Origin of the sequence: Anaerocolumna sp. MB42-C2 (assembly GCF_030913705.1) — a bacterium.
Classification (GTDB): Bacteria; Bacillota; Clostridia; order Lachnospirales; family Lachnospiraceae; genus Anaerocolumna.
Map to the genome: position 1 here is coordinate 4,521,201 of NZ_CP133190.1, position 57,671 is coordinate 4,578,871.

The window sequence follows — 57,671 nt, forward strand, 5'->3', positions numbered from 1 at the left end:
AGGATATGTAGGAAAAGATATTTTAATTGATTTATTAAAGCAGGATGGATTTGATATAAGATCAAATCATATGGATTGTGGAATTGAAATCTTTGATAAGAATACCCAGGATACACATGCCGGCGGAAGCGGTTGTGCATGCAGTGCCATAACATTAACAGGTTATATCTTCCAGAAACTGAGACGTCACGAATGGACAAGAGTTTTGTTCGTTCCAACCGGAGCATTATTATCTCAGGTTAGTTATAACGAAGGAAATTCCGTACCCGGAATTGCTCATGGAGTTGTTATAGAAGTAAGTTAACAAGGACATTTATTATATTACTTGATTAGGGTGTCAAATATAGTGTTTGAGGGAAAGGCAGCTAAATTGAATATATATACGCTGGTATTCATACGAAACGCAAAATTGACCTTTTGACATCCTGATCATTACCTATAATAAAGCCGGATTGGAGAAGCATATGGATTATTTAAAAGCATTTTTAGTTGGAGGTGCAATCTGCGCCGTTGTACAGATTTTAATGGATAGTACGAAACTTATGCCGGGCAGAATCATGGTTATACTGGTGTGCCTGGGAGCAGTGTTAGGAGCAGTCGGTATATATGAGCCATTTGCAAAGTGGGCAGGAGCAGGAGCCAGTGTTCCTCTTAGCGGTTTTGGAAATTTATTATTTAAAGGTATTAAAAAGTCGTTAACCGAAGAAGGTTTCATCGGTTTGTTTAAAGGAGGTTTTACTGCTTCGGCAGTAGGAATTTCGGCAGCATTAATTTTTTCCTATATTGCTTCCTGGATCTTTGATCCGAAGTTAAAGGATTAAAACCAATACAACTTTGTATAGAGTTTGATATATTTCAAGCATCTTATATACCTTAATTTGATTTTAAATTTAAATGATAATTTCTAATATCAATTAGGATGTAAACATTAATATTTCTCTGATTAAACCCAAAGTACAAGGTATATAAATGCTTTTAATATAGATGAAACATCAAGAAAAGCCGGTTCCAAAACTGTAAGTTAATGTATGACAATAACTTATGGTTTTGAAACCGGCTTTTCTTATTATCTTTATTGACCGTAGTCGTAATAGAATTCTACATCTGTTTCATCAGTATTTATCTCGGTACCATCATTTGTGGACGTATCTTCCCCACTATTGCTGCCATTATCGGTATTACCGTTATTGCCATTACTGCCGTTATCAGCACCATTGTCATATGGTGGAACGGTTGGAGCGATACCGCCGGGATTATTATTTCCTGGTGGAAATGGAGTATTAGTAGGTTTATTTTGTGTTTTTGAATTGTGTTTGGTACATTTTTGGGTCGGCAAGATATATGGTGTATCTTTTGTCGGACTTTTCTCATCTTTTATAAGGAAAACTTTTTCTTCCAGGGAGGATTTAGGACAATACTCACCTGCAAGCTGTTTGGAATCTTTACATATCGTAACCTTAACATGAATATCACATTTTTCAGTAGGAACCGTACCTCTTGCGAAATACTCCGTTTTAACAGTGGAGCCGCCGATGTATTTATCACATAAACCATCCACCGCAAGTTTCCCGCTTTTTGTGCAGATATCCGCTGATACAATGGAGTCCGGTTTAGTAAAAGGTTTGGATTCCAGTTTATATTCTTCGTGAATCCGCTGCATGATATCTCGCCATATGATTTTTTGATAACTTTTATTTGTCTGGGTTTTGTTATTATCATAGCCGGACCATATAGTTGCAGTATAATAAGGAGTATATCCGGCAAACCAGAGGTCATTATCATCGGAAGTTGTACCTGTTTTACCGGCTATCGGCATGCTGATTTCATTAAAATTAGCGGAAGAACCGGTGCCTTTTTTAACAACGTCCTCCATTGCACTTGTTAATAGAAATGATGTTGATTCTTTCATAACCTGACGGCCGGTAGGTTTATTTTTCAGCAGGACTTTGTTATCATGATCCAGAATTTTGGTGTAAAAACTTGGTTTGGTATAATAACCGCTGTTTGCAATGGCTGCAAATGCCGCAGTTAATTCCAGATTGCTTACACCGTCTGTAATACCACCAAGTGCCATGGATAAGTTAATATCGGAATAAACCTTTCCGCTATCCGATGTTCTACTGTCAACCAAGGTAGTAAAACCTAATTTAGTTAAGTAATCAAAACCAATTTGAGGAGTCACCTGTTGTAGTGTTTTTACCGTGACAATATTCATGGAGTTGGTAATTGCCTGCCTTAAGGTAGTAAAACCCTCATAAGTTTCTCCGTTCCAGTTACTTACATATTTATCTGAATCCGGATATTTAAACGGAGCATCATCTATTACAGAAGCTAAAGTCATTCCCGCGGAATCCAGTGCAGGCAGGTAGGTAGACAACACTTTGAACGTGGAGCCTGGCTGTCTCCAAGTATTTGTTGCTCTGTTTAAAGTCCTGTTACCGGTTTTTTCGCCTCTACCGCCAACTAAAGCTACGACTTGTCCGTTATTCTGATCCATAATAACCATGGAAGACTGGGGCTGTATAATTAAACTTGTATTTTCACCCAGAATAATATCTCCGTCTTCTACCATAGCTTTTTTAAATTCTTTAACCTTTTTTTGGGCATCTTTCTTACTGCTGAAATAAGTTGAGAAAGAAGAACTTTTTTTAAAATAATCTACTAAGTCATTGGTATGATAGTGAATTGTGGTTCCATCTTTCTTTTGAATAGATAAAGCATATGTCAACTCCCAAAAAGAATCCTTTCCGATTTCGGGGAAATAATCTTTGTTGGAATAAACATCATCTACAATACCCTGTATCTTCGAGTCCAAGGTTGTGTATATACTTAATCCACCGGTATAAAGCGCATTGCTGGCCTGAGTATACGTATACCCTTTCTCCTGTTGTAAATCTTCAATGACCTGTTCGATTAATTCATCCACAAAATAACTGTAGTAAGATGTTGTACCCTGTTCTTCATTAATACTTTGTATTCTGGAATAGACGTCATCATTCACTGCTTCCTGATATTCTTCTTCCGTACATAGGCCTTGATTCTTCATATTCTCAAGAACTTTTGCCCGCCTGGCGGCATTATTATCCGGATGTGTAATAGGATTCATATTAGTTGGTGACTGTGCAATAGAAGCAATAACAGCTGCTTCCGATAGGGTTAAGTCAGCTACATCTTTGTTAAAATACCTTTTAGATGCGGTTTGTACTCCATAGGTTCCTGCGCCCAGATTAATATTATTGAGATAATATTCCAATATGGATTTTTTATCCAGACGATCTTCTAATTGAACAGCCAAATACCATTCTTGAACTTTACGGATAAAACGATCGGTAAAATTATCTTCCGCACCGCCGTTAAATACCTGGTTTTTAATCAACTGTTGAGTAACTGTACTGGCACCTTCATCAAAATCACCCTTGCTTAAACCAACAAAGAAAGCTCTGAAGATACCTTTTATATCGATACCGTTATGCTCGTAAAAACGTTCATCTTCAATACTGATAACACAGTTCTGAAGAACTTTCGGTATTTCATCTATTGTAACATATACTCGGTTGGCTTCCGCACCGGCTAAAGTCTCGATTATATTGCCATCTTTGTCATATATATTAGTAGTGAAACCGGTAGGTATAACATTAATCTGATCTATACTAGGTGCACTGTCAGCAAGTCCTTTTAAAACTCCAAACCCGGCAAATGATCCGATAACAGCTATAAATACAATTCCAATCAGGAATATTCTAAAAACAGATACCCCGGCTTTAGAGGCAATTTTTCTGGAAGTAGATTTTATCTGCTGTTGTTTTTTTGCAGTCCCTTTTTTGCTAAAGTCCATAATAAACCTCCTTTTATCCTAACATTATACCAAATTGTTACTACAAAATAAAGAAAATTTTATATGTGAAGGAATGTATAACTGATTACATAAGTATTTTTTCATAAGGCAACAAAATGTTGCCATGTAAAAATGTAGGTAATTGTCATAATATTCACATTTCCGAAGATAAAAATGGGAAAATTTAAACTATTTTTTACTTATCGTGAGAAAAATACGTTATATGTCGAAATGTAGAACATTATGCCGAGCTATTCTGCTTTTATTCGTTTAATAACAAATATATAATGTAATTAGATTTAAACCTACTGTAAGAAAAATGCTTTAAAAAATTTACTGGATGGATTATAGGGAGGGGCAATGAGAAAACTTTATTTAGAGGGTACTAAAACAATGATAATGGAAGATAATAAGGAGGTACAATTAGATTATTATCTGGTAGAGGATTATAAAGATCGTGGACGAGATATAAGTTTGTATGGAATAAAAATAGTGAAGCATTTGGAAGATTGTCTGGAAACAGAGTATACGGATCCCATTTCCTACTCTAAGGATATCGTAAAAGAAATGGTACATAAATTATGGGATAATGGGGTTACATTAGTATCAATGCTTGAAATAGTTGATGATTTGGTTAGCGATTATATATAAGCTTAAAATAAAGCATATTTATTACATAGTAGGTTATAATAATGGAAGAAATATATAAAAAGAAGTCTCTCGAGTTTTAAGAGACTCCTTTTTTTGTTTAATTAAAAAATTAGAACGGATCAGAATAGTTCAACTTTTCCTGAAATAGTTGCAAAATAAACCTCACAGGCATCTGTTATCTGAGCTTTTCCGTTTGTTACTTCAATGGTTTTCTTTATAAAATCCGCAAAGATATCATTGGGAATTACAATTGTTATTTTCACCATATTGGTGAACTCAGTATCTAAAATAGGAATACCTGATTGTGAGATGAGATATTGAATTTTACCATTCCCATTGTAATCAGTAGTTACTGTTACTCTCTGCCCTTTTATTTTCTCGATAATATTACAGCAAGAAAGTCCTTCCTTGGCGGCACTCTGATAAGCACGCACCAGTCCGCCGGTTCCAAGCAGTGTGCCTCCAAAGTATCTGGTAACAACAATTATGGTGTTATGGATTTCTTCACCCAGCAATACGTCCAGTATAGGTCTTCCGGCAGTTTTAGACGGTTCACCGTCGTCACTGCATCTTTGGATATCATCATTTTGCCCGATTACATAGGCATAACAGTTATGCCGTGCATCCCAATATTTTTTCTTAATTTGTTCTATGAATTCCAAAGCATCATCTTCCGATAGAACAGGAGCAACACTGGCTATAAATCTGGACTTTTTTTCTGTTATTTCACCGGTACCGCCTGTATATACAGTACGAAAAGGTTTGTTCATTATTTTTCACCTATTTAAATTGATTTAAAGTTGGATTATATTCGTATTGAATGGCTTTTAATTTCTTTATTATCATTGATTCCTCTATATTTAAATCCAGGCATAGTTCTGCTAAATTATTATAATTGTCTCTTAACTGGGTATTAATGTAACTAAGTAAGATTATGGGATCTTGGGGAATTGACATAATAACCTCCTGAAAATCGATTGCGTCCGGCAAGCCGGATTCTTTCTTATTGTAACATAGATTCTAAAGAAATCAAGTGCTGCCACTTATTAAAAACAGGGGGTAAAACTTTCGTATGTTTGGTTTTGCGGAAATAGAAAGAATGGTTGACTGGGATTGTTTTTTTCTATACAATGTAGGAAATGCTTATAAAGTTAAATGGGCAGGGAGGCAGTAATATGGATTTATTTGAATACATGAGAAGCAATAAAATGGAGAAAGATTCTCCCCTGGCTTCGCGTTTACGCCCTAAAACCCTGGATGAAGTGGTGGGGCAAAGTCATATAATCGGAAAAGATAAGCTGTTATATCGGGCTATAAAAGCTGATAAAATCAGTTCTATTATATTTTACGGCCCGCCCGGAACCGGCAAAACAACCTTAGCTAAAGTAATTGCCGGAACTACAAGTTCTGCTTTCACCCAGATCAATGCTACTTCAGCAGGTAAAAAAGATATGGAAGAAGTAGTAGGCCAGGCGAAAGAGAATGCAGGTATGTACGGTAAGAAGACTATATTATTTATAGACGAGATTCATAGATTTAATAAAGGGCAGCAGGACTACTTATTACCATTTGTGGAGGACGGCACCATAATACTTATCGGTGCTACTACAGAAAATCCTTATTTTGAAGTAAACAGCGCTTTATTATCCCGGTCTATTATTTTTGAATTAAAACCTCTGGAAAAAGAAGATATCAAAAAGCTTCTGATCCGAGCTGTTTATGATGAAGAAAGAGGTATGGGAGGATATAATGCTGCTATTGATGAAGATGCTCTGGACTTTCTTTCCGATATTGCAAACGGAGATGCAAGAGCCGCATTAAATGCCATTGAGTTAGGGATATTGACAACGGAAAGGTCCGAAGACGGTAAGATACACATAACCTTACCGGTAGCAGGTGAATGTATACAAAAACGGGTAGTCCGTTATGATAAAACCGGCGATAACCATTATGATACCATATCAGCATTTATAAAAAGTATGAGAGGCTCAGACCCCGATGCGGCGGTTTATTACCTGGCCCGTATGTTATACGCAGGAGAAAGCATTACATTTATAGCACGAAGAATTATGATCTGTGCTTCGGAGGATGTATCCAATTCAGATCCTAATGCCCTTGTGGTAGCGACTGCCGCAGCCCAGGCAGTAGAGCGGCTAGGTATGCCGGAAGCACGTATTGTATTGGCACAAGCTGCGGCATATGTTGCCTGTGCTCCAAAAAGTAATTCTTCCATTATGGCTGTTGATGCCGCTTATGAAGCCGTACAAAACGAGAAAACAGCAACAATTCCCTCCTATCTGATGGATGCCCATTATAAAGGGGCTGCAAAATTGGGTCATGGTCTGGGTTATAAATACGCTCATAATTATAAAAACCATTATGTCAATCAACAGTATCTGCCCGATGAATTAAAGGGAAGGGTATTTTATGAACCGTCGGAACAAGGGTATGAAAAAGTAATAAAAGAATATCTTCAAAGAATCAGGGAGGATGCGGAAGAATAATTGACGTTTGTTTGGTTAAAAGCTAAGCTGTTGCAAGATTAAACAAAGAGTCTTGCAACAGCTTTTATATAAGCGAAAGCAAAGTGAGAATTAGCAAGCTTGCTTGCGATAATTCGAACATGCATGCGAACCGGAGAATCTCACATAAAGTGAATCTTCCGGGTTACAGTTAATTATTATATTTATCCTGAGACCATTTTTTTAATAGTTTGTAAACTAACATATAGGTATATATCATAATTGGAATTACTACGGTAGAATATAAACTGGCTTGAAATAAAGCATGTGAATTAGGTGAAGCTGTAAGAGCGGCATATAATGTCAATCCATATAAGGAAAACAGTAAAATCACAACAACAAAAGCTAAAATGCGCTTGATTTTTTTCATAAGAGAAGAGACTCCTTTCTTAATATTCGTACAAGTTTATTATAATAGATATATTCAGTTAAATCAACATGTTTGCTATCGATTCAGAATGATCGATCGGGTTTAAAAATAAAGAAGTATCAATGCATTCACAAAAAACCGGAGAATTGCAGCGTAGGAACGCTGCATCCTCGTTTTAGTGCATCGCGAAGTGTGTTATAGTTCACGGAATTGCTGCTTTTTGCAGGGGAGTGAACAGAAACCAGCGGCATACTATTGTAAAACTATAAAAATAATTAGGGTATAACGCCTTGACTTTATAAATAGGTAATGATAAAATAAGGAAAATTTTAAAAGCTGTGAAAAGGAATAGTATATGTTAATTGGAATTCAGAGAGAAGATGGCTGGTGCGAATCTTTATGAAATTGACATAGAAGGCGCCTTAGAGCTGTGGATTGAAAGGATTAAATCCAAGTAGGTACCAACGGAATTCCACCGTTATCAAAGGAAGCAGCATGATTAAAGTGCTGTAAGCAGAGCGCAGGTTATCCTGAATTTAGGTGGTACCACGGACTTACTAATGTATATAAGTTCGCCCTAAGCAATTAGCTTAGGGCGGACTTTTTTTTGATTACGATAGTTCGTGCCAATGTGCGTTTCTCGAGGAAGAAAAGTTGTTGCTGTGCAGCCCCCACGAGCTCGGAGTGAAAGGCTTGCCAGATACTTTATATTACTAATAAATTCAAGGAGGTATATGGAATGAGAAAATTAACAATGGAAGAATTAACGGCATTTTGTAATCAGTACGGATTTATTTTTCAAGGAAGTGAAATATATGGAGGCCTGGCAAATACCTGGGATTATGGCCCATTGGGTACAAGGTTAAAAAATAATATAAAAGATGCCTGGAGATATTACTTTATTCAAAATAGAGATAACAGTTATGAAATTGATTCGGATATACTAATGAACCCTGCGGTCTGGGAAGCCAGCGGACATTTAACAAGCTTCACAGACCCGCTGCTGGACTGCAAAGAATGTAATACAAGACACCGCGCGGATAATTTGATTAATCAATATAGCTTGGAAGCAAATGCAGATGCCATGACACAGGAAGAGATGTTTCAGTTTATTATAGAGAATAAGGTACCCTGTCCGAAATGCGGAAAATCCAACTTTACAGATATCAGGCAATTTAATCTGATGTTTTCAACGCAGCGTGGTGTAACCAGAAACAGTGCCAGCATGATTTATTTGAGGCCGGAAAATGCACAGGGAGAGTATGTCAATTTTCTTAATGTTCTTAGAACTATGAGAACTAAATTGCCTTTTAGTATAGGGCAGATAGGAAAAGCGTTCCGCAATGAAATAACCCCCGGTAATTTTACATTTCGTACCATTGAATTTGAGCAGATGGAATATCAGACATTCTGTAAAAACGGATCGGATGAAGAACAGTATGAGTATTTTAAGGATTATGGAATTTCATTTTTTCAATATTTAGGGCTTTCCAAAGAACATCTGCGGTTTCATAACCACGAAAAGTTAGCTCATTATGCAAAAGCAGCCTGTGATATCGAGTATTTATTTCCCTTTGGCTGGGGTGAAATCAACGGTACCCATAACAGGACTGATTTTGATTTATCCAGGCATCAGAAATATTCCGGAAAGAGTATGGAATATTTTGATGAGCAAACAAATGAAAGATATATTCCTTACATTGTAGAATCTACCTACGGACTGGATCGTATCGTGCTGGCTGTTTTATTTGAAGCTCTGGTGGAGGAAGAAATTGATGAAAAAGAGTGCAGACAGGTATTAAAAATTAATCCAATACTTGCCCCGATTAAAGTAAATGTTTTGCCATTGATTAAAAAACGTCATAGTGAAAAAGCACTTGAGATATATCATGAACTGAAGAAACACGTTATGGTTTCCTATGATGATGCCGGCAATATCGGTAAGCGATACCGCAGAGGAGATGTTATCGGAACACCGATTGCAGTTACGGTTGATGATAATACCCTAACAAATGAGACAGTCACATTGCGTGACAGGGATACCATGAAACAGATTACGTTAAATATCCATGAATTAGCAGAATATGTGGAAAATTACTTCAAGTAAAACGAAAAAACAGCCGATAAGTTACATTATAGGAACAAAAACATGTTCCTATAATCGGATGCACGGCGAAAGAACATCGCCTTTTATCAGAAGTTACATTATTATAAAGTTGGGATGGAGTTTGTTAATATGAATATGAAGAATAGAAGATTATTTTGTTTTGCCTTAGGTATCCTTTTAATTACATTAGCCCTGCCGCAAAAGATGAATGCAGCGACTGCTTCAAAAAACGGAGGAGGTAAAACGTTTACCGTAACATTTAACCCGAAAGGAGGAGCTGCCTCTTTAAATTCAATGGAGGTTACTTTTGGGGATACTTATGGCGGTCTGCCCACCGCAACAAGAGATCATTATACTTTTTTAGGCTGGTATACTTACGCTTACGGAGGAGTAAAAATAACAAAAGACAGTACGGTAAAGATAAATGGGTCACATACTTTATATGCGCATTGGAGCGGCAAAAAATATACGATTTCCCTGGATGCAAACGGTGGTTTAGTTAAAAAAGAGACCGTTAACGTATATTATGGAACAAAATACAGTAGTCAGCTGCCTGAACCTGCCAGAGCAAATTATGTATTTGACGGCTGGTATACTGCTAAAACAGGTGGGGATAAGATTACCTCCGAAAGTGTCTACGATGAAAATGCAAAGAAAAAATTATATGCACGCTGGGTGGAAAAGAAATTAGAAATAACCTTTATTGCATATAATGGGGAAGAGTACGAACAGGAAGTTATCTGCGGTAAAAAATATGGGAAATTGCCGGCACCGAAACGGGATGGGTGCAAATTTGCGGGATGGTATAGCTGGGATAACTATACGGAAGCCGATGGCAAACCTGTTATGGAAAGTGACATAGTAAAGGAATCGGACCCTTTGAAACTATTTGCAAGGTGGTATTAATATAATTATATATTTGGATTAATGTGTGCTTCGTATTGTATAAATATCTGGAAAAAAATAAAGTTGAGTATAAGTTGCGTATAAAGAAAATTTATGATAAAATAATGCTTGTGCCATTCACCGTCAAAGTCTCTGAAACCATTGATCTATAAGGGATTCATATAGACATGTCCCTAAGAGATCTTTACCACGATAGATATAACTCCCTAATTAAAAAGCAAACAACCCACTGCGCCTTTGCAGTGAGTTGTTTGTTAAAAAGGGGAGGATAAGTATTTAACTTTTCTTTGGTGTTGGCTGCGCATTGTTAGTGCGCAAAGCGTTTATCCTATTGTTGGAGGGGGGATCCAACATCAGTATAAGATTACGCTTTTTGTGCTATCTAATTAATATTTGCAATAGATTAATTACATTTACTGTGTTCTATTGTTATCACAAGTCGTCTGTATTTTGCAGACGGCATTGTTTATTGAATTAGATTAACTATAGTATGATGCTGATTTGGATGTATTATACATAATTTAAAAAATTTTTTTACGTAAGTTTAGGATTTTTTTGTAAATACTAAACAACAGAAAGGATGAATATCATGAGTTTATTACAAGAATGGAGAGATTATGCTTACTCTCTTGACACAAATCAAAAAGAAGGACAACTATTTTGGGCCAATTATTTTAATATTGAACAAGGTATATATGAGAGAATTCTAGCAGATCCTGAAACTGTAGTAGAAGGCACGGTAGAAGATTTAGCATCCAGATATGGTACCAGTTTATCTATTATGGTGGGATTCCTTGATGGAATAAACGATAGCCTCAAAAATCCAAATCCTATTGAAGAGATGGATGAAAAAACAGTTGTTAATCTTGGTTTTGATAAAGAAAAGTTATACTTTAACATGGTAGAAGCAAAAGCTGACTGGCTTTATCAGATGCCGGTTTGGGATGAGCTCTTAACAGAGGAAAGAAGAAAAGAACTATTTTGGGAACAAAAAAAATCAGGGACAGTAGTAAAAGAGAAGAAAATAGGAAGAAATGATCCTTGTCCTTGTGGAAGTGGTAAAAAATATAAAAAATGCTGTGGAGCAAATCAATAACACAATTGAAGTATAGAATGAAAACTGCCTTATATTTTATATAGATATTATATAAAACATAAGGCAGTTTTTCATTTCACAGGAAAGTTCTCCGAACTTCCCTATGAAATAAAAGCCCGACCGGCAGGATGCACATGAACACGCAAAAGGATAATATCCTTTAGGGTGGCTTGTCACTAAAGTAACAGCGCGTCAGCGCTAGAGTCTGGTAAACCAGACCCTTTCTTATTGCATAGAAAAGTTCTCCGAACTTACCTATGCAATAAGAAAGCCTTCCAGGCAGGATGCGCTCCTGATACACACTCCGCAGAAAGGAAGTATATTGGGGCAGGTCTGCTCTGACGCAAAAGTGTCAGAACGCTGACATTTCTTTATCATAAGATGCTCAGTTTTGCAGATGCTAATTCTATAATTTATTTATTGAACTTTCATATGTGTAATCCTTTAAACTCTCAGATAATTTTTCTTGTTTGTAAAGCAGATATTTAGCGTAATTTTTAATTTCATTGGTATTTACTTTATTTAATCGTTTATATAATATAAAGAAATCAGCAGTTTCATTATCTAAGTCTTCACTTCCTATACGTAATGAATTATCGGTAATACCTAACATATAATCGCATGAAACATTAAAATAATCAGATAAGGATATTAATTTATCAATAGATGGCTCATTGCGTTTGGATTCATAATTAGAAATAGCAGTTGACTTTAATCCAATAACGGCTGCCAATTCGCCTTGGGTTAATTTATATTTTTGTCTTAAATGCTTTAACCGAATACAAAATTCCATGAATAATCCTCCTATAGTTAACTTTACATACCAACGAGAAATTACGAAATAATTATATAACAGCATTAAATATAGTGTCAACAAAAAAGTATATTTTAGAACCATTTACAAGGAATTATTTGTTATATATGAACAAATAATAAACTTAATAATAATATAGTTATATAGAACTTGACAAATTTTGTAATCAGAAATACCATTATAATAGAATGCAAAAGAGTAGGAGCAGGAAAACACTATGAGCAAAAAAAGAGATATGTATGTTAATAAAGAAGATACTTATAAAAGGATTAGAAGACATAGAAAAAATAACGGAAGAAAAAACCGTGGTGGGGTGGCGGTTGTTATTGGTGTAATATTTGCCTTTGTTTTAGGTATTAGTTCTTTTCTGATATCCCGTAATAGGCTCACAGGTCAGGAGGAATTCCGTAAAACACAGATTCAATTAGGTAATAAAGAAGCTGATGAAAAAAAAGCTGATGTAAAAAAAGGAACCTCCGGTGAAGTAAATAAATCGGATGCCGCTTTAGAGAATGAGTATAATTTATCAGGAAATACGAAAGAAAATATAATTACCAGTAATGATAGAGCAGGAGATGGAAAAACTCAGGAAGATATTACAAAAGCAGAAGCAAATTTTTTAGATACGATAGACACTGCGGATACCTCTGAAAATAGTGAGGAAGAAGCAGAAGAAACATTTTTGCCGGGTTCCAAAGCCAGAAGTGAACCAAGGAAAGTAAAAGGAATCTATGTTACCGGACCCAGAGCAGGTAAAGAAAGTTATATGAAAGAATTGATTGACTTAGTTGATACAACGGAATTAAATACTATGGTAATTGATATAAAAAACGATAACGGTGAAATTACGTATAAGATGGACCTGCCAGAAGTTAAGGATATCCAAGCAGATGTTAACTATATCGGTGATATAAAGAAGTTAATAGACAAATTAAAAGAAAAAGACATCTATCTTATTGCGAGAATTGTTGCCTTTAAAGATCCAATCCTTGCAAAGAACAGACCGGATTTATGCCTGAAGCAAAAAGACGGCAGTGTATTCCGGGATAAGAACGGACTGTGCTGGGTAAATCCCTACAAAAAAGAAGTTTGGGATTATTTGTTATCCATAGCGAAAGAGGCAGCTGCAATTGGTTTTGATGAGATACAATTTGATTACATCCGCTTCTCCACGGATAAGGGAATTAATGATGTGGACTTTGGGAAAGAAGCAAAGAGCAAAAGTAAAATGGACATTATATCGGAATTTACAAAATATGTATGTGACAACCTAAAACCGTTAGGGGTATATGTTTCAGCTGATGTTTTCGGAACAATAATTGACAGTAAAGTAGATGCTGAAATAGTTGGGCAGGATTACAAAGAAATGTCAAAATATCTGGATTATATTTGTCCGATGATTTATCCTTCCCATTACCAGGACGGATCCTATGGAATTTTACATCCGGATTTGAAACCTTATGATCTTATAAAAAAAGCGTTGGAAAAATCTCAGACGACTTTAAAAGGTATAGACAAGGAGGATAAAGCAATTGTTAGGTCCTGGTTACAGGATTTCACTGCTACCTGGCTTACGAATCACAAATCCTACGGGCCGGAAGAAATACGCGATCAGATTCAGGCAGTGTACGATGCCGGATATGAAGAGTGGATTTTATGGAATGGCAATAATAATTATACGAAAGATGGATTAATAAAAGAATAACATGGAAACAGCCTGAGTCGACTAGTTAATGAAATATCCGGGACAGGCTGTTTTATTTATGGAAACTTATCCGAACTTCCCGATAAAATAAAAAACCCGGCCGGCAGGTCCGATTGATGGTTACAAAAACTTAATTTGACTTGGGCTTAAAAATAGGGTAATAATAATAAATATTAAAATAATTTTTTAGATTTGCAAGATTTACGATTTTATGGTGTATTAGTAATCGAGCATATAGGAAGGAGGCTTATAACTTGAAAGATGAGGCAATCATAAACCTGATATATGAGAAGAATGAATTAGGTTTATTGAAATTAGCTGATAAGTATGAAAAGCTGCTTTTCCATATAGCTGCCGGAATCTTAGGCAGCCGTTCCAGAGATATAGAGGAATGTGTCAATGATACTTACTTAAAACTTTGGAATCATATTGAACGGTATGACATGGAAAAGGCATCACTAAAGACCTATCTGAAAGTTATCGTTAGAAATACGGCAATCAATAAACTTCGTGATTTAAGTAAAAGAGAAGAACGTGAGCTTCCTGAGGATATATCCGAAATAGCAAGATATTATATTGATCATAAGCAAAGTGTTGAAGGGCAGGTGTTCCGTAAAGAAAAAATAACATTGTTAAAAGAAATAATTGGCCGATTGAATAAAAAGGACCATGAATTAGTGATACGAAGATATTTTTACTTACAATCCTCTAAAGACATAGCAGCAGCAATGAAGATGACGGTTACTGCCGTTGACAGCAGATTATCCAGGTTAAGAAATAAAATGAAACAGGATTTTGATAAGGAAATACCTTTAAACACAGAAGGGAGCAAGTTATGAACGAACTATTGTTAATTGATATGATGAGTGAGCTGAATCCGGAATTGCTTCAAGATGATTATATGGAGAAAGATATGAAGCGGGATAAGTCACTATTTTATAAATTATTCTTTTTATTTAAGAAAACCTCGAATCAACCGAACGAGTTCCCTGTGGAGTATCCTATTTCGGAGGGAATTATCAATATTAATCCGGATAATTACGAATTAGAAGCAGCAGAAGATATAAAAACTGCAGAGGTTACCGAAGAAAATGAGAGTCAAACAGAGGATAACGAATGGGGATTCCATATTGGAATATTTGAGAAAAAGTTCCGCAATCTGTTTAAGATCATATCTGGAATTGCTGCGACTGCCATTGTAATAGTTAGTATAATCGTAATAATTTTAAAGCATCATAAAAGCGGTGTTAAATTGCACCGTGGAAAGATACAGATAATATATTAGAATAACATCCGTTGTATAGTTTTTGTGCCATAAATCTATGCATACTTGTTCGTTAGTGACATGTGACAGCAAGTCATAATAAATAAAAGTAGTAAATATTAGATATAATATATTCTGATTCCAAGGGAATCCAATTACGTAGAGACTAAAGGAGATAATAATCATGTTAGAAAACTTAAAGGAAATTATTGCAGAACAGTTAAATGTAGATGAAAGTGAAATTACAGAAAGCGCATCTTTTAAAGACGATTTAGGTGCGGATTCCCTGGATTTATTTGAACTGGTAATGGCATTAGAAGAGAAATTCGATGTTGAGATACCTTCCGAAGATTTAAACAACCTTGCAACCGTGGAAGATGTTATGAATTATTTAAAAGAAAAAGGTGCTGAATAAATAGAAATCGAGGATATATTCATGAAGACGAGGATATGTGATTTATTAAAGATAGAATACCCAATTGTTCAGGGGGGAATGGCTTGGGTTGCTGAACATCACCTGGCAGCAGCTGTTTCAGAAGCAGGGGGATTGGGTATTATTGCAGCCGGCAATGCACCGGCTGAAGTAGTACGGGATGAAATCAGGAAAGCGAAAGCTTTAACCAATAAACCTTTTGGCGTTAATATAATGCTATTAAGCCCTCATGCTGCAGAAGTTGCTAAAGTAGTTGTGGAGGAAAAAGTCTCAGTTGTCACTACAGGGGCCGGTAATCCGGAAAGCTACATACCGATGTGGAAAGAGGCTGGAATTGTTGTAATACCTGTTGTTGCTTCGGTAGCGCTGGCAAAAAGGATGGAGAAGTACGGAGCGGATGCGGTAGTAGCAGAGGGTTGTGAAGCAGGCGGACATATCGGCGAATTAACAACCATGGCATTAATTCCCCAGATTGCAGATGCGGTAACTGTTCCTGTTATCGCAGCCGGTGGAATAGGCGACGGAAGAGGGTTAGCTGCCGTATTTATGCTGGGAGCAGAAGCCGGTCAAATAGGAACCAGATTTGTAGTATCCCATGAATCCATAGTTCATGATAATTATAAAAAACGGATTATTTCCTCAAAGGATATTGATTCAGCAGTAACCGGCCGCTCTACCGGTCATCCGGTACGTTCCATTCGTAATAATATGACCAGAAATTATCAGAAACTGGAACAGGAAGGTAAAAGTTTTGAAGAATTAGAATTGCTTACGCTGGGATCCTTAAAGAAAGCCGTTGTAGAGGGAGATATTATTAACGGGTCCGTTATGGCAGGTCAGATAGCAGGACTTGTATCAAAAGAACAATCCTGTAAGGAAATTATAGAGGAAGTTGTTAAGGAAGCGGAAGAATTAATTAAGAATTTTCATTTTTAGAAAATAAAGAGGATAATAAAGCATGGGAAAAACAGCATTTATATTCCCGGGGCAAGGTGCTCAGTATATTGGAATGGGTAAGGATTTTTATGATAAATATGAAGATTCCAAAGCTATTTATGATAAAGCTTCCCAGATCCTTGGGATAAATATGGCAGAACTTTGCTTTGCGGAAAATGATAAAATCAATGTTACCGAATTTACGCAGATTGCTATGGTTACAACTTGTATGGCAATATTAGAACAGGTTAAGAAATACAGTATAAAACCGGAGATCTGTGCCGGATTAAGCTTAGGAGAATATCCGGCTATAATGGCAGGTGGTGTTTTGAGTTTTGAAGAAGGTATTAAGGTAGTTCGCCAGAGAGGAATTTTAATGCAGGAGGCGGTAGAACCGGGAGCGGGTGCCATGGCGGCGGTTTTAGGTATGGATGCGACAAGCATTGAAAAGGTATGTGAAGCTACCGAGGGGATTGTTATCATTGCTAATTATAACTGCCCTGGTCAGGTTGTTATTTCCGGACAAAAGAAAGCTGTTGAACTGGCCGGTGAAGAACTTACTAAAAGCGGAGCTAAAAGAGTAATTCCTCTTAATGTAAGCGGACCATTCCATTCTCCTATGTTAAAAGGAGCGGGAGAAAAATTATATGAGGTCTTAGGAGATATTAAGATAAAGGATCCTGTGATACCTTATACTGCTAATGTAAATGCAGAACTAATCAATAAGAAAGATAACATCAGAGACCTTTTGTCAAAACAGGTATACTCTTCGGTTAAATGGCAGCAGAGTGTGGAAGCTATGATAGCAGCCGGAGTTAATACGTTCATTGAAATCGGACCGGGCAAAACACTTTCTGCTTTTGTTAAGAAGATTGATAAATCATGTAAAGTTATTAATATAGAAAAAGTAGAAGATCTGGATAAGTTACAGGAGGTTATAGGATGCTAGAGAATAAAATTGCAATTGTAACCGGTGCCAGCAGAGGAATCGGCAGAGCTATTGCTGTTACTCTTGCGCACTATGGCGCTACAGTGGTAGTGAACTACTGCGGTTCCAAAGAAAAAGCGGAGGAAGTAGTAGATATTATAAAAAGTAATGGCGGTAATGCTGTGACTTATCAGGCAGATGTAGCAGATTTTGATGCAGTTCAGCTAATGTTTTCTGAAGTGATAAAACAATTCCGAAAGGTTGACATATTAGTAAATAACGCAGGTATTACCAGAGATAATCTCATTTTAAAGATGACGGAACAAGAATTTGACGCAGTAATTGATACCAATTTAAAAGGTGTTTTTAATTGTTTGAAACAGGTTTCCCGTCTTATGTTAAAACAAAAAAGCGGAAGAATTATTAATATTTCCTCCATATCCGGTGTAATCGGTAATGCCGGACAGGTGAATTACAGCGCTGCGAAAGCAGGGGTTATCGGTATGACCAAATCTTTAGCCAAAGAGTTAGGTTCCAGAGGAATTACCGTTAATGCTATAGCACCCGGTTATATTAATACAGATATGACAGCGGTTTTAAGTGATGATTTAAAGGCAAAGGTTACGGACTTAATACCGTTAAGAAGATTAGGTGAAGTAGAAGACATTGCGGAAACGGCAGCATTTTTAGCTTCTGATAAAGCAGCATATATAACCGGTCAGACCATACAGGTTGATGGAGGTCTGGGAATATAAAACCTGTTTGCCTGATAGAAAGCAAGAGTATCTTTTAATTGGTTGCAAAAGAGGAATAATGTAAAGTAACTAGAGTTAATTAGGAGGATTACGGTATGAAGAGAGTAGTAGTTACTGGTATGGGAATTATTTCCCCTATCGGAAATGATATTGATACATTTTGGAATAGTTTAAAAGAAAAGAAGAATGCATTTAAACCAATCACGTATTTTGATACAACGGATTATAAAGTTAAGTTAGCGGCCGAGGTGGAGGATTTTCAGCCGGAAAAGTATATGGATCCCAAAGCTGCCAGGAGAATGGAAACTTTCTGTCAGTTTGCAGTGGCTGCATCCGCACAGGCAATTGAGAATGCAGGACTTGACTTAGAGAAAGAGGACTTAACCAGAATCGGTGTGTCGGTTGGTTCCGGTATCGGAAGTCTTCAGGCAATTGAAAGAGAACATCAGAAACTATTGGAGAAAGGACCGAAAAGGATTGCTCCTTTATTGGTTCCGTTAATGATTTCTAATATGGCAGCAGGAAATGTGGCTATTAATTTTGGATTAAAAGGAAAGTGTACTAATATTGTTACGGCATGTGCAACAGGTACCCACTCCATAGGGGATGCCTGCCGTTATATTCAGTGTAATGAAGTCGATGTTATGGTTGCCGGAGGAACGGAAGCTGCCATATCACCAATTGGTGTTGCTGGCTTTTCCGCATTAACAGCTATGACTACGGAGACCAATCCGCTAAGAGCATCCATACCGTTTGATAAAGAAAGAAGCGGGTTTGTAATGGGTGAGGGTGCAGGAGTTGTTGTGTTAGAGTCCTATGAGCATGCAACCTTAAGAGGTGCCAATATCTTAGCTGAAATTGTTGGTTATGGTGCAACCTGTGACGCTTTTCATATTACTTCTCCAAGTGAAGACGGAGAGGGAGCTGCCAGAGCTATGTTGTTAGCTGTAAAGGAAGCAGGGATTAAACCGGAAGAAGTGGATTATGTAAATGCACACGGAACCAGTACACATCATAATGATTTATTCGAAACCAGATCCATTAAAAAGGCATTTGGAGATCATGCATATAAATTAAATGTTAACTCCACGAAATCCATGACCGGACATATGTTAGGTGCGGCCGGTGCAGTTGAATTTATTACCTGTGTAAAGTCTGTTATGGAGAATTACATCCATGCAACTGCAGGTTACCAAATACCGGATGAAGAATTAGATTTAAATTATACGAAAGAAGCCGTGACCGATAAAACCGTAAACTATGCAATCAGCAATTCTATGGGATTCGGCGGTCATAATGGTAGTTTATTAGTAAAGAAATTCGTAGGTTAGGAGAAAATAGCTATGGAAATGGAAAACATTATTAAGCTTATTCAAACAGTATCGGAATCCTCTTTAACTTCTTTTAAATATACGGAAGGAGATAGCAGCCTGGCACTGGAAATTAACCGCAGCATTGTATACTCTCAGACACCAGAAGTTTCGGTTACACCGATTATTACAGGAATGAAAGCGGAAGCAGCCAAAGAGGAATCGAATAAACTTACGATTACATCACCTATGGTCGGAACATTTTATACAGCGAAATCGGAAGGAAGCGATCCATTTATTACAGTTGGTGATGTGATTAAAAAGGGTCAGATTATTGGAATTGTTGAAGCTATGAAGTTGATGAATGAGATTGAGTCAGCTTATGACGGTGTTGTAGAAGCGATATTAGTTAAGAATAAAGATATGGTTGAATATGGTCAGGCTTTAGTAAGCATAAGACCATTATAATACCAGTGTTATAAGAATATTGCCCAAGATGAAACAGCAGATTTTGATTATGTTAGGAGCAGGATAATGTTAAATATAAATGAAATCAAAGAAATTATAGCTCAAAGAAGTCCATTTTTATTAATTGATCGTATTGATGAATTAGAACCAGGTAAACGTGCTGTTGGACGTAAATGTGTATCCTATAACGAACCTTATTTTATTGGGCATTTTCCGGATGAACCTGTTATGCCGGGTGTACTGGTTATTGAAGCACTGGCACAGGTAGGTGCCGTGGTATGTTTATCCGTTGAAGAAAATAAAGGAAAAAATGCTTATTTTGGAGGAATCAACAAAGCCAGATTCCGCAACAAAATTATACCTGGTGATGTTTTGACTCTGGAAGTTGAATTAATAAAAAGCAAGGGCAATGTTGGGGTAGCGAATGCCAAAGCATATGACGGAGACAAGATTTTTGCAGAGGCTGAATTAACCTTTGCAATCGGTTAAGCTTCTTCCCCAGTATCTGACCTGTCGTATAAAGACCATCCTGGCGGGGAGGTTGAAAGAAAATATGAAACAGAAAGGCTGCCACGTGTTGATTCTTTCAACCGTTTTCATTTGTGGCAGTAACACATCTTTCGGCAGATGTGTTATGAAATGGGTGTAAACTATGATTAAAAAAGTTTTAATAGCCAACCGTGGAGAGATTGCAGTCCGTATTATCCGGGCATGCAGAGAAATGGGTATCAATACGGTTGCCATATGCTCAGATATAGATAAGGACGCACTGCATGCCCAACTTGCTGATGAAACCGTATGTATCGGTCCAATGGCCTCTAAGGACAGTTATTTACGTATGGATCGAATCTTAAGTGCTACTCTTGCAACCGGTGCAGATGCGATCCACCCCGGTTTTGGATTTTTATCCGAAAATAGTAAATTTGCCGACCTTTGCAGTAAATGCAATATTACTTTTATCGGACCATCAGCAGAGGTAATTGACCGAATGGGAAATAAATCCGAAGCCAGAAAAACTATGATGGAAGCGGGCGTACCCGTCGTACCGGGTACAAAAGAGCCTGTTTATACCGCAGAGGCCGGGAAAAAGATCGCCGATGAGATGGGCTATCCGGTTATGATAAAAGCTTCTGCAGGCGGCGGCGGCAAGGGAATGCGTATTGTTCAGACAGAAGAGGAATTTTTGCATCATTTTGAGACTGCCAGTCAGGAAGCAAAAAATTCTTTTGGTGACGACACCATGTACATCGAAAAGTATATTCCAAAGGCAAGACATATTGAATTTCAAATACTGGCCGACAACTATGGTAACGTAATACATTTAGGAGAAAGAGATTGTTCCATCCAAAGAAGACATCAAAAGATGATTGAAGAAGCTCCATCCTTTGTTATAGATGAAAACTTAAGAAAGATTATGGGCGATACAGCCATAAAAGCAGCAAAAGCAGCCGCTTACTGTAATGCAGGAACCATAGAATTTATCTTGGATCAGGATAATAATTTTTATTTTATAGAGATGAATACCAGAATTCAGGTAGAACACGGTGTAACGGAAATGGTTACCGGTATTGATTTGATCCGTGAGCAGATTAAAATTGCCGGCGGAGAAAAGTTATCTCTCACCCAGGAGGATGTTAAAATCAAGGGACATTCTATTGAATGTAGAATAAATGCTGAAAATCCAAGTAAAAACTTTATGCCGTCTCCAGGTGTTGTTACCAGTCTTCATATGCCGGGAGGTAACGGCGTACGTATTGACTCAGCTCTTTACACAGGTTATCGTATACCGGCAGCTTACGATTCTTTAATTGTAAAACTTATGGTACATGATGCAACCAGAGAACTGGCAATCCAGAAGATGCGCGGTGTTCTTGGTGAATTAGTCATTGAAGGAATAGATACCAATATCGATTTTCAATATCAGATTATAAATCATGAGGATTATATAAAAGGTAAAACAGATACCGGATTCGTTGAAAGAATGTTATCCGAAAAGGAGGCCTAAATGCTAAAGGAAATGTTTAAAAAGAATCCAAGTAATGGAGCAGGACTTAAACATGTTCAACTTGGCGAGAAGATAAAAGATTCATTGGATGAGGCCCAAATTCCTGACGGTCTATTTGAAAAATGTGATAAATGCAATGAGATTGTATATACGGAAGATGTAGTTGCTAATTATTATATTTGTCCTAATTGCGGAAATTATTTTCGTATCAGTCCACGAACCAGAATCAGTATGATCGTAGATAAAGGTTCCTTTGAAGAATGGGATATGGAGCTTCCCATAAGTGATCCGCTTAATTTCCCGGGATATAAGAGCAAACTGGAGTTAATGAAAGTGGTAACGAATCTGGATGAGGCAGTTATCACCGGAGAAGGTAAAATTGATGATACAAAAGTTGCTATAGGTGTGATGGCATCCAATTTCCTGATGGGAAGTATGGGTGAAGTGGTTGGTGAAAAAATTACCAGAATGATTGAAAGAGCAACGAAACAAAAGCTTCCGGTTATTCTTTTCTGTTGTTCGGGTGGTGCAAGAATGCAGGAGGGCATTATATCTTTAATGCAGATGGCTAAAACCTCCCAGGCTCTTAAGAAACATGATGAAGCAGGGCTTTTATATGTATCAGTGTTAACGGATCCCACCACCGGAGGTGTTATGGCCAGTTTCGCTATGTTAGGTGATGTGATTTTAGCGGAACCCGGAGCTTTAATCGGATTTGCAGGACCTAGGGTAATCGAACAAACCATCGGACAGCGTTTACCGGAGGGATTCCAAAGAGCAGAATTTTTACTTGAACACGGATTTGTTGATAAAATAGTAAAACGTAATAAATTAAAACAAACGTTATCAATGCTAGTGAAGAGTTAATTATTCATAACCTCAGGTGACTGAATTGTCACGTGAAAACAAAAAGTTTAGGTTGGGAGATGAAATTATGTCAGCAGATTTAACTGCGTGGGACCGGGTACAATTAGCCAGAAGTACAGAGAGACCTACAACCCTGGATTTCATTAGTGCTATATTTAATAAATTCATGGAACTGCATGGAGACCGTGTCTGCCGTGATGATGGTGCAATCGTTGCAGGACTTGCAACCATTGATGAAATAACGGTAACCGTTATCGGACAGCAAAAAGGTCGAAGTATTAAGCAAAATATGAAAAGAAATTATGGAATGCCCAATCCGGATGGTTATCGGAAAGCATTGCGTTTAATGAAGCAGGCGGAGAAATTTAACCGGCCTATTATCTGTTTTATTGATACTCCCGGCGCTTATTGCGGTATAGAAGCAGAAGAGAGAGGACAGGGAGAAGCTATTGCAAGAAACCTTTATGATATGTCAGGAATTAAAGTGCCCATCTTGTCCATTGTTATTGGGGAAGGCGGCAGCGGTGGGGCTTTAGCTCTTGGAGTAGCGAATGAAGTATGGATGTTAGAGAATTCAACCTATTCTATTTTATCGCCGGAGGGATTTGCTTCCATCCTTTGGAAAGACAGTAAAAGAGCCAATGAAGCTGCTGAGGTTATGAAGATTACGGCTTCAGATTTACAGGAACTTAAAATAGTTGAACAGGTGATTCCGGAAGAAGAACCATTATGTGTGGACAACATGGATACGGTTGCCTGTCAGATACGAACCGGAATTATTGATTTTATCAATCGGTTCAGGGAAAAAACAAAGGATGAAATCGTAACAGAACGTTATGAAAGATTCCGAAATATGTAATAATCTATTTTTATTTCATAGGGAAGTTCTCGGAACTTCCCTATGAAATAAAAAGCCCTACCGGGCAGGATGCGCATGACGCGCCAGAGGTAAAGAGTCACTAAAGTGACAGCGCGTCAGCTCTAGAGTCTGTTGTGTATGCTAAAAGGGGCTGTTGTAAAAGGATAAACTTATCAAACTCAGGTCTGTAATCTCATTATTTTTTCTTGAGTAAGATAAATTTTAATTTTGCAGCAGCTCCTTTGGTATACTGCTTATTTTACTTCCCAAAGGTTTTTCGGAATATTTTGGGATTATACCCGGAATAATGCTTAAAAAAGTTAGAAAAGGAACTTAAATCTTCAAAACCAACCTGAAACATAATTTCCGATATAGGAAGATTGGTATTTTCCAACAAGGATTTGGCACGCTCCATCCGGAGCTTATTAATATAATTAAGAGGCGTAGTCCCCATCCTGTTTTTAAATAAACGGATAAAATAATTTGGATGCATATGCATCCTATCGGATAAATCATCGATGGTAAGTTTATTCTGTAAATGATCATTGATATAGGAAATAACGGAATAAAATTCGGAATGATTTTCTTCTCTTATGGAAATATGTTTCTGGTCAGCTAAGGCTATGTAATCCGATAGAAGAGATAATATCCCTGCTTTTAAACGAAAAGCAGAAGCAAGTGAATTTTCCTTAGCCTGTTTAAAAATATCGTCAAAATGGGAAATGATTTGATCATCCTCTTTTACATCGATATAGTAAGGTAATCCCAGGTTCTTAAATAACTGATCGTCCCAGGCCTTTATTTCAAAGTGCAACCAGTATTTAATTATGTAATTATCATTAATATGATAAAAGGAATGTTTTGTCTGGGAGGGAATAAAAAACATTCTTCCTTTAATCCCCTGATAAACCGTATCCTCAATTTTTATTTCACATTCTCCGTCGGTTATATAATAAATTTTGCAAAAAGGGCACAGGATATTATTTTCTTTCCAGTTCGGTCCGCAATGGGTATAACTGCCATAATAATAATCGATATAGAGATTGGAAAAATACTTAGAATAGTTAATATCCATTGACAGCTCCTTTAAGAAAATATAGTTAATTTTTTTCAACTTTTCGTTTGAATTTTGTATTACATATTTATTATAACGATGTTAAACTATTCTTGTCAACGAGAAGTATTATGGTAAACAGTTCTGTAATTTTATTAGTGTTACGGTATTGGAAGCAGTAAGTTAGTTTTGTAATTATCCGGCTGAAACACAGTAAAGCGAGAGGAGAAGATAGTATGACAGGATATGAGGAAAGAGAAAAAAGAACGGAATGGTTCCGTGAGGCACGTTTTGGTATGTTCATACACTGGGGATTATATGCTATACCTGCCAGGGGTGAGTGGGTAAAAAGTACGGAAAAAATCAGTACCGAAGAATATAATAAGTATTTTGAGGAATTTAACCCGGTTCGGTATAATCCTAAGGAATGGGCAAAATATGCGAAAGAAGCAGGGATGAAATATGCGGTGCTGACAACGAAACATCATGATGGATTTTGCCTGTTTGATTCCCAGTATACAGATTTTAAGAGTACCAATACAAAATGCGGCAGGGATCTGGTAAAAGAATATGTGGATGCTTTCAGAGAAGAGGGAATTAAAATCGGCTTCTACTATTCTCTGTTAGACTGGCATCATCCGGATTATCCTCATTATGGCGACAGACAGCATCCTATGCGGGATAACGAGGAATTTAAAGATATAAAACATAACTGGGAGAACTATATTAGTTATTTCCATAATCAAGTCAGAGAATTGTTAACGAACTATGGGAAGATTGATGTTATCTGGTTTGATTTTTCCTATGATAATGACAGACTTTCCGGTACGGAATTTGAACATATGTCAGGGGAAACCTGGAGGGCAACAGATCTGGTTAAAATGATCCGCTCTCTTCAGCCGGATATTATTATTGATAACCGCCTGGGCGGAGATGCCAGAAAAGAAGAACCGGACCTGCATTCGGGAGATTTTGTTTCACCGGAATGTATGATGCCGGCGACAGGCGAATTAGATACTCTGGGACGTCCGGTGCCCTGGGAATTATGTCTTACTTTAAATGAAAACTGGGGTTATGCCAAAAATAAACCCTGGGATTATAAAACGACCGAAAATGTTCTGCATATGCTGGTAGAATGTGTCAGCAAAAACGGCAACATGCTGATTAATGTTGGACCCAATGCAAAAGGAGAATTTCCGAAAGACAGTATCAGAATCTTAAAAGAAATCGGCGAATGGATGAGGGTCAACGGTGACGGTATCTATGGCTGCGGAATAAGTGAATTCAGTAAACCGGAATGGGGCCGCTATACTCAGAATGGAAAAATGCTTTATGCCCATATCTATGACAGGCGTGTTGGTGGATTCCGTTTGGAGGGATTAGAAGGAAAATTAAAAAAAGCACGCATTTTAGAAGATGGAGCGGAACTTAAACTCACACGTCCCTGGAATGGAGAAGATTATCCTGAGGATGCCTATGTTGAATTAGATATTGCAGGACTTTATGATGAAAGAGATACTGTGTTGGAATTAGAATTGTTATAAGTTTCATCACAAATACGGATAGCGGCAGAAACAGATTGCCGCTATCCGCGTAATGTCAACGAATATAACTTTTATACTTTAATAATTTCATATTGGGTATTGAGTACAAGCCACATTTCCGAGAAGTAATACATTATATTCCAGATACCAATACCCTCTATACCATAGCTTTTCAGGATTTGAAGAGAGGTATTAATGCTTCTGGCATCCTTAAACCATACAATATGCGGCTGGTTCAAATTGTCGATATATTCAAAATATGCGGATAAAGTGGATTCATCGTAGTTAATGACAGCGTTTACTTGGTAAGCTAATGCAAGGACGGAATCATAATTAAGGGCATTAGCTCTTGTTGAGCCTGGTATATATGGTAACGGCCAGTCGTAACCCAATGTAGGCAGTCCTATTCTTATCTTATCAAGAGGAACCTGGGTAACGATATAATCTAATAATTCATTTGTTGTTATAATCGAAAATTGAGCGGGAGACCGTTCAGTAAAACCCCAGTCATAAGATAAAAACAGGAGTCCATCGGAAACGTTACTGAGCTCAGTATAATTAATTTTTTCGAATGTTATATCAACTCCATTATATTTTAATCCCGGGTTGAGTGTCAAAAATACGGAATAGCCCTCTTGATGAAGACGACTTAACACATTTGTTAAAAAGTTTAAATAAAGTCCCTGATTAATTGAATTAATGAATTGAAACGCCAAATTTACTCCGTTATAACCCTTTGCTTTTAATATATTCAAAAGGTTTTCAATAATCGTATCTTGAATTTGCTGGTTCAACAGCACTTCATATTCAAACTCTAAATCTATGTTTCCGGTTTGAGAATAGGTTGTTACTACCAAAGTAGTAGCACTACCATATAAATTTGCTGTCTGGATTACAGAAATATCATCATTACTTCCGATAAGCTCACCATTATCAGTTATACGGTAATTAAATATAAGCAGATAAGTCAGACAGGGTAAGGTTTTCTTAAGTATTTCTTCATTTATAAAAGGATAAGTATAACCGGCTACCCATACACTGCCGAGATTGTTATTATAGCTTATGACTAAAGTTTCGCCGGGATAAATAAACTGTTCATTAGCAAGATCCGGGTTATTTCTTAGTAACTGCAGAACAGTAACATTATAAGCCTCTGAAATACCTGCTAAGGTATCACCTTCTTGAACGGTATAAACCTGTGCAGGATATGTTATAACCAAGGTTTGGCCGACTATAAGGTGATAGGGATCTTCTATACCATTATCAACTATTAATTTTTCTACTGATATACCAAATTTTAAAGCGATTGAATAAATCGTATCCCCTTGTTGTACCACATATATCTCCATAATAAACCTCAATTAATCATTTATTCTATTATATGAAGTGATGATACTACATATTATTAAGTAAGCGATTAGTTAACGAATGAATTATTTGAGAGAGGGTGCCTGCGGCTCAAAGTTAGCAGGTTGTGAGAAAGGCATGGGCATTAATATGAATTATACGATTGAAAATGAGATTTTAAGTATTACTATATCAACCAGGGGAGCAAAACTACAGTCAATTCTTGAAAGAGATGGCACAGAATATTTATGGCAGGGCGATGAGAATACAGGGCCTGACAAAGCACCTAATATTTTCCCCTATGTTGCAAGATTAACAGAGGGTAAGTATTATTATAACGGTAAGTATTATGAGATGCCGATTCACGGATTTGTAAAAGGCAGTGAGCTCAAGGTAATTTATTATACGAAAGAAACGATAGTTTTTTTTATGAGCAATAATACAGAAACAAGGAAGATGTATCCTTTTATGTTTTCTTATCTTGTTCGTTACAAATTGGATGGGAAAAAGTTATATATTAAGTATGAAGTTATTAATCAAGATGATAAAACCATGTATTTTGGACTAGGCGGACATCCTGAATTTCGAGTTCCAATAGAAGATTTCCTTCAGTTTGAAGATTATTACATGGAATTTTATGATAAAAAAGATTTGATGAGGGTGGGAATTTCGGAAAATAATTTTGTTAACGGAATCGATAAACCATTTTCATTAAGAGAGAATAAATATCTGGATTTAAAGCATGAGCTTTTTAATAATGATGTTATAATCCTAAAAAAAATGAGTAAAAGTATTACTCTGACATCGGACCTGGGAAGAAAAGGGGTTGTCGTATCATATCCACAGATGAAATATCTGGGAATCTGGCATAAGCCTAAAATAAAAGTTAATTATGTATGTATTGAACCATGGACCTCCTTACCGTCCAGAGAGGGAATAACAGAAGATATAACGAAACAGAAAGATCTTATCAGCCTGGAGGCCGGTCTCTCATATACGAATACCTGGAGTATTGCAATACTATAAAGTAATTCAGGTAACCGGTTGTTATTACCGGTTACCTGAAAGTATTACTTACATATAGAATAAATTATTGAAACGCCTGTTGCTTTATAAATTTAGTAAAATCCGAAAGGTTTTGTTCAAAGCCATCTTTTTTAAGATAGAATGCTTTTTCCGGGCCAATATAAATATAGATATAATTTTTATATTCTTTGATTTCGGTTATTTGCATATATGGATATTTTGAGATATATTGGATACCGGATAGAGTGAAATAATCCTCATAAAATGTAAATACCGCTTCCTTACTTTTGTTCTTATCATATATTTTCTTCATTGCACCTACTAATTTCTCAATTCGGATTCCCTGATAATAGATAAATACGAATAAAAGAATAAGTGCTATGGCGCAACCCAGCACACCGGGTCCGGAGGTGTATAAAAACATTAATATTACAAAAAAGGATACACCCATAATAATCCAGGTTTTTAATCTCTTGATAATTTCATTAAAGTGGAAATAATCTTTAAAAACTTCCTCTGTGTATTCGGTTCGGTTAACATACAGTATGGTGTCTTTCAAATTTTGTTCTTCTTTTTGCTTTTGTTCTATATAAAACTTAGTCAGTGCTTCCGTCTTCTTATCTTTTAATAATTTTTTCTTCTTGTTTTTCTTTTTAACCAGGAAAATCCAAATCACAATAATTACTGTCAGGATAACAAGACTTAATAGTAAACGAAAGGTAGATGCTTTTTCCTGCTTTTCTATTTCCGCTTTATCAAAGAATTTCGTAAAGTGGGTACCTGCCACCAACTCCTTAACAAAAGTTTCGTCTACCGTATCAATACTGCTATTCTTAAAGGTATCAAAGGTAATAGTTGAGCCGTTTACAATTGTTCCATAGATGATTTCAGTCAGGGGTGCACCATTCTGAGTCATCTCAATACTATACCGAAAAAAAGTTGCTTCCTTGTGAGGATACTCTGTAATCTCCATCTTTGCACTCTTATCATTTGAAGTACCGAGTTCGTTCAAAAAATCTGTTAATTTATCTTTAGATAACAATGATAAATTAAAAATATCTTTTGTCTGATTAGAGTATTTCTGCAGCAGCCTGACGGTTGTTTTGGTATTGGGATCATATAATACAGCCCTAACTCCCATTTTACTAAAATTACTTTTCTCACTTTTAGGATCGGTTATTCCTGCTTCGTTCCACTTAGCATCCGTATCCGGTGTATCTTTCGTTAATACAACGGTATCTTCCGGCAGATTTAACGAAAGATATAGTTCAGAAAACTCCTGCACCTTGGCTTGTACCTGAAAGGATGGGTAAACAGCCATTACTATAATTACGGTTATAAGAAACCGGCTCATTAATTTATTCTTCATAACTTTTATCTCCTTGTATGAAATAACCAACATTTAATTATCTTACCACGAATAGATAAAAAGTTCTATCCTTTTTAATCTATAAGTATAAAAAAATGATATATTAAATCTAAATTTTTTGTAATATAGAATATTTTCAGTTAATGATTGAGTAAATGGGATTTTTAAGCTTTGTGAATAGAGGAAAGTTATTCTATTCACAGGTACTTTAAAACACCCGTTTCTGTATAATAGATAACTTATCATAAACTAAATGATAAGATTACAAAAGTATGATAGAAAACTGATAAATAACTGATATAAACTAATAGAAAGAGAGAAACAAGGGTTCCATTATTTACTTTATTTCTCCTTTATTTTTCAGTTGACTTCTCTCTGTATTTTGAATAAAATATTTTTTGTGCAATAGGAAAGTGCGTCCTATTGCACAAAAAGCCCTCCGGGCAGGATGCACATGACGCACTTAAGGAAGATGTCACTGTCGTGACAGTGCGTCAGCGCTAGAGTCTGGCGAGCCAGACTCTTTTTCACATTATTTAAAATTTAAATTTCTTTATTGTTTATTATATACAGCTATCGAATTAAAGTATTTTAAAATTCTTACTTTATGGAGTAATTATGAACAGAGACAGTTATTTTGACAACTACAGAGGACTCTTGATCCTTCTGGTAGTAATCGGACATTTTGCAGGTGCATTTATTTATAAAAATCATTTAATGGAATTCCTGGTTATCACGATTTACGGCTTTCATATGCCTGCTTTTGCATTTATATCAGCCTACTTTTCAAAAAAAAACAACTTAGTTAAATTAATCAAGACTTTACTGATACCTTATTTTATTTTCCAGATTATTTATTTTTTGTTCTTGTATTATATAGGCAGGGAAAGTGATTTAGAATTATTACAACCCTATTTCACTTTATGGTTTATGCTTTCCCTGTTCTGCTGGAGATTGATTATTGACAGAATAATTAAAATAAAAGGAATACTAGCAATCTCCTATATAGTGGCAGTGCTGGCCGGATATGTTACTGTAATTGGAGCATTTGGAGCAATCGGCAGAACCATTACATATTTACCGTTTTTTATATTAGGTTATACTTTCAATAAGGAGAAGTTCATGAAATTCGCCGATAGAAAGTATATAAAAATAGGTGCCGGTATTGTGCTTACACTAATATTTGTTATTTTGTATTTTAATAGTGATTACATTGATTTCGACGTTTTAATAATGAAATACTCTTATGTAAAATCTGATTTATTACAATGGGGATGGCTATATCGGTCGTTGGTTTATGTATTTTCAACTGTTCTGATTTATCTGATTGCGGTTGTCATTCCCAGAAATAAACACTGGTTTACCTATCTGGGGCAAAGAACCATGAGTATTTATTTACTTCATGGTCTAATCTATAAATTTATACAATACCGCACAAACTTATATGATACTGTAGATACCGTGATTGAAATGCTTTTCATATTGCTGTTGGCTATTATTCTTACCTTTATTTTGTCATTAAAACCTTTTGATATGTTGATTAGAAAGATATCGTCAGTACCAATTGAAAAATTACTTAGCTGGTATTAAAAGTTAAGGGATTATAATCTCCATAATAGGCAAATGTCTGTTATGGAGGTTTTTTGTTTGTAGTATCAATGAAAATAGAATGTCTCCTTGCAGCTATACAGACCTGGCTGTGTTGCCTATACAGATTTTTCTTATGTCTATTTTGTCCTTACCTTCTTGCCCTTACCATTATCCTTACCCTTATAGAAAAAGGCATCGTATTATTTACTACAAAAATCGTATTAGTTACTACATCTTAAGGCATACAAATCAATTTAATGTTATACTTTTTAAGTTAAAATGAAAAAACTTTAAGAATTAAGACAGGAGGTATTTATTCTGGGTGTTATTTAACAACATTTGCATCTCATGTAAAAAGTATTAATTATTTATTTGAAATATCAGCTGTTATAATAGAATTACACAAATTGGAAATTATATGTTAAAATAAAATTAGCCAAGGCAGCTAAGATGAATAGGGGAAAATAATAATTATACTTTATAGAAAGAGGGATGAGGGGGATGTTCCGTATTGCTATATGTGACGATGAAACTATCATCTGTTCAGAAATTGAACAGATAATATTGGATTACCGTAAAATGTGTTTAGAGGAAATTGAAATGGAAGTATTTACTTCAGGGGAGGAACTGTGCCATTTTATGAAAAATGGGGAAGAGTTTGATTTGATATTCTTAGATATTGAATTAAAAAATATGAACGGTGTTCAAGTCGGAAAAATAATTCGGGAGGGAATGAAAAATGAAACTGTACAAATAGTATATATTTCAGGAAAAGATAATTATTATCTGGAGTTGTTTGAAGTAAGGCCTATGCATTTTATACATAAACCAATTGAACGGGAAAAAATAATTAAGGATATAGAAAAGGCCATGGAGCTTGCGGGACGGCTTAAAAAGTTTTCTCCTACAAACAAGGCCATAATACATATAAGATTGAAATAAAAGATATTTTATATTTTGAAGCTGTAGGCAGGCAGGTTAAAATAATCACAACCAAAACGGATATTAATTTTTATGGAAGTTTGGAAGAAGTATTTCGTGAAGTGGAGAAATATCGTTTTCTCTATATCCATAAATCTTATCTGGTAAATTACTCCCATATCATAGCATTCGGACATAAAGAATTAACCATGTCAAACGGAGTTATTCTTCCAATCAGCCAGCAAAGGCGAAGAGAGGTATTAGAATTGCAGATAAAATATGAGAAAGAAGGCAAATAAAGTGGAGGAGAGAATTTATTATTATGTTTATATCATTATGAATTTATTCCAGACCTATATAATATTCAGGTTTATGGGAGTCTTCTTTGACAGGGAAAAAATCAATAAATACAGGGAAAGGCTGGCTTACATGGGTTATTATCTATGTATTACAACAGTTTATCTTCTTATCACTGTACCTGTGATTACATTGATATGTAATCTGATGGCATTAACCCTGTTGTCATTCAATTATCGTACTGATATAAAAAAGAGAGTTCTGTCCGTATCACTTATTTATCTTGTCTTATTATGTACGGAATCTATTTCACTATTGCTGACAGGTTATATGGAATATTCAATTTTTACCCAAAACAATTATGTTTCCGTTTACGGAACAGTTTGCACCCAGGTATTAACCTATATGACGGTATTGGTCCTTGAGAACTTTAAGAATATTAAAAGAGGGGCGTTATTCCCACAACTTACTGGCTGGCCATATTCCTGATACCATCCTCATCCTTATACATTACAGTTATGCTCTTTTATACCGGCGGATTAAATATCAGGCAGCTGCTTACCTGTATCATTTTATTGCTGTTTATCAATACAGCAACCTTTTATTTATATGATTCCATTGTTATTCGTCTGGAAGAAAAAATGGCAAAAGAAAAGCTGAAGCAGCAGAATCATTATTATGAACAGCAGTTTGAGCTTATGAAAACCGCATTATTAAATACTAAATCCCTCCGCCATGATATGATGAACCACATTTCTATTCTCTATTCTTTATCGGATAATAAAGATAAGTTAAAGGAATATTTATCTGAATTAATGGATGCCAGGGCATTAAATGCAGAGTATGCCTGTTCTGGAAATCTTATAGTTGACAGTATTCTGAATTTTAAACTTCAGGAGGCTGAAAGAAAGGGTATCAGGATGGATTTGGAATTAAACATACCGGAACATTTGGACATAACTTCCTTTGATATGACAGTTATTTTAGGAAATCTTTTAGATAATGCTATAAGTGCCTGTGATAAACTGGATAAAGATGAAAGGAATATAGGAGTGATCATACGGTACGATAAGAGCAGGCTACTGATAGAGATTAAGAACCCGTATGCGGACAGAATAATATATCAGAGGGATCAAATTCAAACCACGAAAGAGGATAAGGAAAACCATGGCATAGGGCTTTTTAATGTAAGGAATACGGTAGAAAAATACCATGGGCTGTTATCATTTGAACATACGGAAAATATTTTTAGTGTTATGGCATTATTGTTTGTTTAGGTGTAGATAGTAACAAGTGGAAAATTTATACTGTTATCAAGATGGTGTAAACTATATTTATTGAAAAGTTCATGTCGGAAATAAATACGAAAAAATACGAAGTATTTGTAGAAAAATATCGTTCACTACAAAAATCGTACTAGTTACTACAACTTGCGGCAAGCAGCCGGTTTTTATGATAGTATTTGATTACCAAAAGATTTTAAGTGAAAGGAGGGAACAGCATTGAAATATATGGAAAGAATAATTGCTGGAATAACTGAAAAGCAGATTATGAACAGTTATATAAGATATGGATAGCTATTATTTTTATTATCCGTTAGCCTGAACTTATTAAATATAACTGAAAGACTGGAAGAAGGCAATACTTTTGGGGATAAAACGGCTGTTAAGAATAAGTTTTATTTGCCTGGTTGTTACATTGGCTTAGATAGGGGTTATTTTGAGCTGTGCCAACGGAACATTATAAATGTCCATAAATCAGTCTTAAATTGATGTATAGAAAGACCGGAAAGATATTGCTCATTAAAATTAAAAACTTTATACATTATTAAAACTGATGATTCTAACATTTAAACTCTCAGTCTGTGTATTCTTTTGTAATATACCGGATTGGGAAGCTCTGATAATCAGGAGGGGAACAAATGAGAAGAAATAAGAAATATTTTATATCATTAGTTGTAATAAGTAGTTTAATTTGTAGCTCTATCATAGTACCATTTAAGGCTTTTGCAGCAAAAGATGAAGTAAATAGGGCAAAACCTTATATTGTAATTTCTGAAGACGGCTCAGGCCATGATGTAGAAACTATTAATATGAATCAACAGGAAGCGGATAAGATGCGACTGGAAGATGATGTATTAGTAGTGGAGGAAGACGGATATGTTTATGGCAGTGAGACGGACAGCTATCCTATAATGGATTCCTATACCAAAGAAGAGCAGGAGAAAAGAGTCTCTATCCAATCGTCGGAAGATTCTGATGCAGAGTGGAATATGCAGGTAATTAAAGCCGACAATATTGATGAATATTTGCAGGAAGAACAACAGCCTGCTTCATTCCTGCCGCAAGCAGTAGTGTCTGGTCCTGCATTAGAGGTAACTACAGGCCCTGCTGTAGAATTGGATACAGATTCCAAAGTAAAAGTAGCAATCATAGATTCCGGAGTAGATTATACGGAAGATGTTGATGTCTATATGAGAAAAAACTTTATACCGGGTGAGGATGAGGTATCCATAATATACGAAGACGGCTGTGGACATGGTACTAGTGTAGCAGGTATCATAGCTGCCAAAGAGAATGATATCGGCATTACGGGTATTAATCCTAATGTGGAATTATACTCTGCCAAAGTCCTGGACCGGAACAATTCGGCACCTGTCAGCCGGGTAGTGGAAGCTATATACTGGGCTATTGATAATGATGTTAATATTATCAATATCAGTTTTGGTACCACCAAGAAATCCGCCGCATTAAAGCAGGCAATCCAGGATGCATATGATGCAGGAATATTAATAATTGCCGCCGCAGGCAATAACGGAACGATAGAATATCCGGCGGCATATGATGAGGTAATCGCTGTTGGAGCGGTGAACAGTAAAGGAGAACGCAGTGAGGGCAGTGCAACCGGTGATGATCTGGAATTAATGGCACCCGGGGAACAGATTTTATCAACCGGAGATTTTGGCGGTATCCTGGTATCCTCAGGTACCAGTATGGCAGCCCCCCATGTTACCGGAGTCGCATCCATTCTGTGGCAGAAAGATTTATCGTGTTCCAGTGATTTTATACGAAAATTATTGGATATCAGTGCTAATCTGTACGGCGATAAGGATGAATATGGATATGGTTTGATTGATTTAGCCTATGCATTGGAACAATACAATGCTTTCAAAGCGGTATATACGGAAGATAAACCACTGGATAATATAGTCCAAGAATCCCAGGAAAATGGTGAACTTCTGAATAATACCAGTGAGGTTATAACCTTTGATGATGTTGATTATGTGGAAGGAAGCTGGGATTCAAAGAGACATAAAGAGTTAGCCGGTGAGGATAGTTATGATTCGCATAAGCCACTATCAGCTGCGGGGTTAAGAGTAGTAAAACTGGGAGCGGTTGCAAATGATGATACTGATTATGGTGTAGATGGTTTTAACGAATTCCCGCAGTTCCATGGTTTTACGAGCAAGCAGGTAGGAAGAGAATATAAATCCAATTATATGGCTTCTTATATTTATTTAACAGATAAAGCGGTTGGACTGTATAACGGCATGGATCAGGTTGATCCGTCATGTTATATCTCAAGTGATGATCAAGATGGTATAGATGACTACCTTACAGAATCCGGACTGAATGGTAATTCATGGAAGACGTTGCTTAAAGGGAATACGGTAAACGACAAAAATAAAGCATTGTTTGTATATGGAATGGCACTGCATTCTGTTACGAATCTTTTTGCCCACAGTACATATGACAAGGATGGGAATTATATTAGTCATGGTTTAGGTGCTGATGATTGGTATAACATATCAAATAGGCATAAATGTGCACAAAAAATGGCAAGTAAGGTGGTAGCACACATCAAAAGATTTGAATCCGGTGATATCTCTGACTTTTATACAGTTGCAGAAGAAGCATATGATAAAAAGAAGCAGGAATTCCATGTTGGCAGGTATAGTGAATATGCTGAGGATATTGATGAAGACTATTATAATGACCATAGTGATGCATTCGATCGGATGAATTTTTACAGGTAACCTGTTATATAAATAACAAGATAAGATATATCCGGGATAAATAAAATAATGAGAGTGTCTAAAGTATATGTTAATTGAAACTTTTAGACACTCTCATAGCCATAAATTTAAATATAAATATTACAGAGTCAAACAAGGAGACTAAAATGAATAAGTTAAAAATGATTGTAAGTATTGTTTTTTCAGTAGTTGTAATACAAATGATAAGTATTCCAACGATTATAAATACTCAGGCAGCCGAACAGACTATCAATGAAAAAGAATTTGTTATTAAAGACGGAGTGCTTGAAAGGTATGCTGGTGAGGGAGGGGACGTGGTCGTACCGGACGGAGTTGTATCTATTGGTAAAAGAGCATTTGAAGAGGATTTTAGTATTGAAGACAGCCAGTGTATAACAAGTATAACCCTATCGGATACCGTTATTTCAATTGAGAAAGAGGCCTTTTATGGCTGTAGAATGCTAAAAAGTGTAAAAATGTCGGACTCTGTTACTAACATTGGAAGTTCGGCATTTGGGGACTGCGAAAACCTGATTGAAATATCGTCCCTGGATGGGGTATCCTCAATCGGTGATTATGCTTTTGCAGGTACACCATGGCTTGCTAAAAAGTGTGAAGAAAATCCGATAGTCATCATTAATGGTAACTTAATCGACGGAAGAGGTTGTAAAGGAGATGTTACTATACCTGATACAGTTACCACTATTGTTGGGTATGCATTTAGTTTTAACAAAGAAATAATCTCAGTAAGTATTCCGGATTCCGTTGAAAGTATTGGGGATGTAGCATTTGCAGACTGTAGAAATTTGGTGACAGTTAAGATGACGGATAGTGTAAAATCAATCGGCGAAGAGGTTTTTGAGAACTGCACTAGTTTAAAAAATATAAGATTATCAAATTCGATAAAGGTGATTAAAAGCTGGACTTTTAAAAATTGTAAAAAACTAGCTAGTATCACGATTCCCTATCCTGTAACTAAAATAGAGGATACAGCTTTCCAGAGTTGTAAAAGTTTAAAATATGTAACAATATCAAATAAAGTGAAAAGTGTTGAATATTATGGTAATAAAGCTTTTTCAGATTGTCCTAATTTAATATTTTACGGACAGGATAAGTCTTATATCCAAACTTATGCCAAGAAAAATAAAATACCTTTTAAGAAGCTTGCGTTAGCTATGACGAAAAAGACATTAAAAACAGGAGAAGCTTATTCGTTAAAAATGAACAGCCGGGCACTATGTTCCTGGAAGTCAGGCAACAAATCAGTTGCAACAGTTGATGCAAATGGAAAAATTACAGCCAAAAAGAAAGGGAAAGCCACCATTACAGCCACTCTTTATGGTAAAAGTTATCAATGTGTTGTGACAGTGAAGTAGATAAAGTTAATGTGATAAAAGTAAGTAACTTAAAAACAGGAAAGATTTGAAATAAGATCTGAAACAGAAAATAAAGATCACTATATTAATCCAGGGCGGATAATACCTATTAAAAAATAGTTAATAAATATGGAAAGGAAAATGTATAATGTATATTACTATAATCTAAATTCATTATACAAGTATTTAATATGAGCAAAAACATAAAATTAAAACTAGCATTAACGGCAGCAGTTATCATGGTCCTGACATTTTCCACATATATGTATGTCACTATGGCAGAGAGTGTCGCGAATGAACAAAAAGAGGATTCATTTTCAAGTTTATTGTCAGATAATAATATTACGGTTATTGGAACCGATGCTGAAATGACACGCTTACAATTTGTAGGGCTTACGAATAGACTAAAAAAAGATAATATTTCTGTAATCTCAAAATATGATAAAATATTGGATGAATCCGAAGATGCTATTGTGTTAACGCCCGAACAGCTGTTAGAGTTGGATTATTATTCAAAATCAGTAGAAGAGCAAAATATATTTCTATCAAAGGCTGCTAATCAGAATGTAGATGTTAGCAGTAAGGATGGTGTGTATTTAATATCATACAATGTTTATGATAAGTAAATTAAAGGAAAGCAGCTTCCAATATCAGGGTCGCTTGAATCTTAAACAGGTAAAACCAAGCCGAAAATTGAGGTGCTTCTTATCAACCTTTATGATATCTAATAAAATAAGCCAAATGTCACTTAATAAATAAATAGACCTATGGAAAACTGTAGTTATCCATAGGCTTATTTTATTTTATCTCTCCTGAATCGGCACATATTCTTTATGTTTTGCAACATTCTTATACGCAGGACGTATGATCTTACTTGCATTAATCAACTCTTCAATACGGTGGGCACTCCATCCGGAGATTCTGGCGATTGCAAAGATCGGAGTATATAATTCCAGTGGAAGATCCAACATGCTGTAAACAAAACCGCTGTAGAAGTCTACGTTGGCACTGACTCCCTTATAGATTTTACGTTCTTTGGCAATCACTTCCGGTGCAAGGTTTTCAACTAAGTTATATAGTTTAAATTCATCATTTCTTCCCTTTTCTTCCGAAAGCTTCTTAACAAAACCCTTAAAGATATTGGCTCTTGGGTCGGAAATAGAATATACGGCATGCCCCATACCATAGATAAGGCCGGCCTTATCAAAGGCTTCTTTATGAAGCAGGGCTGCCAGGTAAGCACGTACTTCATCTTCATCGTCCCAATTTTTAAGGTTCTTTTTCATGTCCTCAAACATTTGGACAACTTTAATGTTGGCGCCGCCGTGTTTTGGTCCTTTTAAGGAACCTAAGGAAGCTGCAACAGAAGAATAGGTATCTGTACCCGTGGAAGTTACCACATGGGTTGTAAAGGTAGAATTATTACCGCCGCCATGTTCTGCATGTAATACTAAAGCTACATCTAAGATTTTGGCTTCCAGAGGAGTATATTTACTGTCCGGCCTTAACAGATGAAGAATCAATTCAGCTGTAGAAAGGTTCGGGTCCGGTGTATGGATATATAAGCTCTGTCCGTCATGATAATGGCGGTATGCCTGGTATCCGTATACGGACAGCAGCGGAAATAAGGAAATCAGCTGGAGGGACTGTCTCATTACATTGGGTATCGTGATATCCTCAGCCATATCATCATAGGAATATAAAGTTAGTACACTTCGCGCCAGTGTATTCATCATATCACGGCTTGGAGCTTTCATAATAATATCACGGACAAAGGATGTAGGTAAGGAGCGGTATTCTCCCAATAATTTTTTAAAATTCTTAAGTTCTTCATTATTTGGCATTTCACCAAATAAAAGAAGATAAGTAGTTTCTTCAAAACCATAACGGTTTTCCTTAATAAATCCATCTACAATCTGTTCAACGTCAATACCACGGTAGAATAATTTGCCTTCACAGGGAACATATTCGGCATCAACGATAATGTGGGAGCGTACTTCAGCAATCTCGGTAAGTCCGGTTAAAACGCCTTTACCGCTTACATCACGTAAACCGCGTTTTACATCATATTTCGTATAAAGAGCAGGATCAATTGCACTATTCTTTGTACACAAATTTGATAAAGCTAATATTTCCGGCGTAATGGTTGAAAAAGTGTTGTTGTTCATAACTACCTCCTGTTTGCTGGCCAAAATTACAACTTAAGGATGAAAAATGCAAAAATATAAATAATCATGTAAGATTCTGCATTTATTTTCATATGTATCACTAATTTTAAAACGAACTATGTAATTATTAAATTAAGTTGTATTTCGGATTTTACTGTATACAAGTATATTGTAGCATAAATATGAAGCAATAACAAGAAAATTTACGTTTGTAACAAATAAACAGAAATTTATATTTATAGATTTAGTATCATACCGTGAACTTATGGAGATTAAATATATCGTAACTTTTAAAATTGTTTAGATATGAATCAGTTTATAATATAATTATTATAATAATACATAGTTTGAAGGTAGTTTAGGATTGCTTTTTTTAAGAAAAGCAATTATGATAGAAATAACTAAGAAATAGTAATCTTAGGGATATATATTAAAAGAGTTTTTGTAAATAATATGGAAGTAAAATTAAAATAGTTTCAATCCATAAACGTATGGATAAAAGGAGGCAGCATGTTATTAGACGATTTCATTTATTTTAAAATAGGAAAGAAAAAGAGTATTGCTTTAATCGCCCATGACGGGAAAAAACAGGAACTGGTTCAGTGGACGGAAAAGAATAAAGAAATATTAAAGAACCATTTTTTATGCGGTACCGGAACTACGGCACGTCTTATTTCCGATCAAACCGGACTTCCTGTAAAAGGATATAACAGTGGTCCATTAGGCGGTGACCAGCAGATCGGTTCCAGAATTGTTGAGGGAAATATTGATTTTGTTATATTTTTCTGGGATCCTTTGGAATCACAGCCTCATGATCCTGACGTAAAAGCGCTGCTTCGTATTGCCGCTGTTTATGATATACCGATTGCAAATAATGAAGCTACGGCTGACTTTTTAATTACCTCCAAATATATGGATGAAGAATATGACAGGAAAGTGGAAAACTTCAATAAAAATATGCTTTCCAGAATTGAAAAATTTTCACAGCCGGAGTAAGACTAAGGCCAGTTAATCAAGTAACAAAGGCGCAGTAAAACAGTGATAATTAATTATAAATAATTTATAAAATTTTCTTATTACAAATTGATTCAGTTGCTATAATCTGCCTTTTATGCTATAATTTCTTTATCTTTACAACATATTTAGCAAACATATGAGATAAAGAAATTAAAATTATGGAGGTTTTTTAGTATGAAGAAATATGAATGTCCTTGTGGTTATGTATATGATCCCGAAGTTGGAGATCCTGAAAACGGAATTGAACCAGGAACAGCATGGGAAGACCTGCCAGATGATTGGACTTGCCCTGTTTGCGGTCTGGATAAAGATGCTTTTACTGAAATCTAACAATACATATAGTAAGAGAGCGTGTACATTTGTACAAGCTCTCTTTTTGAAAAAAAGTGAGAAAGGAACATAGTATGAGTGAAATAAAAGGAACTAAAACAGAAGCAAATCTAAAGGCTGCATTTGCCGGAGAGTCAGAAGCCAGGAATAAATATACTTATTATGCGTCCAAAGCAAAAAAAGAAGGGTATGAACAGATTTCTGAATTATTTTTAGAAACTGCTAATAATGAAAAAGAACATGCAAAAATCTGGTTCAAACTGCTTCATGACGGTATGCCGGATACTCAGGCTAATTTACTGGATGCAGCTGCCGGAGAACATTATGAATGGACTGACATGTATGCTAATTTCGCAAAAGAAGCAAGAGAAGAAGGGTTTGACCGTATCGCGTATCTTTTTGAAGCTGTTGCTAAGATAGAAAAAGAGCATGAGGAAAGATACCGCAAGTTATTATCTAATCTGGAAGAAGACCTGGTATTTTCAAAAGACGGAGATACCGTATGGCAGTGCAGTAACTGCGGTCATATCCATATAGGGAAAAAAGCTCCGGAGAAATGTCCGGTTTGTGACCATCCCCAGGCTTATTTCAGGGTTTTGGCTAAAAATTATTAAGTTTAACCTTGATTCATCAGCTGGATCAAGGTTACTGTTCACGGAACTGCTGCCTTTGCAGGGGAGTGAACAGTAACGGATTAAGAACTTCAGAGGATATATAAGAATCATGTGTTGTAATTAATTAAGATAATGATATAATAAATTATGATACTCATTTGTCAGGAGGGATGATATGCTGTCAGGAGATGATTTGAAATATATACCTCAGGTGTTAACTTTTTGGGATAAACTTAATGAAAGACAGAAAAATTCTATCATAAACAATATAAATCCGGTGCATTATGAGAAAGGAAGCCGTATTCACAGCGGTGAAAATGACTGTATCGGTGTAATATTAATTAAGAAAGGTGAACTGCGGATTTATATCTTATCGGAGGAAGGAAAAGAAGTAACGCTTTACCGTTTAAGAGATAATGAGATTTGTGTTCTGTCGGCCTCCTGTATATTGGACAATATTACATTTGATGTCCATGTGGATGCGGAAGTTGACAGTGATGTATTACTTATTGATTCTTACTATTACCAGCAACTGTGCAGGCAGAATATTTATGCAGAAAATTTTACGGATAAACTTGTAATTGATTCTTTTTCCGAGGTAATGTGGGCAATGGAACAGATATTATTTATGAGTTTTGATAAACGTCTGGCAATCTTTTTATTTGACGAGATAACCAGAAACCAAACCGATGTAATAGAACTTACCCATGAACAGATTGCAAAATACATTGGAAGTGCAAGAGAAGTGGTGTCCCGTATGTTAAAATATTTTGCCCGGGAAGGAATAGTGGAGCTTTCCAGAGGCGGAGTAAAAGTAATTGATAAGAAAAAGTTAAAACAACTGATTTTATAAATAACTATTTGAACTTTCCAATCAGATAAATAAAACGCGGATAAAATTTGCCATAGAGCAGTTTTTATCCGCGTTTTGCCTTATGTGGTATCGTTAAATTATTTTAATAAATTTAAAATATTTTGTTTAGGTTGTACACCGATAGCCGTATTATGAACTTTCCCGTCTTTGATTACCAACAGAGTCGGTATGGACATGATTCTAAATTTCTGAGCAAGTTCTCCTTCTTCATCAACATTCACTTTACCCACTTTTATATCGGAAACTTCATCTGCAATCTCATCCACGATGGGAGAAACCATTTTACAGGGTCCGCACCAGGAAGCCCAGAAATCAAGCAAAACCGGTTTGTCGGAATTAATTACTTCTGAATCAAAATTATCTTTTGTTATGGTAAGTATACTCATAATGTCATCTCCTTTGTATTATTGATAACTGTATCATAGAATGATTTCACGGTATTTTCCGTGATTTAGTTACTAAGATATTGCACTGTTAAAAAGTTCTTCTATTACTTTTTTATTGGGTACGCCCTCATGCACTTTTTCTGACTCCAAATAATAGGTGGGAACGTAATAATAGTCATAAGAATCGGCAACTTCCGGCTCCAGTTCCTCGTCAATAATCTGAATCTTCAAATCTTTAAATCTAGGATTCTCTTTCATAAGTTCATCCATGATTTTATGGGCTTTTTTGCAGTAGGGGCACCAGCTTGTCTCAAACATAATAATTGTTTTCATAGAATGCTTCCCTTCTTTCGTCTTTTAATTACTATATCATTCTTTTTTTGTCCTGTAAATATGTTATAGTCTATTATACTTTCCTTAATTTTTCATTTGATTCCAAAAAACGAAATCAGAATTATAGATACAAAGTGGCGGAGAACATTTTTTATAATACTGTTGACTAAGTATTTAATTAAAGCTAAAATGGTGTTAATAATATAACAAGGAGGTTTTTACTATGCAGGTAACGAATATTGCGGATGGAATATATCAACTTTCCATTAATGTAGAAAATATATTGTTTGAAGGTTTCTGGGAAATCCCAAACGGAGTATCTCTGAATTCATATATTATCAAAGGTGAAAAAACTGCTATTGTAGATGGTGTTTGCGGTTGGGATGGTGTGCCGGATACTCTGTTTGCTTTAATTGAACAGTTAAATATAGCGCCGGAATCCATAGAATATCTTATCGTTAACCATATGGAACCGGATCACTCAGGATGGATTGAAGCTTTTAAGAAAATAAATCCGGACTGTAAAATCGTCTGCAGTAAAAAAGCAAAGGATTTATTAAATGCGTTCTTCGGTATAACGGAAAATATTACGGTAGTCGGTGATAATGATACGCTGGATTTAGGAAACGGACATATATTAAACTTCGTTGAAATACCAAATGTACATTGGCCGGATACCATTGCTGAATTAGATACCCTGACAGGAACTTTATTTTCCTGTGACGCATTTGGTTCCTTTGGTAAGGTAACCTCTTCCGTTTATGCTGATATGTTAACAGAAGAAGAACTTGCCTTGTATGAAAATGAAACAGTGCGATATTATTCCAATGTCATTGCTTTTTTCTCCATGCAGGTTAAAAAAGCAGTAACCAAATGTCAGACTTTGCCTGTTAAAATGATTGCCCCCGGACACGGACTTATTTATAGAAATCCAAATGAAATCATGGATGCTTATTCAAACTATGCAGATTATCAAAAAGGACCTGCCAGAGAGGAGATAACCCTGATCTGGGGATCCATGTATGGAATGACTGAAAATGCCGTTAACTATGTAATAGATCAGCTTCAAAAGGAAGATATTCTTGTGCATGTGCATCAGGTACCAAACGATTCCTGGGGTACCGTACTTGCTTCTGCATGGACCTCAACGGGTATTATTTTAGCAATGCCGACTTATGAATTTAAAATGTATCCTCCCATGGCTTCAGTTTTAGAAGAATTAGGCAAGAAAAAAGTGAACGGACGGAAAGCGTTTCGTTTCGGTTCCTATGGATGGTCCGGCGGTGCACAGAAAGAACTGGATGAAATAATGACAAGACTTAACATGGGCTGGGAATTCATAGAGCCTGTAGAGTTTATGGGTAATCCAAGGACAGAAGATTTAGACCGTATCGGTGAGCAGGTTAAAAAACTGGTAGAAGAAGTGAAAGCTGCTGTCCGCGGTTAATTATTTTTATTTTAATATTTATAATTTAATTATATACATGATAACTCTTTGCCTAATATAAAGTTATATTTATTTAACATTATATTAGGTGAAGGGTTTTTTTGTTTATACAAACAATTTAAAAGACTTATATATTTATAAAAATTAGACATACTTTCTATATACTTTTTAAATAAATAAGAAAGGGATATAACTTTGGACAGTAAATTTCATATTCAAGAAGCCACCATATTAGGAATACAAAAAGCCTTTTCAAAAAATCTTATACAATCAGAGGAATTAGTTTATCAGTATTTAGAAAGAATAGCCAAATATGACCACGGAGGAATCAAGTTAAATTCCGTTCTGGAATTAAATGCAGATGTTATCCATATAGCAAAAGCATTAGACTATGAAAGAAAAAATAAGGGAATCCGAAGTAATCTTCATGGTATACCCATTTTGGTTAAGGACAATATTAATACAGCGGATAAGATGCATACCAGTGCAGGATCTTATGCCTTAAAAGATTCCTATGCCAGGCGGGACGCATTTCTTGTTGAAAAATTACGGCAGGCAGGGGCTGTTATATTAGGCAAGGCTAATATGACAGAATGGGCTAATTATATGTCTGATCATATGCCTGCCGGATACAGTTCAAGAGGAGGACAGGTATTAAATCCCTACGGAATAAATTCATTAAGTCCAGGTGGCTCAAGTGCCGGTTCAGGGGTATCAGTCACCAGTAATTTGTGCTGCGCTTCTATAGGGACAGAAACTTCCGGTTCCATTATTGATCCTGCCAGTATATTGGGTATCGTCGGTATAAAACCTACAATCGGACTTGTAAGCCGCAGAGGAATTATACCTGTTTCTTATATGCAGGATACCGCGGGTCCAATGACCAGGACCGTAGAAGATGCCGCAATTATTTTGGGAGCTATTGTTGGTTTTGATGAGGAAGATCCCATCACCATCTTAAGCCAGTCAAACGGATATAGTGATTATACCCGGTTCCTGGATAAGGATAGTATGAAAGGGATTCGAATTGGTATACCCCGGGATTATTTTTTTGATGATTTATCGGAAGAAGAAATTACAATTGTGGAGAGTGCTGTTAAAATTATAAAGCAGCTTGGTGCGGAAGTTGTAGATAACATATCTATTCCACAAAGTAAAGAGCTTAGTTCAAAAACTGCTGAATTATATGAGTTTAAAAACAGTATTAATTTTTATTTATCAAATTTAGACAGTCATATTCCGGTACATTCTTTGTCTGATTTGATAAGCTTTAATAAAACCCATGAAGATATTATGTTGAAATATGGTCAGGCTTATTTTGAAACCGTAGAGAAGACGACAGGTACCTTAACAGAAGAAAAGTATGTCTCCCTGCGGTTAAAGGAACTACATCAAAGTAAAGAAAAAATTGATGCGGCACTTAAAGAGCATAACCTGGATGCGCTTTTGTTCCCTGGTGATAAAGCGACCCCTATGGTAAACAAGGCAGGTTACCCAATGATTACGGTTCCAGCAGGAACCTTAAAAGACGGAAGCAGTATGGGGATTACATTTAATGCGGAAGCATTCAGTGAGCCAAAACTTATAAAACTGGCGTATTCTTTTGAGCAGCATGCTAATAAAAGAATTCCGCCCGATTTATAAATAATTGACTTTTATGAATCAAACTATTAATGATAAGGATATATTTTAATAAAAACCGGTAAAATGATGATGAAAAATTAAAAAATAATAAAAATATATACTATAATTATATTTTTATTTCCAATAAAAACGTTTTTATATATTAAAAAGGATGATATACAAAAAATCAGAATTCTAAATAGAATGAATGTAATAACTTTATTTATTAAGTTGTATTTATTGTATAAAAATAATAAGAATCATATGATATAAATATAAAATACTAACAAATATTATGATTCATTATACTTAAATTATCTAATAAAAATGTTTTTATGTATTGTAATTTAACATTTTTCGTTATATAATCCAACTTAAGCAGCCATAGGCAGACAGTATAGAAGAATGGAGTGTACAAAATGGTAACAATTAAGGATGTGGCTAAAAAGTCCGGAGTGGCTATATCAACCGTATCTAACGTATTAAATAATGTGGAGGTGGTAAGTGAAGAAACCCGGGAGAAAGTCCTTAATGCAGTGGAAGAACTGAAATATGTACCTAATATGAATGCGAAATTTTTAAAATCATGTAAAAAGAATACGATTGGTTTATTCTTACCCAGTATCCAAGGCGATTTTTATAAAATGCTGATGCAGGCAATTCATCTTCAGTGCAAAATGAGGGGATATTTATTAAATATCTATGTGAGTAATGAAAATACCAGTGAGGAAATCTATGGTATGATTTTATCTTCCGGTGTTGAGGGAGCCATTATTTTAAATGAACGACTGACAAATGAGTATATTGATAGAATCACTGAAAAGAAGATGCCGGTTGTATTTATTGACCGTGAATTTTCAGGAGATCATATCTCCAGTGTAATTATTAATAATTCAGAGGGTGCCGCATTAGCTGTTGAATACCTGATAAAACAGGGTCATAGACGAATCGGTTATATACATGGTATCGAGAATTACGATGATGAAGCCAGGTTTCGGGCTTATGTTGGAGTGCTGGAGAAATATTCGCTTCCTATAGACCAATCCATAATTTTAAGAGGATACTTTGAAGAAGCGGTAGCTTACAGTGAGATGAGGGTATTGCTTCTAAAAGGAATTCAATTACCGGATGCCTTTTTTTGTGCGAATGATGAAATGGCTTGGGGCTGTATCCGTGCATTAAACGAAGCAGGAATCAAAGTTCCGGATCAGGTCAGTATAATGGGATTTGATGATAATACACTTGCACCTTATTATAATCCGCCGCTTACGACAATCCATAGCCCGGTTACCGAACTTGGTAATGTCAGTGCCACAGAATTATTAAGACTTTTACAGTATGACCAACCGGCAGAGGGGAAAATATACCGGTTATCCCCCGGTCTGGTGACCAGAGATTCCTGCAAACTCTGCATTTAGGGTAATTAAATTTATAAATAATATATATTATTATAGAAATGAGGTTAATATGGGACAGTATTATTTAGAGGGTAATACATATGTAATTAAGGATTATGATAAATTACCGCCATTTTCCAGTTTTCTTCCCGGACTGGCAGGAATAAAAGGAATTCCTCTCTGGGTTTATTACACGAACCGTGGACAGGGAATTAATAGTTTTGGTATACACAATAAGAATAACGCAATTATGGAATTCAATCCGGCTAATACGGCATATGAAAATACTCCGATTAAGGGCTTCCGTACTTTTGTTCAATGTAATGGTGAATTTTTTGAGCCATTTTTCAGTTTTAGTAAGGAGGTTGTCCGAAATCTTTATATTAAGAAAAACAGTTTTACCATAGAGGAGTTGAATTCCCGATACGGTATAAAAACAACAGTAACCTATTATGTCATCCCAAATGACAGTATAGGCGGACTGGTCAGAAATGTCCGTATTGAAAACACAGGTACCGAGGGGAAAGAGCTTCACCTGTTGGATGGAATGCCCAAAATTATTCCTTATGGAATCAAAAATAATGAATATAAAGAAATGTCCAATTTACTAAAAAGCTGGTCGGAGATTAAAAATACCGAGAATAACATTCCATACTATACGCTCCGTGCTTCCAGTGATGATTCCGCAGAGGTTTCTGATGTAGAGGGAGGATATTACTACTTAACAGTCAGGGAGGGTAAAGTGCTTCCTGTTATCTATGATGCACAGGTTATATTTGATTATGATACCTCACTAGTAAATCCCATCGGATTCTTAGAAAACGGATTACATTCTGTGTTAGGGAAAAATCAATGTTATGCTAATAAGGTTCCATGTGGATTTACTGCGGCAGAGTTTACTTTAGAACCCGGTAAACGGTATGAATTTAATACTGTTGTTGGGTATGCCGGTTCAATAGAACAGATTAATGAAAAACGTGAAGAGTTCTGTTTGGATGGTTATTTTACACAAAAAGAAAAACAGGCAGAAGAAGCAGTGGAGCTTCTTACCGGCGATGTTAAAACGCACACGGCTAACCCACTGTTTGATCAATACGTTGAGCAGTGTTATCTGGATAATTTCTTAAGGGGCGGTTATCCTTATGTTTTTAATAAAGAGGATAATAAAGCGGTTGTACATCTATTCAGCCGTAAACACGGGGATCCGGAAAGAGATTATAATTTCTTCTCCATTGCAGGAGAATATTATTCACAGGGGAACGGAAACTTCCGTGACGTAAGCCAGAATAGAAGAAATGACGTGTTTTTTAATAAAGACGTAGGTGATTACAACATAAAGACTTTTTTTCAATTAATTCAGATTGACGGTTATAATCCCCTGGAGGTACGGCCTGCTACCTTTTGTGTTAAGGATGAGTTCAAAAAAGAAGTTCATGATTATATAGAAAAAAATACGACTCACAATACGGATAAACTCTATAAAATACTGGAGAAGTCTTTTACTCCCGGTGAAATAGCTAATTCCATCGCCCGCAGCCATATAACCGTTAAAGGAGATGAAGATAGCTTTCTTGCCAATATCCTGAGATTCTGTAATCAGAATACCGAAGCAGGTTTTAATGAGGGATATTGGAGTGACCATTGGGATTATAATCTGGATCTTATTGAAAATTACCTGACGATATTCCCGGATAAAATAACAGAACTTTTATTTGAAGACAACAGTTACCGCTTTTTTGACAGTATAGCCAGGGTGCTTCCAAGAAGTGAAAAATATGTGATACATAAAAAAGAAGTTCGGCAGTATGGCGCTGTTGAAGAAGATGAGGTGAAAAACGGCCGCAAGGATTTTAACAAAAAAGGAACGAATTGGCTGAAAATCAAACCGGAAGATGGGAAAGATTTTGATTATGCCTCGGCCCCAATTGTTAAAACCACACTGATGGTAAAACTGATTTCCCTGGCTTTGAATAAATTCGCCACCCTGGACCCTTATGGTATGGGTATTGAGATGGAAGCCGGTAAACCGGGCTGGAATGATGCTATGAACGGACTTCCCGGTTTATTTGGAAGCGGTATGCCGGAGACCTTTGAACTAAAAAGGTTAATCGCATTTATCTGTGATACGGTTATACTGAAACCTAACCTGTCAATGCCTGTTGAAATAAGCGTTTTTCTTGTTGAAGTATGTAAAACTCTGAACAGATGTAAGGTGGAGAAATGGGATGATTTTGATTATTGGGATGCAGTAAGTGCCTTAAGGGAGCGGTATAGGGAAAACACCCGGTTTTACCTAAGCGGAAAGCAGCAGGAGATGAATACTGGTGAGCTGCTTGCTGTATTTAAGGATTTTGCGGAAAAAGTGGAAGCTGGAATCAGAAAAGCAGAACAGTATGGCAGTGGAATAGTTCCGACCTATTTTACCTATCGTGTTAGCCAGTTTACTCCCGTTTTAACCAGGGAGGGACAACCGGATATAAGCCATTACGGACTACAAAAAGCAGAGGTGAAAGCATTTGAATTAGTCCCTTTACCTGCTTTTTTAGAGGGACCGGCCAGAATGCTTGGTACATTAGACAGAGAAGCTGCGGATTTATTATGTACAAATATTAAAAATAGTGACCTTTATGATAAAAAACTGCAAATGTATAAAACCTCTGTTCCAATCGAACATATTTCCATGGAGAACGGAAGAATCAGAGCATTTACTCCGGGATGGCTTGAAAGGGAAAGCATTTTTCTGCATATGGAATATAAATATCTTCTGGCTATGTTAAAGGCCGGTTTATATGAAAGGTATTATGAAGAGATAAAACACACCATGATTGCATTTTTATCACCGGAAGTATACGGAAGAAGTATCTTAGAGAATTCCTCGTTCCTGGCTTCTGGTGAGAATCCGGACAGTCAGGTACAGGGAAGAGGTTATGTTGCACGTTTAAGCGGCTCCACCACGGAATTACTAACCATGTGGATTCATATGTTTATAGGCAGTAAATTATTTACCTGTGAAGACGGCGAATTACAGCTGACTTTTGATCCCAAGCTGCCGGGGTGGTTCTTTGATGAAATGGGTGTGGTTTCTTTTAAACTGTTAGCTCACTGTACTGTGACTTATTATAATAAAGAGCGTAAATCTACTTACGGTGCAGAGGGTGCCAAGATTGTAAATATAGAAGTAAACGGCGGCAAAGAAATCATCTCAGGAAATGTTTTAAAAGGAGAAATAACGAAAAGAATCCGAAACGGTGAAATCGAGTCAGTTAGGGTAACTATGATCTGATGAATTTCATGCAATTACAAACACTATGAAATTGTATTATCCGCAGAATATATATATATAATAATTCTGTTTCGTTATTAACTGAATTAGATTAGAATATCAAAAGCCACACGAATAATTTACATTTGCCAATTTACACATCTAAATCAATAAAAAAATTGTGCAATAATTGGATTGGTTACTCGAATTCTAAATTAACAATTATAAGGAGCCTATTATGAAATTAATAGTTACCAGTTATGAAAATAAGATTAAAAATACCGTATACAAGGATATGGAATTAATTGAAGATAAGGGAGCTGCCATGAATGTGGTAAATATTTATCCTGGGATAGAATACCAGACATTTCATGGTTTTGGCGGAGCAATTACGGAGGCGGCCGGTTATGCATATTCTAAATTAAGCAAAGCAAATCAGGAAAAGGTTATAGATAAATATTTCGGGAAAGACGGAAATCGGTATAATATGATACGTACCCATATAGACAGCTGTGATTTTTCTTTGAATAATTATGAAGCGATGTCTGACCCCGAAGATGTGGAAATGAAATCCTTTACTCTTGCCAGAGATGAAAAATACATTCTTCCTTTACTAAGTGCCGGTCAGGAAAAAAAGGGGGAACCTTTTGATTTGATGTTAACACCCTGGTCCCCTCCAGCATTTATGAAAACCAATGAAGATAGAAATCATGGCGGGAAATTAAAAGCAGAATTTATGGGATTCTGGGCAGAATACATATGCCGTTATATTAAAGAATATGAGAATAAAGGTTTTTCTGTAAATAGAATAACGGTACAAAACGAACCGGAAGCTGTACAAAGCTGGGATTCCTGTATTTTTACAGGGGAGGAAGAGAAAGTTTTTTTAAGAGATTACTTGTATCCTGCTTTGGTTAAAAATAATCTGTCTCATGTTAAAGTAAATATATGGGATCACAATAAAGAAAGATTATACGAACGTGCCAAAGCTACTATTGATGCAGAGACGGATAAGATGGTGGATGGAATTGCATTTCACTGGTATACAGGTGATCATTTTGAAGCAATTGGTATTACGAGGGATGCTTATCCTGGTAAAGAACTCCTGTTTACGGAAGGGTGCGTAGAGTATAGCAGGTTTAGCGCAAGCCAACTCCAGAATGCACAGATGTATGCCCATGATATCATTGGCAATCTGAATGCAGGTATGACAGGATTTCTGGATTGGAATATCTTTCTGGATGAAAAAGGAGGGCCGAATCACGTTAATAATTTTTGTGATGCGCCTATTATGATTGATACCGAGAATGACACCTATGAGGAAAAACTTTCCTTTGATTATATTGGACATTTCAGCAGGTACATAGAAAAAGATGCAAAACGTATTGCATTTACAAAATATACCGATCGGTTGGAGATGACTGCACTTAAGAACCCCGATGGTTCCATAGTTATGGTTGCTTTAAACAGGACGGACAGAGAACTGCCCGTATCCATACGTATAGATAGTAGGACAGCAGATATTACTATTCCTGGTCAATCAATCGCAACTGTTTTGATTAGTTAGATTATTTTAATAAAATTTATAAAAATTTTAAAAATATAGTTGCAATATATAAAGAAGTGTGATATATTTTCCTTATATTAGCAATTGTTAATGGGCAAAGAAGTCAAAACATGTTTGTTTTGACTTCTTTTTTACGTAAAAACCAAGATAAGAATGTACACATGCTTATGGAACTTATAACAAAATAAGGGAATCATTTAACAATGGAGTTTAAGCTGAAACTGGCTTAGACTCTTTTTTTATTACATAGGAAAGTTCTCCGAACTTCCCTATGTAATAAAAAAGCCCTACCGGGCAGGATGCGCATGACGCGCCAGACTCTTTCTTATTTCTATTCTCAGGAGGTTATCTTTATGAAAAAACAAACTCATATTGTTATTGAAAGACAAAAAAACGTATCAGTTATAATTCTTTATACTGCGACTTTAATTATTATGTTCCTTGGTATTTTTTTTAGCGCCTTTAGTTTGATTAATCACATTAGCATCCGAGTTTTAAATGCCCGGATACCAGGAGTGATTTTAGGATTGTTGGTTTTATACCTGGGTGTTCGTTATTACTTATCTGTAAACAAATTAAAGGAAGAGTTATCAAAAAGTACTTATGGGTTTTCATGGGGAAATTTCAAAAAAGAAAAAGAAAAAAGAAAGGGTATAAGACAGATGAAATGATCTGTTTAAATAAAAGGAGGTAATTATTATGAAAAAATCTGGAACAATTATTGGTTTACTACTGGCATTAGGTATAGCTGCAATTGCCTTAGCTTTGGCCTTTTCATCGCCAGGCAGTGCTGACCCAACTGGTGCTTCCTATGTTGTCCCAACCGGATCGGAAACGATTACGGATGTTGCTGCAACTGCAAACAAAGCTTATTATGGTGCTAACTTTACATGGATCATGATAACCGGTTTTATGGTATTCTTTTTTCAATGTGGTTTTGCAATGGTCGAAACAGGATTCTGCCGCGGCAAAAATGCAGCCCATACTATGACAATGAATTTCATGGTATTTTTAGTTGGTGCAATCGGTTATTTCCTCTGCGGATTTGCATTCCAATTCGGTGGTTCCGGGGGTGCGGCAGGACTTGGAACCGGTGGAGGGGCACTTAATTCCATGTTATCCATACCCGGACTTGGAGGTATTTTAGGTTACAAGGGATTTTTATTATCCGGTGATGGTATCTACGATCCCGGAATCTATGCACTATTTTTCTTCCAGATGGTGTTTATGGACACAACTGTAACAATTCCAACCGGAGCAGTTGCAGAAAGGGTAAAATACTCAGCAGTCGTTATTACCTCGTTCTTTATATCCATGTTTTTATATCCTTTATTCGGAAACTGGGTATGGGGCGGAGGATGGCTTTCAACACTTGGTAAAAATTTTGGTTTAGGTCATGGCGTAGTTGATTTTGCAGGATCTGCGGTTGTTCATTCCATGGGTGGTATGTTAGCTTTAGCCGGTGCTATAGTTATCGGACCCAGAATCGGAAAATTTAAAAAAGACGGAACGACCAGGGCTTTCCCAGGCCATGATATTCCCATGGCAATTATTGGTACCATTATATTATTCTTCTGCTGGTTCTCCTTTAATGCCGGCTCCACTTTAAATTCTTCTGATTTCAGGCTGTCCGTTGTTGCAACTAATACTATGGTAGCCGGTGCAATCGGTGGTTTAGCGGCTATGTTTTTTATGTGGATTAAATACGGAAAACCAGATCCATCCATGACGGCCAACGGAGCACTTGCCGGACTGGTTGCAATCACTGCACCCTGTGCATTTGTAAATGCCGCATCTGCATTTATAATCGGTTTGATAGCAGGTCTGTTAGTTTGCGTTTCAGTTGCTTTTGTTGAAAATAAATTAAGGCTGGATGATCCGGTTGGTGCAATTTCGGTTCACTGTGTAAATGGTTTATGGGGAATACTCTCCTTAGGATTATTTGCCGATGGTTCTTATGGCGATGGTTTAAACGGTGTTACAGGCGGCGTCACAGGCTTGTTTTATGGTGATGCTTCCCAATTCGCTGCACAGTTAATTGCGGTAATAGTACTGTTTGTATGGGGCTTTGGAGTATCCTATATCTTCTTTAGGGCTCTTGACAAAGTTTGGGGAATGAGAGTATCTCCTGAAGATGAACTTGCAGGTCTTGACATTCCCGAAATGGGTGTTGCAGCTTATCCTGATGTACAGATGCTTAAGTCAGAATTAGATTTTGATTCAGCTGATAATGCTGAAATTAAACAGTTAGCGAGATTTAAAACCAGATAGAATAAATTGACAACAAAATAAATCAAGATTATAATAATAATATAAATGACGAGGATATTACGTTATTTAGCTATATCCTTTTCACGATTATGAACGTTGCGGCCGGTGTGCAAAAAGGAGGTAATTGAATGAAAAAGCTGGAAATTATTATTAAGCCCGAAAGGTTGGAGGATCTGAAGAAAATCCTCAATGATAATAAAGCGAATGGTTTAATGATTTCAAATATTATGGGGTATGGTAATCAAAAGGGGTATACGACAATTTACAGAGGTACTGAGACTACAGTTAATCTGCTGCCTAAAGTAAAAGTTGAGACAGTTGTTCCTACAGAAGTAGCAAAAGTAATTGTAGATGAAGTGGTTAAACAGATTAATACTGGCAATTACGGTGACGGTAAAATTTTTATCTACGATGTGGATGATGTAGTAAGAATCCGTACCGGTGAACGTGGTAAAGAAGCATTATAAGTATTGATAAAGTACAAATGAATGCAAATTTATTATCTAAACCAGGTGTGGAAAATACAATAGATAAGTCTTATATGAAAAATGCAGGAATGTGATGATGTGATTCCTGCATTTTTATTACATGGAGAAGATTTCAAAATTCCCTGTGTAATAAAAACCGACTGGTATGATGCACATTGTATATTGCGCTCAAAAAAGATTTTCACTGAAGTGACGGCGGACCGGCACCAGAGTAAGTGTTATTATGAAATTATGGAAGTGCAAGTATCATATCCAGTTGACATATCATTAAATGATATATATTATATATTATTATAAAGATAAAGACTGGACTTGTTTGGTACAAGAGAAGATAATGATCTGAAATATACAAATGGACCGGTTGGAAAATACCTATGGGTTTGAGGGGATGATAAAAGATGAAGAAAGAGTCCTTATATGAGAAAATCTACAATGATATAGTGGAGGGAATCAAAACAAAGAAGTATCCGCCGGGAAGCAGGCTGCCCTCTGAAAAAGAGTTGTCCGATCAATATAATGTAAGCAGGATCACCAGTAAGAAAGCGTTGGAAATGTTAGCGGATCAGAACAGGATTGTAAGGATGCCTGGTAAAGGCTCATATGTATCGGAAGATACCAATGAAGTTCAACTTGGATATACTATGGGGAGCGGCCTTAAGACCCAGTCCAAGACAATAGGAGTGATTATGGACGCATTTGGGGCAAGCTACGGTTACCAGCTACTGTTAGGCATTGAACGGGAGTGTAAGCGGCACAAGCTTAATTTTATCCTGAAATGCACCTATGGAAATAAAAAGTATGAAACGGAAGCAATCGAAGAACTTTTAGGTATAGGAGTATCCGGAATTATCATTATGTGTGTTCATGATGAGACATATAATGAAGAGGTTTTGAAATTAACCGTTGAAAACTTTCCGATTGTACTCATAGACAGAAAATTAAAGGGGATTCCTATACCGTTTGTCGGTACCGATAATTATAAAGCTGCAAAGGAACTGACAGGATGGCTTTTTGACCATGGGCACATTAACATCAGTTTTGTTACCCATGCCTCTTTACAGACACCTACAATTCTGGAACGTAAAAACGGATTTGTCGATAGTCATCTGGAACATAATATTGTAACAAATGAAACTATGTGGATAACTAATTTAAGATCCATGTTACCTACATCTGCCGATGACAGAGCAGCAAATGAATATCTGGATTTGGACCAGATTAAAGATTATATTGTCAAAAACCCTGATATTACTGCATTTTTTGCGGTGGAATATACCATAGGAATAATGGTTTATAAGGCTCTTAAAATTCTGGGACAGGATAAACATAAGACGGTTGTCTTTTTTGACGGTATCGATGAGAGTTATGATCCACAGCCGGTGTTCACGAGAGTTAAGCAGGGAGAATACAAAATAGGAACAAACAGTGTAGAATTAATTGTAGAAAAGATGAATGGAAAATCAGGAGCAGAAACCAGATTAATTCCTTATGAAATTATAGAAA

General features: G+C 36.1%; 54 protein-coding genes and 1 other annotated feature (2 of these 55 cut by a window edge). Of the genes, 43 read left to right on the top strand and 11 right to left on the bottom strand.

What is annotated here, in order from left to right:
- Positions 1-304 carry the end of a stage V sporulation protein AD gene (locus tag RBU59_RS20145; RefSeq protein WP_308148612.1) on the top strand. 746 nt of this gene lie to the left of the window's left edge, so the window shows 304 of its 1,050 coding nt (coding positions 747-1,050); the start codon falls outside the window, past its left edge; its stop codon occupies positions 302-304.
- A 160-nt stretch (positions 305-464) separates the two neighbouring features.
- Entirely contained in the window at positions 465-821 is a 357-nt protein-coding gene (locus RBU59_RS20150; RefSeq protein ID WP_308144271.1) for a SpoVA/SpoVAEb family sporulation membrane protein, read from the top strand.
- Between the two features lie 251 nt (positions 822-1,072).
- Here RBU59_RS20150 and RBU59_RS20155 read toward each other — a convergent pair whose 3' ends face one another.
- Positions 1,073-3,835, bottom strand: a complete 2,763-nt coding sequence (locus tag RBU59_RS20155; RefSeq protein WP_308144272.1) for a transglycosylase domain-containing protein — start codon at positions 3,833-3,835, stop codon at positions 1,073-1,075.
- 360 nt (positions 3,836-4,195) lie between these two features.
- Between RBU59_RS20155 and RBU59_RS20160 the strand changes: the two genes are divergently transcribed.
- Complete coding sequence (locus tag RBU59_RS20160) at positions 4,196-4,486, top strand: DUF6514 family protein (RefSeq protein WP_308144273.1); 291 nt, start codon at positions 4,196-4,198, stop codon at positions 4,484-4,486.
- 119 nt (positions 4,487-4,605) lie between these two features.
- Here RBU59_RS20160 and RBU59_RS20165 read toward each other — a convergent pair whose 3' ends face one another.
- Complete coding sequence (locus RBU59_RS20165) at positions 4,606-5,256, bottom strand: YigZ family protein (RefSeq protein WP_308144274.1); 651 nt, start codon at positions 5,254-5,256, stop codon at positions 4,606-4,608.
- A gap of 10 nt (positions 5,257-5,266) precedes the next feature.
- The gene (locus RBU59_RS20170) at positions 5,267-5,443 is read right to left on the bottom strand and encodes a DUF4250 domain-containing protein (protein WP_308144275.1); all 177 of its coding nucleotides are present in this window, start codon (positions 5,441-5,443) and stop codon (positions 5,267-5,269) included.
- Between the two features lie 218 nt (positions 5,444-5,661).
- On the opposite strand from RBU59_RS20170, the gene RBU59_RS20175 reads away from it, so the two are divergent.
- Positions 5,662-6,990 carry a replication-associated recombination protein A gene (locus tag RBU59_RS20175; protein WP_308144276.1) on the top strand — a complete coding sequence of 443 codons (1,329 nt, stop codon included), beginning with the start codon at positions 5,662-5,664 and terminating at the stop codon, positions 6,988-6,990.
- Between the two features lie 169 nt (positions 6,991-7,159).
- On the opposite strand, the gene RBU59_RS20180 is transcribed toward RBU59_RS20175, so the two are convergent.
- Entirely contained in the window at positions 7,160-7,378 is a 219-nt protein-coding gene (locus RBU59_RS20180) for a hypothetical protein (RefSeq protein ID WP_308144277.1), read from the bottom strand.
- 329 nt (positions 7,379-7,707) lie between these two features.
- Positions 7,708-7,961 (top strand) — a binding site (T-box leader).
- A 156-nt stretch (positions 7,962-8,117) separates the two neighbouring features.
- Between RBU59_RS20180 and RBU59_RS20185 the strand changes: the two genes are divergently transcribed.
- From RBU59_RS20185 to RBU59_RS20195, 3 genes are all read left to right on the top strand, one after another.
- Positions 8,118-9,485 (top strand): glycine--tRNA ligase, encoded by a 1,368-nt coding sequence (locus RBU59_RS20185; protein WP_308144278.1) that lies wholly within the window; start codon positions 8,118-8,120, stop codon positions 9,483-9,485.
- Between the two features lie 129 nt (positions 9,486-9,614).
- Positions 9,615-10,391, top strand: a complete 777-nt coding sequence (locus tag RBU59_RS20190; protein ID WP_308144279.1) for an InlB B-repeat-containing protein — start codon at positions 9,615-9,617, stop codon at positions 10,389-10,391.
- A 589-nt stretch (positions 10,392-10,980) separates the two neighbouring features.
- Positions 10,981-11,487, top strand: coding sequence for an SEC-C metal-binding domain-containing protein (locus tag RBU59_RS20195; protein ID WP_308144280.1), 507 nt, complete (start codon positions 10,981-10,983; stop codon positions 11,485-11,487).
- Between the two features lie 406 nt (positions 11,488-11,893).
- Here the strand turns inward: RBU59_RS20195 and RBU59_RS20200 are convergent, their stop codons facing one another.
- A complete protein-coding gene (locus RBU59_RS20200) occupies positions 11,894-12,280 on the bottom strand; it encodes a helix-turn-helix domain-containing protein (protein ID WP_308144281.1) in 387 nt (128 codons plus the stop codon).
- A gap of 238 nt (positions 12,281-12,518) precedes the next feature.
- Between RBU59_RS20200 and RBU59_RS20205 the strand changes: the two genes are divergently transcribed.
- The 13 genes from RBU59_RS20205 to RBU59_RS28835 all read left to right on the top strand — a co-directional run bounded on the left by RBU59_RS20205 (position 12,519) and on the right by RBU59_RS28835 (position 23,831).
- A complete protein-coding gene (locus tag RBU59_RS20205) occupies positions 12,519-14,006 on the top strand; it encodes a putative glycoside hydrolase (protein ID WP_308144282.1) in 1,488 nt (495 codons plus the stop codon).
- Positions 14,007-14,260: 254 nt separating this feature from the next.
- The gene (locus RBU59_RS20210; RefSeq protein ID WP_308144283.1) at positions 14,261-14,845 is read left to right on the top strand and encodes an RNA polymerase sigma factor; all 585 of its coding nucleotides are present in this window, start codon (positions 14,261-14,263) and stop codon (positions 14,843-14,845) included.
- Positions 14,842-15,291 carry a hypothetical protein gene (locus RBU59_RS20215; RefSeq protein ID WP_308144284.1) on the top strand — a complete coding sequence of 150 codons (450 nt, stop codon included), beginning with the start codon at positions 14,842-14,844 and terminating at the stop codon, positions 15,289-15,291. Before RBU59_RS20210 ends, RBU59_RS20215 begins: the two co-directional genes overlap by 4 nt.
- 163 nt (positions 15,292-15,454) lie before the next feature.
- Positions 15,455-15,685: an acyl carrier protein gene (acpP, locus tag RBU59_RS20220; RefSeq protein WP_308144285.1), complete on the top strand. Its 231-nt coding sequence runs from the start codon at positions 15,455-15,457 to the stop codon at positions 15,683-15,685.
- Positions 15,686-15,706: 21 nt separating this feature from the next.
- Complete coding sequence (fabK, locus tag RBU59_RS20225; protein ID WP_308144286.1) at positions 15,707-16,639, top strand: enoyl-[acyl-carrier-protein] reductase FabK; 933 nt, start codon at positions 15,707-15,709, stop codon at positions 16,637-16,639.
- A gap of 22 nt (positions 16,640-16,661) precedes the next feature.
- Complete coding sequence (fabD, locus tag RBU59_RS20230) at positions 16,662-17,588, top strand: ACP S-malonyltransferase (protein WP_308144287.1); 927 nt, start codon at positions 16,662-16,664, stop codon at positions 17,586-17,588.
- Complete coding sequence (fabG, locus tag RBU59_RS20235) at positions 17,582-18,322, top strand: 3-oxoacyl-[acyl-carrier-protein] reductase (RefSeq protein ID WP_308144288.1); 741 nt, start codon at positions 17,582-17,584, stop codon at positions 18,320-18,322. The genes fabD and fabG overlap by 7 nt, the downstream gene beginning before the upstream one ends.
- 95 nt (positions 18,323-18,417) lie before the next feature.
- On the top strand, positions 18,418-19,653 hold the full coding sequence (gene fabF, locus RBU59_RS20240; RefSeq protein WP_308144289.1) for a beta-ketoacyl-ACP synthase II: 1,236 nt from the start codon (positions 18,418-18,420) through the stop codon (positions 19,651-19,653).
- A gap of 12 nt (positions 19,654-19,665) precedes the next feature.
- Positions 19,666-20,100: an acetyl-CoA carboxylase biotin carboxyl carrier protein gene (gene accB / locus RBU59_RS20245; RefSeq protein WP_308144290.1), complete on the top strand. Its 435-nt coding sequence runs from the start codon at positions 19,666-19,668 to the stop codon at positions 20,098-20,100.
- A gap of 66 nt (positions 20,101-20,166) precedes the next feature.
- Positions 20,167-20,589: a 3-hydroxyacyl-ACP dehydratase FabZ gene (gene fabZ, locus RBU59_RS20250; protein ID WP_308144291.1), complete on the top strand. Its 423-nt coding sequence runs from the start codon at positions 20,167-20,169 to the stop codon at positions 20,587-20,589.
- Between the two features lie 163 nt (positions 20,590-20,752).
- Positions 20,753-22,105, top strand: a complete 1,353-nt coding sequence (locus RBU59_RS20255; RefSeq protein WP_308144292.1) for an acetyl-CoA carboxylase biotin carboxylase subunit — start codon at positions 20,753-20,755, stop codon at positions 22,103-22,105.
- Positions 22,106-22,972, top strand: a complete 867-nt coding sequence (accD, locus tag RBU59_RS28830; protein ID WP_308144293.1) for an acetyl-CoA carboxylase, carboxyltransferase subunit beta — start codon at positions 22,106-22,108, stop codon at positions 22,970-22,972. It abuts the gene before it with no gap.
- Positions 22,973-23,039: 67 nt separating this feature from the next.
- On the top strand, positions 23,040-23,831 hold the full coding sequence (locus tag RBU59_RS28835) for an acetyl-CoA carboxylase carboxyltransferase subunit alpha (RefSeq protein ID WP_308144294.1): 792 nt from the start codon (positions 23,040-23,042) through the stop codon (positions 23,829-23,831).
- A gap of 259 nt (positions 23,832-24,090) precedes the next feature.
- Here RBU59_RS28835 and RBU59_RS20270 read toward each other — a convergent pair whose 3' ends face one another.
- On the bottom strand, positions 24,091-24,906 hold the full coding sequence (locus tag RBU59_RS20270; RefSeq protein ID WP_308144295.1) for an AraC family transcriptional regulator: 816 nt from the start codon (positions 24,904-24,906) through the stop codon (positions 24,091-24,093).
- A 215-nt stretch (positions 24,907-25,121) separates the two neighbouring features.
- On the opposite strand from RBU59_RS20270, the gene RBU59_RS20275 reads away from it, so the two are divergent.
- Positions 25,122-26,429, top strand: coding sequence for an alpha-L-fucosidase (locus RBU59_RS20275; protein ID WP_308144296.1), 1,308 nt, complete (start codon positions 25,122-25,124; stop codon positions 26,427-26,429).
- 71 nt (positions 26,430-26,500) lie between these two features.
- Here RBU59_RS20275 and RBU59_RS20280 read toward each other — a convergent pair whose 3' ends face one another.
- Positions 26,501-27,778 (bottom strand): LysM peptidoglycan-binding domain-containing protein, encoded by a 1,278-nt coding sequence (locus tag RBU59_RS20280; protein WP_308144297.1) that lies wholly within the window; start codon positions 27,776-27,778, stop codon positions 26,501-26,503.
- Between the two features lie 79 nt (positions 27,779-27,857).
- Here RBU59_RS20280 and RBU59_RS20285 point away from each other — a divergent pair, with 79 nt between their 5' ends.
- Positions 27,858-28,802 carry an aldose 1-epimerase family protein gene (locus tag RBU59_RS20285; RefSeq protein WP_308144298.1) on the top strand — a complete coding sequence of 315 codons (945 nt, stop codon included), beginning with the start codon at positions 27,858-27,860 and terminating at the stop codon, positions 28,800-28,802.
- A gap of 64 nt (positions 28,803-28,866) precedes the next feature.
- Here the strand turns inward: RBU59_RS20285 and RBU59_RS20290 are convergent, their stop codons facing one another.
- Positions 28,867-30,171, bottom strand: a complete 1,305-nt coding sequence (locus RBU59_RS20290; protein ID WP_308144299.1) for a YcxB family protein — start codon at positions 30,169-30,171, stop codon at positions 28,867-28,869.
- 618 nt (positions 30,172-30,789) lie between these two features.
- On the opposite strand from RBU59_RS20290, the gene RBU59_RS20295 reads away from it, so the two are divergent.
- The 8 genes from RBU59_RS20295 to RBU59_RS20330 all read left to right on the top strand — a co-directional run bounded on the left by RBU59_RS20295 (position 30,790) and on the right by RBU59_RS20330 (position 39,017).
- On the top strand, positions 30,790-31,761 hold the full coding sequence (locus RBU59_RS20295) for an acyltransferase family protein (RefSeq protein ID WP_308144300.1): 972 nt from the start codon (positions 30,790-30,792) through the stop codon (positions 31,759-31,761).
- 501 nt (positions 31,762-32,262) lie between these two features.
- Positions 32,263-32,703: a LytR/AlgR family response regulator transcription factor gene (locus tag RBU59_RS20300; RefSeq protein WP_308144301.1), complete on the top strand. Its 441-nt coding sequence runs from the start codon at positions 32,263-32,265 to the stop codon at positions 32,701-32,703.
- 5 nt (positions 32,704-32,708) lie between these two features.
- Positions 32,709-32,981 (top strand): LytTR family DNA-binding domain-containing protein, encoded by a 273-nt coding sequence (locus RBU59_RS20305; RefSeq protein ID WP_308148613.1) that lies wholly within the window; start codon positions 32,709-32,711, stop codon positions 32,979-32,981.
- On the top strand, positions 32,962-33,468 hold the full coding sequence (locus tag RBU59_RS20310) for a hypothetical protein (protein ID WP_308144302.1): 507 nt from the start codon (positions 32,962-32,964) through the stop codon (positions 33,466-33,468). Before RBU59_RS20305 ends, RBU59_RS20310 begins: the two co-directional genes overlap by 20 nt.
- A gap of 152 nt (positions 33,469-33,620) precedes the next feature.
- Positions 33,621-34,256, top strand: a complete 636-nt coding sequence (locus RBU59_RS20315; protein ID WP_308144303.1) for a sensor histidine kinase — start codon at positions 33,621-33,623, stop codon at positions 34,254-34,256.
- Positions 34,257-34,900: 644 nt separating this feature from the next.
- Positions 34,901-37,015, top strand: coding sequence for a S8 family peptidase (locus RBU59_RS20320; RefSeq protein ID WP_308144304.1), 2,115 nt, complete (start codon positions 34,901-34,903; stop codon positions 37,013-37,015).
- Positions 37,016-37,161: 146 nt separating this feature from the next.
- Positions 37,162-38,391, top strand: coding sequence for a leucine-rich repeat protein (locus tag RBU59_RS20325; RefSeq protein WP_308144305.1), 1,230 nt, complete (start codon positions 37,162-37,164; stop codon positions 38,389-38,391).
- Between the two features lie 191 nt (positions 38,392-38,582).
- The gene (locus RBU59_RS20330; protein WP_308144306.1) at positions 38,583-39,017 is read left to right on the top strand and encodes a hypothetical protein; all 435 of its coding nucleotides are present in this window, start codon (positions 38,583-38,585) and stop codon (positions 39,015-39,017) included.
- Positions 39,018-39,194: 177 nt separating this feature from the next.
- Here RBU59_RS20330 and RBU59_RS20335 read toward each other — a convergent pair whose 3' ends face one another.
- Positions 39,195-40,559: a citrate/2-methylcitrate synthase gene (locus RBU59_RS20335; RefSeq protein WP_308144307.1), complete on the bottom strand. Its 1,365-nt coding sequence runs from the start codon at positions 40,557-40,559 to the stop codon at positions 39,195-39,197.
- Positions 40,560-41,069: 510 nt separating this feature from the next.
- Between RBU59_RS20335 and RBU59_RS20340 the strand changes: the two genes are divergently transcribed.
- From RBU59_RS20340 to RBU59_RS20355, 4 genes are all read left to right on the top strand, one after another.
- The gene (locus RBU59_RS20340; RefSeq protein WP_308144308.1) at positions 41,070-41,555 is read left to right on the top strand and encodes a methylglyoxal synthase; all 486 of its coding nucleotides are present in this window, start codon (positions 41,070-41,072) and stop codon (positions 41,553-41,555) included.
- A 195-nt stretch (positions 41,556-41,750) separates the two neighbouring features.
- A complete protein-coding gene (rd, locus tag RBU59_RS20345) occupies positions 41,751-41,906 on the top strand; it encodes a rubredoxin (RefSeq protein ID WP_308144309.1) in 156 nt (51 codons plus the stop codon).
- A gap of 74 nt (positions 41,907-41,980) precedes the next feature.
- Complete coding sequence (rbr, locus tag RBU59_RS20350; protein ID WP_308144310.1) at positions 41,981-42,520, top strand: rubrerythrin; 540 nt, start codon at positions 41,981-41,983, stop codon at positions 42,518-42,520.
- Between the two features lie 175 nt (positions 42,521-42,695).
- Positions 42,696-43,373 carry a Crp/Fnr family transcriptional regulator gene (locus RBU59_RS20355; protein WP_308144311.1) on the top strand — a complete coding sequence of 226 codons (678 nt, stop codon included), beginning with the start codon at positions 42,696-42,698 and terminating at the stop codon, positions 43,371-43,373.
- 98 nt (positions 43,374-43,471) lie between these two features.
- Here RBU59_RS20355 and trxA read toward each other — a convergent pair whose 3' ends face one another.
- Positions 43,472-43,780, bottom strand: a complete 309-nt coding sequence (trxA, locus tag RBU59_RS20360; RefSeq protein WP_308144312.1) for a thioredoxin — start codon at positions 43,778-43,780, stop codon at positions 43,472-43,474.
- A gap of 72 nt (positions 43,781-43,852) precedes the next feature.
- Positions 43,853-44,113 (bottom strand): thioredoxin family protein, encoded by a 261-nt coding sequence (locus RBU59_RS20365; protein ID WP_308144313.1) that lies wholly within the window; start codon positions 44,111-44,113, stop codon positions 43,853-43,855.
- Between the two features lie 223 nt (positions 44,114-44,336).
- Between RBU59_RS20365 and RBU59_RS20370 the strand changes: the two genes are divergently transcribed.
- The 9 genes from RBU59_RS20370 to RBU59_RS20410 form a co-directional block, all read left to right on the top strand.
- Positions 44,337-45,560, top strand: coding sequence for an FprA family A-type flavoprotein (locus tag RBU59_RS20370; RefSeq protein ID WP_308144314.1), 1,224 nt, complete (start codon positions 44,337-44,339; stop codon positions 45,558-45,560).
- Between the two features lie 195 nt (positions 45,561-45,755).
- Positions 45,756-47,204, top strand: coding sequence for an amidase family protein (locus RBU59_RS20375; RefSeq protein ID WP_308144315.1), 1,449 nt, complete (start codon positions 45,756-45,758; stop codon positions 47,202-47,204).
- A gap of 398 nt (positions 47,205-47,602) precedes the next feature.
- Entirely contained in the window at positions 47,603-48,601 is a 999-nt protein-coding gene (locus RBU59_RS20380; protein WP_308144316.1) for a LacI family DNA-binding transcriptional regulator, read from the top strand.
- Positions 48,602-48,650: 49 nt separating this feature from the next.
- Complete coding sequence (locus tag RBU59_RS20385; RefSeq protein ID WP_308144317.1) at positions 48,651-51,863, top strand: cellobiose phosphorylase; 3,213 nt, start codon at positions 48,651-48,653, stop codon at positions 51,861-51,863.
- 217 nt (positions 51,864-52,080) lie between these two features.
- A complete protein-coding gene (locus RBU59_RS20390; protein ID WP_308144318.1) occupies positions 52,081-53,409 on the top strand; it encodes a glycoside hydrolase family 30 protein in 1,329 nt (442 codons plus the stop codon).
- Between the two features lie 353 nt (positions 53,410-53,762).
- Positions 53,763-54,080 carry a hypothetical protein gene (locus RBU59_RS20395; protein WP_308144319.1) on the top strand — a complete coding sequence of 106 codons (318 nt, stop codon included), beginning with the start codon at positions 53,763-53,765 and terminating at the stop codon, positions 54,078-54,080.
- A gap of 28 nt (positions 54,081-54,108) precedes the next feature.
- Positions 54,109-55,680, top strand: coding sequence for an ammonium transporter (locus RBU59_RS20400; RefSeq protein WP_308144320.1), 1,572 nt, complete (start codon positions 54,109-54,111; stop codon positions 55,678-55,680).
- Positions 55,681-55,808: 128 nt separating this feature from the next.
- Entirely contained in the window at positions 55,809-56,147 is a 339-nt protein-coding gene (locus RBU59_RS20405; RefSeq protein WP_308144321.1) for a P-II family nitrogen regulator, read from the top strand.
- Between the two features lie 419 nt (positions 56,148-56,566).
- Positions 56,567-57,671 carry the 5' portion of a GntR family transcriptional regulator gene (locus tag RBU59_RS20410; protein ID WP_308144322.1) on the top strand. The gene runs 14 nt beyond the window's last position, so 1,105 of the gene's 1,119 nt are visible here — the first part of the coding sequence; its start codon is at positions 56,567-56,569; the stop codon falls past the right edge of the window.

Excerpts from the sequence above, each read along its gene's own strand:
- RBU59_RS20280 (WP_308144297.1), bottom strand. The coding sequence starts at position 27,778 with ATGGAGATATATGTGGTACAACAAGGGGATACGATTTATTCAATCGCT.
- RBU59_RS20200 (WP_308144281.1), bottom strand. The coding sequence starts at position 12,280 with ATGGAATTTTGTATTCGGTTAAAGCATTTAAGACAAAAATATAAATTA.
- RBU59_RS28835 (WP_308144294.1), top strand. The coding sequence starts at position 23,040 with ATGTCAGCAGATTTAACTGCGTGGGACCGGGTACAATTAGCCAGAAGT.
- RBU59_RS20340 (WP_308144308.1), top strand. The coding sequence starts at position 41,070 with ATGTTATTAGACGATTTCATTTATTTTAAAATAGGAAAGAAAAAGAGT.
- RBU59_RS20325 (WP_308144305.1), top strand. The coding sequence starts at position 37,162 with ATGAATAAGTTAAAAATGATTGTAAGTATTGTTTTTTCAGTAGTTGTA.
- fabD (WP_308144287.1), top strand. The coding sequence starts at position 16,662 with ATGGGAAAAACAGCATTTATATTCCCGGGGCAAGGTGCTCAGTATATT.
- RBU59_RS20215 (WP_308144284.1), top strand. The coding sequence starts at position 14,842 with ATGAACGAACTATTGTTAATTGATATGATGAGTGAGCTGAATCCGGAA.
- RBU59_RS20160 (WP_308144273.1), top strand. The coding sequence starts at position 4,196 with ATGAGAAAACTTTATTTAGAGGGTACTAAAACAATGATAATGGAAGAT.
- RBU59_RS20195 (WP_308144280.1), top strand. The coding sequence starts at position 10,981 with ATGAGTTTATTACAAGAATGGAGAGATTATGCTTACTCTCTTGACACA.
- RBU59_RS20320 (WP_308144304.1), top strand. The coding sequence starts at position 34,901 with ATGAGAAGAAATAAGAAATATTTTATATCATTAGTTGTAATAAGTAGT.
- fabZ (WP_308144291.1), top strand. The coding sequence starts at position 20,167 with ATGTTAAATATAAATGAAATCAAAGAAATTATAGCTCAAAGAAGTCCA.
- trxA (WP_308144312.1), bottom strand. The coding sequence starts at position 43,780 with ATGAGTATACTTACCATAACAAAAGATAATTTTGATTCAGAAGTAATT.
- RBU59_RS20330 (WP_308144306.1), top strand. The coding sequence starts at position 38,583 with ATGAGCAAAAACATAAAATTAAAACTAGCATTAACGGCAGCAGTTATC.
- RBU59_RS20275 (WP_308144296.1), top strand. The coding sequence starts at position 25,122 with ATGACAGGATATGAGGAAAGAGAAAAAAGAACGGAATGGTTCCGTGAG.
- RBU59_RS20175 (WP_308144276.1), top strand. The coding sequence starts at position 5,662 with ATGGATTTATTTGAATACATGAGAAGCAATAAAATGGAGAAAGATTCT.
- RBU59_RS20290 (WP_308144299.1), bottom strand. The coding sequence starts at position 30,171 with ATGAAGAATAAATTAATGAGCCGGTTTCTTATAACCGTAATTATAGTA.
- accB (WP_308144290.1), top strand. The coding sequence starts at position 19,666 with ATGGAAATGGAAAACATTATTAAGCTTATTCAAACAGTATCGGAATCC.
- RBU59_RS20170 (WP_308144275.1), bottom strand. The coding sequence starts at position 5,443 with ATGTCAATTCCCCAAGATCCCATAATCTTACTTAGTTACATTAATACC.
- RBU59_RS20150 (WP_308144271.1), top strand. The coding sequence starts at position 465 with ATGGATTATTTAAAAGCATTTTTAGTTGGAGGTGCAATCTGCGCCGTT.
- RBU59_RS20385 (WP_308144317.1), top strand. The coding sequence starts at position 48,651 with ATGGGACAGTATTATTTAGAGGGTAATACATATGTAATTAAGGATTAT.
- RBU59_RS20285 (WP_308144298.1), top strand. The coding sequence starts at position 27,858 with ATGAATTATTTGAGAGAGGGTGCCTGCGGCTCAAAGTTAGCAGGTTGT.
- RBU59_RS20365 (WP_308144313.1), bottom strand. The coding sequence starts at position 44,113 with ATGAAAACAATTATTATGTTTGAGACAAGCTGGTGCCCCTACTGCAAA.
- RBU59_RS20390 (WP_308144318.1), top strand. The coding sequence starts at position 52,081 with ATGAAATTAATAGTTACCAGTTATGAAAATAAGATTAAAAATACCGTA.
- RBU59_RS20405 (WP_308144321.1), top strand. The coding sequence starts at position 55,809 with ATGAAAAAGCTGGAAATTATTATTAAGCCCGAAAGGTTGGAGGATCTG.
- RBU59_RS20335 (WP_308144307.1), bottom strand. The coding sequence starts at position 40,559 with ATGAACAACAACACTTTTTCAACCATTACGCCGGAAATATTAGCTTTA.
- RBU59_RS20205 (WP_308144282.1), top strand. The coding sequence starts at position 12,519 with ATGAGCAAAAAAAGAGATATGTATGTTAATAAAGAAGATACTTATAAA.
- rbr (WP_308144310.1), top strand. The coding sequence starts at position 41,981 with ATGAGTGAAATAAAAGGAACTAAAACAGAAGCAAATCTAAAGGCTGCA.
- fabF (WP_308144289.1), top strand. The coding sequence starts at position 18,418 with ATGAAGAGAGTAGTAGTTACTGGTATGGGAATTATTTCCCCTATCGGA.
- RBU59_RS20310 (WP_308144302.1), top strand. The coding sequence starts at position 32,962 with ATGAGAAAGAAGGCAAATAAAGTGGAGGAGAGAATTTATTATTATGTT.
- RBU59_RS20315 (WP_308144303.1), top strand. The coding sequence starts at position 33,621 with ATGGCAAAAGAAAAGCTGAAGCAGCAGAATCATTATTATGAACAGCAG.
- RBU59_RS20300 (WP_308144301.1), top strand. The coding sequence starts at position 32,263 with ATGTTCCGTATTGCTATATGTGACGATGAAACTATCATCTGTTCAGAA.
- accD (WP_308144293.1), top strand. The coding sequence starts at position 22,106 with ATGCTAAAGGAAATGTTTAAAAAGAATCCAAGTAATGGAGCAGGACTT.
- RBU59_RS20180 (WP_308144277.1), bottom strand. The coding sequence starts at position 7,378 with ATGAAAAAAATCAAGCGCATTTTAGCTTTTGTTGTTGTGATTTTACTG.
- RBU59_RS20255 (WP_308144292.1), top strand. The coding sequence starts at position 20,753 with ATGATTAAAAAAGTTTTAATAGCCAACCGTGGAGAGATTGCAGTCCGT.
- RBU59_RS20295 (WP_308144300.1), top strand. The coding sequence starts at position 30,790 with ATGAACAGAGACAGTTATTTTGACAACTACAGAGGACTCTTGATCCTT.
- RBU59_RS20165 (WP_308144274.1), bottom strand. The coding sequence starts at position 5,256 with ATGAACAAACCTTTTCGTACTGTATATACAGGCGGTACCGGTGAAATA.
- RBU59_RS20380 (WP_308144316.1), top strand. The coding sequence starts at position 47,603 with ATGGTAACAATTAAGGATGTGGCTAAAAAGTCCGGAGTGGCTATATCA.
- fabK (WP_308144286.1), top strand. The coding sequence starts at position 15,707 with ATGAAGACGAGGATATGTGATTTATTAAAGATAGAATACCCAATTGTT.
- RBU59_RS20400 (WP_308144320.1), top strand. The coding sequence starts at position 54,109 with ATGAAAAAATCTGGAACAATTATTGGTTTACTACTGGCATTAGGTATA.
- RBU59_RS20355 (WP_308144311.1), top strand. The coding sequence starts at position 42,696 with ATGCTGTCAGGAGATGATTTGAAATATATACCTCAGGTGTTAACTTTT.
- RBU59_RS20155 (WP_308144272.1), bottom strand. The coding sequence starts at position 3,835 with ATGGACTTTAGCAAAAAAGGGACTGCAAAAAAACAACAGCAGATAAAA.
- RBU59_RS20190 (WP_308144279.1), top strand. The coding sequence starts at position 9,615 with ATGAATATGAAGAATAGAAGATTATTTTGTTTTGCCTTAGGTATCCTT.
- acpP (WP_308144285.1), top strand. The coding sequence starts at position 15,455 with ATGTTAGAAAACTTAAAGGAAATTATTGCAGAACAGTTAAATGTAGAT.
- RBU59_RS20395 (WP_308144319.1), top strand. The coding sequence starts at position 53,763 with ATGAAAAAACAAACTCATATTGTTATTGAAAGACAAAAAAACGTATCA.
- RBU59_RS20185 (WP_308144278.1), top strand. The coding sequence starts at position 8,118 with ATGAGAAAATTAACAATGGAAGAATTAACGGCATTTTGTAATCAGTAC.
- RBU59_RS20370 (WP_308144314.1), top strand. The coding sequence starts at position 44,337 with ATGCAGGTAACGAATATTGCGGATGGAATATATCAACTTTCCATTAAT.
- rd (WP_308144309.1), top strand. The coding sequence starts at position 41,751 with ATGAAGAAATATGAATGTCCTTGTGGTTATGTATATGATCCCGAAGTT.
- fabG (WP_308144288.1), top strand. The coding sequence starts at position 17,582 with ATGCTAGAGAATAAAATTGCAATTGTAACCGGTGCCAGCAGAGGAATC.
- RBU59_RS20270 (WP_308144295.1), bottom strand. The coding sequence starts at position 24,906 with ATGGATATTAACTATTCTAAGTATTTTTCCAATCTCTATATCGATTAT.